The sequence below is a fragment of the Paragemmobacter kunshanensis genome (genome assembly GCF_011059185.1).
In the GTDB taxonomy this organism is placed as follows: domain Bacteria; phylum Pseudomonadota; class Alphaproteobacteria; order Rhodobacterales; family Rhodobacteraceae; genus Paragemmobacter; species Paragemmobacter kunshanensis.
Genome location: NZ_JAALFE010000013.1, coordinates 1 through 57,063, shown reverse-complemented (window position 1 = coordinate 57,063; position 57,063 = coordinate 1). Strand labels below are relative to the sequence as shown.

The 57,063-nt window shown below is 66.4% G+C and carries 49 protein-coding genes and 1 tRNA gene (1 of these 50 only partly in view); 31 read left to right on the top strand and 19 right to left on the bottom strand.

Going from position 1 to position 57,063, the window contains the following annotated elements; all coding sequences use genetic code 11:
- From G5V65_RS13690 to mazG, 3 genes are all read right to left on the bottom strand, one after another.
- Window positions 1–396 carry the beginning of a nucleoside hydrolase gene (locus G5V65_RS13690; protein WP_165051075.1) on the bottom strand. Its footprint begins 552 nt before the window's first position, so the window shows 396 of its 948 coding nt (coding positions 1–396); its start codon is at window positions 394–396; its stop codon lies off the left edge, out of view.
- A 119-nt stretch (window positions 397–515) separates the two neighbouring features.
- Window positions 516–1,517: a Fe(3+) ABC transporter substrate-binding protein gene (locus tag G5V65_RS13685; RefSeq protein WP_165051237.1), complete on the bottom strand. Its 1,002-nt coding sequence runs from the start codon at window positions 1,515–1,517 to the stop codon at window positions 516–518.
- A 205-nt stretch (window positions 1,518–1,722) separates the two neighbouring features.
- Complete coding sequence (gene mazG, locus G5V65_RS13680; RefSeq protein ID WP_165051235.1) at window positions 1,723–2,514, bottom strand: nucleoside triphosphate pyrophosphohydrolase; 792 nt, start codon at window positions 2,512–2,514, stop codon at window positions 1,723–1,725.
- A 101-nt stretch (window positions 2,515–2,615) separates the two neighbouring features.
- On the opposite strand from mazG, the gene G5V65_RS13675 reads away from it, so the two are divergent.
- From G5V65_RS13675 to G5V65_RS13645, 7 genes are all read left to right on the top strand, one after another.
- Entirely contained in the window at window positions 2,616–3,791 is a 1,176-nt protein-coding gene (locus tag G5V65_RS13675; RefSeq protein ID WP_165051073.1) for a M20 aminoacylase family protein, read from the top strand.
- Between the two features lie 231 nt (window positions 3,792–4,022).
- The gene (locus tag G5V65_RS13670; RefSeq protein WP_165051071.1) at window positions 4,023–5,429 is read left to right on the top strand and encodes an aminotransferase; all 1,407 of its coding nucleotides are present in this window, start codon (window positions 4,023–4,025) and stop codon (window positions 5,427–5,429) included.
- 274 nt (window positions 5,430–5,703) lie between these two features.
- The gene (speB, locus tag G5V65_RS13665) at window positions 5,704–6,669 is read left to right on the top strand and encodes an agmatinase (protein WP_165051068.1); all 966 of its coding nucleotides are present in this window, start codon (window positions 5,704–5,706) and stop codon (window positions 6,667–6,669) included.
- A gap of 23 nt (window positions 6,670–6,692) precedes the next feature.
- Window positions 6,693–7,127 carry a DUF1499 domain-containing protein gene (locus G5V65_RS13660; protein WP_165051066.1) on the top strand — a complete coding sequence of 145 codons (435 nt, stop codon included), beginning with the start codon at window positions 6,693–6,695 and terminating at the stop codon, window positions 7,125–7,127.
- 77 nt (window positions 7,128–7,204) lie between these two features.
- Window positions 7,205–8,260 (top strand): peptide chain release factor 1, encoded by a 1,056-nt coding sequence (prfA, locus tag G5V65_RS13655; protein WP_165051064.1) that lies wholly within the window; start codon window positions 7,205–7,207, stop codon window positions 8,258–8,260.
- Window positions 8,257–9,114, top strand: a complete 858-nt coding sequence (gene prmC, locus G5V65_RS13650) for a peptide chain release factor N(5)-glutamine methyltransferase (protein ID WP_165051062.1) — start codon at window positions 8,257–8,259, stop codon at window positions 9,112–9,114. Before prfA ends, prmC begins: the two co-directional genes overlap by 4 nt.
- Window positions 9,115–9,361: 247 nt before the next feature.
- A complete protein-coding gene (locus tag G5V65_RS13645; RefSeq protein ID WP_165051059.1) occupies window positions 9,362–10,228 on the top strand; it encodes a DUF4167 domain-containing protein in 867 nt (288 codons plus the stop codon).
- A 57-nt stretch (window positions 10,229–10,285) separates the two neighbouring features.
- On the opposite strand, the gene rsmA is transcribed toward G5V65_RS13645, so the two are convergent.
- The 6 genes from rsmA to lptF form a co-directional block, all read right to left on the bottom strand.
- Window positions 10,286–11,125 (bottom strand): 16S rRNA (adenine(1518)-N(6)/adenine(1519)-N(6))-dimethyltransferase RsmA, encoded by an 840-nt coding sequence (gene rsmA / locus G5V65_RS13640; RefSeq protein WP_165051057.1) that lies wholly within the window; start codon window positions 11,123–11,125, stop codon window positions 10,286–10,288.
- Window positions 11,126–11,187: 62 nt separating this feature from the next.
- Window positions 11,188–12,159, bottom strand: a complete 972-nt coding sequence (gene pdxA / locus G5V65_RS13635) for a 4-hydroxythreonine-4-phosphate dehydrogenase PdxA (protein ID WP_165051055.1) — start codon at window positions 12,157–12,159, stop codon at window positions 11,188–11,190.
- Window positions 12,160–12,176: 17 nt separating this feature from the next.
- Window positions 12,177–13,445 (bottom strand): peptidylprolyl isomerase, encoded by a 1,269-nt coding sequence (locus G5V65_RS13630; RefSeq protein WP_165051053.1) that lies wholly within the window; start codon window positions 13,443–13,445, stop codon window positions 12,177–12,179.
- A gap of 47 nt (window positions 13,446–13,492) precedes the next feature.
- The gene (locus G5V65_RS13625) at window positions 13,493–15,697 is read right to left on the bottom strand and encodes an LPS-assembly protein LptD (RefSeq protein WP_165051050.1); all 2,205 of its coding nucleotides are present in this window, start codon (window positions 15,695–15,697) and stop codon (window positions 13,493–13,495) included.
- A gap of 1 nt (window position 15,698) precedes the next feature.
- Window positions 15,699–16,796 (bottom strand): LPS export ABC transporter permease LptG, encoded by a 1,098-nt coding sequence (lptG, locus tag G5V65_RS13620; RefSeq protein WP_165051048.1) that lies wholly within the window; start codon window positions 16,794–16,796, stop codon window positions 15,699–15,701.
- Entirely contained in the window at window positions 16,793–17,920 is a 1,128-nt protein-coding gene (lptF, locus tag G5V65_RS13615) for an LPS export ABC transporter permease LptF (protein ID WP_165051046.1), read from the bottom strand. The genes lptG and lptF overlap by 4 nt, the downstream gene beginning before the upstream one ends.
- A gap of 156 nt (window positions 17,921–18,076) precedes the next feature.
- Between lptF and G5V65_RS13610 the strand changes: the two genes are divergently transcribed.
- Together G5V65_RS13610 and G5V65_RS13605 are read left to right on the top strand one after the other, a co-directional pair.
- Entirely contained in the window at window positions 18,077–19,549 is a 1,473-nt protein-coding gene (locus G5V65_RS13610; protein ID WP_165051044.1) for a leucyl aminopeptidase, read from the top strand.
- Window positions 19,550–19,556: 7 nt separating this feature from the next.
- The gene (locus tag G5V65_RS13605; RefSeq protein WP_165051041.1) at window positions 19,557–20,015 is read left to right on the top strand and encodes a DNA polymerase III subunit chi; all 459 of its coding nucleotides are present in this window, start codon (window positions 19,557–19,559) and stop codon (window positions 20,013–20,015) included.
- Window positions 20,016–20,020: 5 nt separating this feature from the next.
- Here the strand turns inward: G5V65_RS13605 and G5V65_RS13600 are convergent, their stop codons facing one another.
- The 3 genes from G5V65_RS13600 to G5V65_RS13590 form a co-directional block, all read right to left on the bottom strand.
- Window positions 20,021–20,596: a retropepsin-like aspartic protease family protein gene (locus tag G5V65_RS13600; protein ID WP_165051039.1), complete on the bottom strand. Its 576-nt coding sequence runs from the start codon at window positions 20,594–20,596 to the stop codon at window positions 20,021–20,023.
- Window positions 20,597–20,654: 58 nt separating this feature from the next.
- A complete protein-coding gene (locus G5V65_RS13595) occupies window positions 20,655–21,272 on the bottom strand; it encodes a MarC family protein (RefSeq protein WP_165051233.1) in 618 nt (205 codons plus the stop codon).
- Window positions 21,273–21,360: 88 nt separating this feature from the next.
- Complete coding sequence (locus G5V65_RS13590) at window positions 21,361–23,211, bottom strand: ABC-F family ATP-binding cassette domain-containing protein (protein ID WP_165051037.1); 1,851 nt, start codon at window positions 23,209–23,211, stop codon at window positions 21,361–21,363.
- Between the two features lie 255 nt (window positions 23,212–23,466).
- Between G5V65_RS13590 and ndk the strand changes: the two genes are divergently transcribed.
- Window positions 23,467–23,889: a nucleoside-diphosphate kinase gene (gene ndk, locus G5V65_RS13585; protein ID WP_165051035.1), complete on the top strand. Its 423-nt coding sequence runs from the start codon at window positions 23,467–23,469 to the stop codon at window positions 23,887–23,889.
- Between the two features lie 10 nt (window positions 23,890–23,899).
- Here ndk and G5V65_RS13580 read toward each other — a convergent pair whose 3' ends face one another.
- The 3 genes from G5V65_RS13580 to G5V65_RS13575 form a co-directional block, all read right to left on the bottom strand.
- The gene (locus G5V65_RS13580; RefSeq protein WP_165051033.1) at window positions 23,900–24,241 is read right to left on the bottom strand and encodes a TfoX/Sxy family protein; all 342 of its coding nucleotides are present in this window, start codon (window positions 24,239–24,241) and stop codon (window positions 23,900–23,902) included.
- 83 nt (window positions 24,242–24,324) lie between these two features.
- A complete protein-coding gene (locus G5V65_RS22710) occupies window positions 24,325–24,459 on the bottom strand; it encodes a hypothetical protein (protein ID WP_277602955.1) in 135 nt (44 codons plus the stop codon).
- Window positions 24,460–24,632: 173 nt separating this feature from the next.
- Window positions 24,633–24,833: a heavy-metal-associated domain-containing protein gene (locus tag G5V65_RS13575; protein WP_165051030.1), complete on the bottom strand. Its 201-nt coding sequence runs from the start codon at window positions 24,831–24,833 to the stop codon at window positions 24,633–24,635.
- Window positions 24,834–24,982: 149 nt separating this feature from the next.
- On the opposite strand from G5V65_RS13575, the gene G5V65_RS13570 reads away from it, so the two are divergent.
- From G5V65_RS13570 to G5V65_RS13560, 3 genes are read left to right on the top strand one after another with little or no spacing between them, the layout of a single operon-like run.
- Complete coding sequence (locus tag G5V65_RS13570) at window positions 24,983–27,463, top strand: heavy metal translocating P-type ATPase (RefSeq protein ID WP_165051028.1); 2,481 nt, start codon at window positions 24,983–24,985, stop codon at window positions 27,461–27,463.
- Window positions 27,460–27,852 (top strand): Cu(I)-responsive transcriptional regulator, encoded by a 393-nt coding sequence (cueR, locus tag G5V65_RS13565; RefSeq protein WP_165051026.1) that lies wholly within the window; start codon window positions 27,460–27,462, stop codon window positions 27,850–27,852. The genes G5V65_RS13570 and cueR overlap by 4 nt, the downstream gene beginning before the upstream one ends.
- 57 nt (window positions 27,853–27,909) lie before the next feature.
- Window positions 27,910–28,977 carry a dipeptidase gene (locus G5V65_RS13560; RefSeq protein ID WP_165051024.1) on the top strand — a complete coding sequence of 356 codons (1,068 nt, stop codon included), beginning with the start codon at window positions 27,910–27,912 and terminating at the stop codon, window positions 28,975–28,977.
- A gap of 153 nt (window positions 28,978–29,130) precedes the next feature.
- Here G5V65_RS13560 and G5V65_RS13555 read toward each other — a convergent pair whose 3' ends face one another.
- Window positions 29,131–29,565 carry an RrF2 family transcriptional regulator gene (locus tag G5V65_RS13555; protein ID WP_165051022.1) on the bottom strand — a complete coding sequence of 145 codons (435 nt, stop codon included), beginning with the start codon at window positions 29,563–29,565 and terminating at the stop codon, window positions 29,131–29,133.
- Between the two features lie 318 nt (window positions 29,566–29,883).
- Between G5V65_RS13555 and G5V65_RS13550 the strand changes: the two genes are divergently transcribed.
- The 6 genes from G5V65_RS13550 (at window position 29,884) to G5V65_RS13525 (ending at window position 41,145) form a co-directional block, all read left to right on the top strand.
- Window positions 29,884–32,331 carry a glycogen/starch/alpha-glucan phosphorylase gene (locus tag G5V65_RS13550; protein WP_165051231.1) on the top strand — a complete coding sequence of 816 codons (2,448 nt, stop codon included), beginning with the start codon at window positions 29,884–29,886 and terminating at the stop codon, window positions 32,329–32,331.
- A gap of 36 nt (window positions 32,332–32,367) precedes the next feature.
- Complete coding sequence (glgB, locus tag G5V65_RS13545; RefSeq protein ID WP_165051019.1) at window positions 32,368–34,545, top strand: 1,4-alpha-glucan branching protein GlgB; 2,178 nt, start codon at window positions 32,368–32,370, stop codon at window positions 34,543–34,545.
- A gap of 49 nt (window positions 34,546–34,594) precedes the next feature.
- Window positions 34,595–35,866, top strand: a complete 1,272-nt coding sequence (gene glgC, locus G5V65_RS13540; protein WP_165051229.1) for a glucose-1-phosphate adenylyltransferase — start codon at window positions 34,595–34,597, stop codon at window positions 35,864–35,866.
- Window positions 35,867–35,951: 85 nt separating this feature from the next.
- A complete protein-coding gene (gene glgA, locus G5V65_RS13535; RefSeq protein ID WP_165051017.1) occupies window positions 35,952–37,385 on the top strand; it encodes a glycogen synthase GlgA in 1,434 nt (477 codons plus the stop codon).
- 2 nt (window positions 37,386–37,387) lie between these two features.
- Window positions 37,388–39,520 (top strand): glycogen debranching protein GlgX, encoded by a 2,133-nt coding sequence (gene glgX, locus G5V65_RS13530; protein ID WP_394352245.1) that lies wholly within the window; start codon window positions 37,388–37,390, stop codon window positions 39,518–39,520.
- Window positions 39,517–41,145, top strand: a complete 1,629-nt coding sequence (locus tag G5V65_RS13525; RefSeq protein WP_165051015.1) for an alpha-D-glucose phosphate-specific phosphoglucomutase — start codon at window positions 39,517–39,519, stop codon at window positions 41,143–41,145. The genes glgX and G5V65_RS13525 overlap by 4 nt, the downstream gene beginning before the upstream one ends.
- 35 nt (window positions 41,146–41,180) lie before the next feature.
- Here the strand turns inward: G5V65_RS13525 and G5V65_RS13520 are convergent, their stop codons facing one another.
- Entirely contained in the window at window positions 41,181–41,639 is a 459-nt protein-coding gene (locus tag G5V65_RS13520; RefSeq protein WP_165051013.1) for a lytic transglycosylase domain-containing protein, read from the bottom strand.
- 201 nt (window positions 41,640–41,840) lie between these two features.
- Here G5V65_RS13520 and G5V65_RS13515 point away from each other — a divergent pair, with 201 nt between their 5' ends.
- The 12 genes from G5V65_RS13515 (at window position 41,841) to pgi (ending at window position 56,184) form a co-directional block, all read left to right on the top strand.
- Window positions 41,841–42,524: a response regulator gene (locus G5V65_RS13515; protein ID WP_165051011.1), complete on the top strand. Its 684-nt coding sequence runs from the start codon at window positions 41,841–41,843 to the stop codon at window positions 42,522–42,524.
- A 182-nt stretch (window positions 42,525–42,706) separates the two neighbouring features.
- The gene (locus G5V65_RS13510; protein WP_165051009.1) at window positions 42,707–43,897 is read left to right on the top strand and encodes an FIST N-terminal domain-containing protein; all 1,191 of its coding nucleotides are present in this window, start codon (window positions 42,707–42,709) and stop codon (window positions 43,895–43,897) included.
- Entirely contained in the window at window positions 43,894–46,098 is a 2,205-nt protein-coding gene (locus G5V65_RS13505) for a hybrid sensor histidine kinase/response regulator (protein ID WP_165051007.1), read from the top strand. Before G5V65_RS13510 ends, G5V65_RS13505 begins: the two co-directional genes overlap by 4 nt.
- Before the next feature lie 107 nt (window positions 46,099–46,205).
- Window positions 46,206–46,730 (top strand): CoxG family protein, encoded by a 525-nt coding sequence (locus G5V65_RS13500; protein WP_165051005.1) that lies wholly within the window; start codon window positions 46,206–46,208, stop codon window positions 46,728–46,730.
- A 45-nt stretch (window positions 46,731–46,775) separates the two neighbouring features.
- The gene (locus G5V65_RS13495; protein ID WP_165051003.1) at window positions 46,776–47,261 is read left to right on the top strand and encodes a (2Fe-2S)-binding protein; all 486 of its coding nucleotides are present in this window, start codon (window positions 46,776–46,778) and stop codon (window positions 47,259–47,261) included.
- A 24-nt stretch (window positions 47,262–47,285) separates the two neighbouring features.
- Window positions 47,286–49,664 carry a xanthine dehydrogenase family protein molybdopterin-binding subunit gene (locus tag G5V65_RS13490; protein ID WP_165051001.1) on the top strand — a complete coding sequence of 793 codons (2,379 nt, stop codon included), beginning with the start codon at window positions 47,286–47,288 and terminating at the stop codon, window positions 49,662–49,664.
- Between the two features lie 13 nt (window positions 49,665–49,677).
- The gene (locus G5V65_RS13485) at window positions 49,678–50,466 is read left to right on the top strand and encodes an FAD binding domain-containing protein (protein WP_165050999.1); all 789 of its coding nucleotides are present in this window, start codon (window positions 49,678–49,680) and stop codon (window positions 50,464–50,466) included.
- 349 nt (window positions 50,467–50,815) lie between these two features.
- Window positions 50,816–51,400 (top strand): HNH endonuclease, encoded by a 585-nt coding sequence (locus G5V65_RS13480; RefSeq protein WP_165050997.1) that lies wholly within the window; start codon window positions 50,816–50,818, stop codon window positions 51,398–51,400.
- 108 nt (window positions 51,401–51,508) lie between these two features.
- Window positions 51,509–52,222, top strand: coding sequence for an MgtC/SapB family protein (locus G5V65_RS13475; RefSeq protein WP_241250570.1), 714 nt, complete (start codon window positions 51,509–51,511; stop codon window positions 52,220–52,222).
- A 233-nt stretch (window positions 52,223–52,455) separates the two neighbouring features.
- A complete protein-coding gene (zwf, locus tag G5V65_RS13470) occupies window positions 52,456–53,910 on the top strand; it encodes a glucose-6-phosphate dehydrogenase (RefSeq protein WP_165050995.1) in 1,455 nt (484 codons plus the stop codon).
- The gene (pgl, locus tag G5V65_RS13465) at window positions 53,907–54,578 is read left to right on the top strand and encodes a 6-phosphogluconolactonase (protein ID WP_165050993.1); all 672 of its coding nucleotides are present in this window, start codon (window positions 53,907–53,909) and stop codon (window positions 54,576–54,578) included. The genes zwf and pgl overlap by 4 nt, the downstream gene beginning before the upstream one ends.
- A gap of 4 nt (window positions 54,579–54,582) precedes the next feature.
- Window positions 54,583–56,184 (top strand): glucose-6-phosphate isomerase, encoded by a 1,602-nt coding sequence (gene pgi, locus G5V65_RS13460; protein WP_165050991.1) that lies wholly within the window; start codon window positions 54,583–54,585, stop codon window positions 56,182–56,184.
- 143 nt (window positions 56,185–56,327) lie between these two features.
- Here the strand turns inward: pgi and G5V65_RS13455 are convergent, their stop codons facing one another.
- Both G5V65_RS13455 and G5V65_RS13450 read right to left on the bottom strand, forming a co-directional pair.
- Window positions 56,328–56,681, bottom strand: coding sequence for a RidA family protein (locus G5V65_RS13455; RefSeq protein WP_165050989.1), 354 nt, complete (start codon window positions 56,679–56,681; stop codon window positions 56,328–56,330).
- A gap of 62 nt (window positions 56,682–56,743) precedes the next feature.
- Window positions 56,744–56,817 (bottom strand) — tRNA-Gly (locus G5V65_RS13450).
- Between the last annotated feature and the right edge of the window lie 246 nt (window positions 56,818–57,063).

Genomic DNA, 57,063 nt, shown 5'->3' with positions numbered 1-57,063 from the left:
GGTCAGCGGCCCCAGCGGGCACAGCGTCACCGAATGCGCAGGCTCCCGCCGCAGCGTCTCGATGATGAAATCCACCGCATGCTGCGGCTGGAGCGGCATCACCGGATCGGCCAGTTGCGGCCCGTCCAGCCCGGTCTTGCCATGCACATGTTCCGCCGTGACCAGCCTGCGCCGCATCGGCGCCTCGCATCCGGCATGAACGGGGATGCCGGTCTTTCCGGCCAGTTCGCAGATGATGCGCGCATTCTTCTGGGTCAGGGGCAGGGGCACATTGCCCGCCACCGCCGTCAGGCCCAGAACCTCCAGATCCTCGGGGCTGGCCAGTGCCAGCAGGATCGCCACGGCATCGTCCTGCCCGGGATCGGTGTCGATGATGATCTTGCGCGGATGGGTCATGGATAATCTCGTTGTTCAAGCTCGCAGCAAGGAAGCGGAAAAGACATATTTTGTCCATATGATAAAAAAGGGGGGCGCTGGATGCGCCCCCCTCAGCCTGTCCTGCCTTGTGCTTTCGATCAACCGTCGAAATTGACTTCCTCGATCAGTTTCAGCGCGGCGGGCCGCAGCTTTGCAACTTCGGTCAGCGGTTTGGAATCCGGGGTGAATTCGCCCCAGCTTGCCACCAGCTCCGATTTCGCGACGCCCGGCTTGACCGGGAATTCATGGTTGGTTTCGGCATAGATGCGCTGGGCCTCGTCGCCCGACAGCCATTCCATGAATTTCAGCGCATTCTCGCGGTTCGGGGCGGCCTTGGTCATGGCCACGCCCGAGACGTTCAGATGGGTGCCGTCGCCCTCGAAGGTCGGGAAGACGATGCGCACGGCTTCGGCGGCCTCCTTCTGCTCGGGGTCGTTCAGCATCTGGCCGATGTAATAGGTGTTGCCTACCGCGATATCGCATTCCCCCGCAGCAATCGCCTTCACCTGATCGCGGTCGCCGCCATCGGGCTTGCGGGCCAGATTGGCCTTCACGCCTTCCAGCCAGGCCTTCGCGGCCTCTTCGCCATGATGGGCGATGACCGCCGCCGCCAGCGCGACGTTGTAATCATTGGTGCCCGACCGGATGCAGATGCGGCCCTTCCATTTCGGATCGGCGAGATCCTCATAGGTCGTCACCTCGCCGTCTGCCACGCGCTCCTTGCTGGCATAAACGATCCGCGCGCGGCTGGTCAGCCCGAACCACTGGTCATTCTCGTCGCGCAGCGCGGCGGGGATATTGGCCTCCAGCACGTCGGATTGCACCGCCTGCGTCACGCCGGCATCGACGATCTGCGTCAGCCGCGCGATATCCACCGTCAGCACCAGATCGGCGGGCGACCGGTCGCCCTCGGCCACCAGCCGCTCGGCCATGCCCTTGTCCACGAAGGCCACATTCACCGTGATCCCGGTCTCGGCGGTAAAGGCATCGACCAGCGGCTGGATCAGCTCGGGCTGGCGGTGGGAATAGACGTTGATCTCATCGGCCAGAGCGGGAGCCGCGGTGGAGGCCAGAGCGAGGGCCATCAGCGAAAGGCGCATCGTCATTGCTTGAGTCCTTTTGTCGGGAATGCGATGCCGCCATAAACCTGACTATTTCGCTAAGGTCAATAAGCGAGTGAAAAACTAAGGTATCTCGGGCGGAAAATTTTCACTGAAAATTTTCCGCACAGGGTTTTCCTTGGAAAACCCCAAAAAAATTCTCGGTTTTTTTTGCCTGCCCGGAAGAATTTTCGTGAAAATTCTTCTACTTCGCCGCCTTCTCTTCGGCCTTTGCGCGGTTCCACAGGGCATCCATTTCGGCAAGGTTGCTCTCGTCCGGGCCCTTGCCCGCCTCGGCCAGCCAATCCTCGATCCGTCCGAAGCGGCGGGTGAACTTGGCATTGGCCGCGCGCAGGGCCGCCTCGGGATCGACCTTCAGATGTCGCGCGAGATTTGCCATCACGAATAGCAGGTCGCCGAATTCCTCTTCGACCTCGGCCGCGGTCAAGCGGTCTCGGGCCTCCACCAGTTCGGCGGCCTCTTCCGCGATCTTGGCCACCACCTCGTCGGTGGAGGGCCAGTCGAATCCGACCCGCGCCGCGCGCTTCTGCAGCTTCACCGCCCGCGTCAGCGCGGGCAGCCCCAGCGCCACCCCGTCCAGCACCCGTGCCGGGCCCCGCTCGGCGGCCTTGATCCGCTCCCAGTCCGCCGTCTGCTGCGCGGCGGTCTTGTCGCGGCTTTCCTCGCCAAATACATGCGGATGGCGCGCAACCATCTTGTTGGAAATCGCCCGCACCACATCGTCAAGGCCGAACAGCCCCGCCTCCTCGGCCATCTGCGCATGATAGACCACCTGCAGCAGCAGATCGCCCAACTCGCCCGGCAATTCCGCCCAGGCCTGCCGCGCGATCACATCGGCGACCTCATGCGCCTCTTCGATCGTATAGGGCGCGATGGAGGCGAAATCCTGCGCGATATCCCAGGGGCAGCCGGTGACCGGATCGCGCAGCCGCCGCATGATCTCGCGCAGTCGCGCGATCTCGCCGCCGCCCTCCATGATCAACTTGTCGCTCGTCGCCACGTCACTGTCGGGCTGGGGCATTGCGGGCACCTTCGAATTCGGATTTGATCAAAGGCACCAATTGCAAGGAACACCTGATGCCCGTCCTCAACCGTATCGCCGCTTATGCCGAGGAAATGAAGACCTGGCGTCGCCATCTGCATGCCCATCCCGAACTGGCCTTCGATTGCCACGACACCGCGGCCTTCATCATCGACCGCCTGCGCGACTTCGGCGTGGATGAAATCCATCCCGGCATCGCGAAGACCGGGATCGTCGCCATCATCAAGGGGCAGGGGGCCGATGCGCCCGACGCCCCCACCATCGGCCTGCGCGCCGACATGGACGCCCTTCCGATCCACGAGATCACCGGCGCCGAATATGCCTCTACCATTCCGGGCAAGATGCATGCCTGCGGCCATGACGGCCATGTCACCATGCTGCTTGGTGCCGCGAAATACCTGGCCGAGACGCGCCGCTTCTCCGGTCGCGTGGCGCTTCTGTTCCAGCCCGCGGAAGAGGATGGCGGCGGCGGCGAGGTGATGGTGAAGGAAGGCGTGATGGATCGCTTCGGCATCGACGCCGTCTATGGCATCCACAATGCGCCGAACGTGGAATTCGGCCATTTCCACACCAATCCCGGCGCGCTGATGGCCTCGGTCGACACGGCCTTCGTCCATATCACCGGCAAGGGCGGCCATGGCGCCACCCCGCATGAATGCATCGACCCGGTGGTCGCGGTCGTGGGCATGGTCCAGGCCATCCAGACCATCATCCCCCGCAATGTCTATGCCCTGGACGAGGCGGTGATCTCCGTCACCCAGATCCATACCGGCACTGCCAGCAACATCATCCCCGAAGAGGCGATGTTCTGCGCCACCATCCGCTGTTTCAATCCCGATGTCCGCGCCCTTCTGAAGCGCCGCATCCACGAGATCATCGAAGGCCATGCGCTGGCCTATAACGTCACGGCGCGCATCGAATATGACTGGGGCTATCCCGCCACCATCAACGAGGCGGGGGCCGCCGCCTTTGCCGCCGATGTCGCGCGCGAGGTTTCGGGCGAGACGGCGGTGAACGATCAGGCCAACCGCGAGATGGGATCCGAGGATTTCTCCTACATGCTCGAGGCCCGGCCCGGCGCCTATCTCTTCCTCGGCACCGGTCCCGGCGCGGGACTGCATCACCCGGCCTTCGATTTCAACGACGAGGCCGCCCCCATCGGGGCAAGCTTCTTCGCCCGCCTCGTCGAACGCGCCCAACCGCTCGCCTGACGCCGCCCCTTCATCCTGACGCAAATGCCCTCGGGGGTGAATTGCCCCGCAAGGCGGGGCAAGAGGGGGCAGAAGGCCCCCTGAAACCGGCCTGCGGCGCGACACGCGCGGCAGGCGCAAGGAAAGGCTTGCGGCGGCACGCCGCGCCGCGGGATCGCCGCCATCGGGTCTGGCGCGGCCATCCGGGATTTGTTATACTAACGTGTAATAACAACTGCCCCGAAGGTTCCCATGACGCCGCAAGCCGCGCTCAATTCGCCCGCCCCGCAGGATCTGTGGGAGATGGATCACAGCCATCACCTGCATCCCTGGACGAATTTCGGCTCTTTCGAACGCGAAGGCGCGCTGGTCATCACAAGGGGCGAGGGGTGCTGGCTCTGGGATGCCGAGGGGAAGCGCTATTTCGACAGTGTCGGGGGCCTCTGGTGCACCAATATCGGGCTGGGCCGGCGCGAGATGGCGCAGGCCATCGCCGATCAGGCGGAACGGCTGGCCTTCTCCAACACCTTCGTGGACATGGCGAATGATCCTTCCGCCCGGCTGGCGGCAAAGATCGCCGCGCTGGCGCCGGGCGACCTGAACCGGGTCATGTTCACCACCGGCGGATCGACTGCCGTGGATACCGCCGTGCGCATGGTGGCCTATGTGCAATCCTGCCTTGGCCACCCCACCAAGACCGGGATCGTCGCGCGGGATCACAGCTATCACGGCTCCACCTACCTTTCGCAATCGGTGGGCAAGCGGCCGGGCGACCGCGTTCCCGAATTCCGCTACAAGGAAGACGGCATCTGGCACCTGACGCCGCCCAATCCCTATCGCCGCCCCGCCGGGATGACCGAGGCCGCGTTCTGCGATCTCCTCGTGCAGGAATATGAAGACCTGATCGCCCGCGTCGGGGCCGACCGCATCGGCGGCTTCATCGCCGAACCGATTCAGGCCTCGGGCGGGGTGATCGTGCCGCCCGAAGGCTACCTTAAACGCATGTGGCAGGTCTGCCAGCGCCACGGCATCCTTTTCATCGCCGATGAGGTCGTCACTGCCTTCGGCCGCCTTGGCCACTGGTTCGCCTCCGAGGCGGAATTCGGCGTGATCCCTGACATCATCACCACGGCCAAGGGCCTGACCTCGGGCTATGTGCCGCTGGGCGCGATGATCTTTTCCGACAGGTTGTGGAACATCATGGGGCAGGACCCCGACCGCTGGTTCACCGCCGGCTTCACCTATTCGGGCCATCCCGTCTCTTGCGCGGCGGGCCTGAAGAACATCGAGATCATGGAACGCGAGAACCTGCTTTCCAATGCCGCCCGGGTGGGGGCTGTCTTCCAGGATCGTCTCAAGCGGCTGGAGGATTTGCCGCTTGTCGGGCAGGTGCGGGGCAGGGGCCTGATGATCTGCACCGAGAATGTGATGGACAAGACGACCAAGGAACCGCTGCCCGATGGCGTGAACGAAAGCAAGCGCATCTCGAACGCGGCCGAGGCGATGGGCCTGATCGTCCGCCCCATGGCGCATCTCAACGTCATGTCGCCGCCCCTGACCATCACCGAGGGCGAAGTGGAATTCGTGGCCGAGGTGCTGGAAAAGGCGATCCGGCAGGTCACGGATGAACTGGTGCGCGAAGGCCATCGCATCGGCTGATCCGCGCCGATTCGCGGCCTATGGTTAACCGCCCCGCGGGGCGGAAACCGCTGCACGCCGTGCATACGCCCGTTTGCACCGACGGGCTGCACCGGGCGTTGCATCGGAAGTTTGCGAAAAATGCCATTGGAACAATGGTTTAAACCTGCGTGCGCCCGCCCATTGGGCGGGGCCGCTTGACATCCCCCGCGCCCCTTGGTCCCCTCAGGCCACCCGATCCGCCGCGTCTCGGCTTTCAAACGACGCAGCGCTTTCATCCGGGGGCAATCCCATCATGGCACTTGAAGACGCCAAGTCCGAAGTCGATACCGCTTTCACCCGCAAGGGCCTGCGGGGCTATTCCTTTGAAAACGCCTTCGGGGGGGCCACGTCCTTCCTGCGACGGACCTACAGCAAGGATCTGACCGGGGTCGATCTCGCGATCACCGGCGTGCCCTTTGACCAGGCCGTCACCCATCGCACCGGCACCCGCTTCGGCCCCCGCGCCATCCGCGAGGCCTCCAGCCTGCAACCCTATGACCCGCCCTATGGCTGGCCCACCAACCCCTTGGAAGACATGGCAATTGTCGATTACGGCGATGTCGCCTTCGACTATGCCAAGGTCTCGGATTTCCCCGATACGCTGACCGCGCATATCCGGGGGATCCTCGCCGCCGGGGCGGGGACCATCACGCTGGGGGGCGATCACTACATCACCTTCCCCATCCTGCGCGCCTATGCCGAAAAGTTCGGCCCCCTCGGCGTGATCCATTTCGACGCGCATTCCGACCTCTGGCCCGATGACGATCTGACCCGGATCGACCACGGTACCATGCTCTACAAGGCGGTGAAGACCGGGATCGTGGATCCCAAGCGATCCGTCCAGATCGGCATCCGCACCACGACCGAGGATTACCTTGGCGTCCATGTCATCGACGCGCGCGAAGTGCATGAAAAGGGCGTTGCCGCCGCTGTCGCCAAGGCAAAGGATATCGTCGGGGATTCAGCCACTTACGTGACCTTCGATATCGACTGCCTCGATCCCTCGGTTGCGCCCGGCACCGGCACGCCGGTCTGGGGCGGGCTGCAGTCCTGGCAGGCCGCGGCCATGCTGCGCGATCTGGCGGGCATCAACATGGTGGGCGGCGACATCGTCGAGGTCTCGCCCCCCTATGATACCACCGGGGCCACGGCGATTGCCGGGGCGCATGTGGCCTATGAGTTGATTTGCCTCTACCATTGGGCCAGAACCCAACGCTGACAGGAGAAGACGGAGTGCGCAGGATGGGCATGCTGCTTGGGCTTCTGGCCCTTCTGGTCGTCGGTTTCGGCCTCTATGTCCGCCTCGCGCCCTCTGATCCCGCGCGCTGGCATGTCGCCCCGCCGCCCGTCGACCAGCCCGATTGCGGCGTCGCGGCGGGCGAGGGCGATGCCCGCGCGGCCTGCCGCCTGGCGCTGCCGCCGGCAGAGGCTTTGGCGAAACTCGACGCCATCGCCACCGCCACCCCCCGCACCACCCGCCTTGCCGGATCGCCCGAAGAGGGGCGGATCACCTGGATCACCCGCTCGGCGCTTTGGGGTTTTCCCGATTACACCACCGCCGAGGCCGCCCCCGATGGCATCGGGACGCGCCTCACCCTCCATGCCCGCCTCCGCTTTGGCCAGAGCGACATGGGCGTGAACGCCGCCCGGTTGCAGGACTGGCTCTCAAGGCTCTGATGGCTTCATCTTGGCCCAAATACCCAAGACCCCTTCCCCCCCTTGACCGGCCCTGTTGAACGCGCCACAGAACCCGCATGGTTCCCTTGGACAAACTCGCCCAGATCACGCAACGCTTCGAATATCTCGAAGCGCGCCTGAACGCAGGCGCGGATCCCGCGGAAATCGCCAAAATCTCTCGCGAATACAGCGACCTGCGCCCTGTGGCCGACCAGATCGCCGCCTATCGCCGCGCCTTGGATGACCTGTCCGAGGCCGAAGCGATGCTGTCCGACCCGGAAATGAAGGCACTGGCCGAAGACGAACTCCCCCGCCTGCGCGCCCTGATCCCCGAGTATGAACAGGCGCTGCGCATCGCGCTTTTGCCCAAGGATGCCGCCGACGCCCGCCCCGCCATCCTCGAGATCCGCCCCGGCACCGGGGGCGAGGAAGCCTCGCTCTTCGCGGGTGACTTGCTGCGCATGTATCAACGCTATGCCGAACGTCAGGGCTGGCGGTTCGAGATCCTCGAACAGCAGCTTTCCGACCTTGGCGGGATCAAGGAACTGACCGCCCATATCCAGGGCGAAGGCGTCTTCGCCAAACTGAAATTCGAATCCGGCGTCCACCGCGTCCAGCGTGTGCCGGAAACCGAAGCCGGGGGCCGCATCCACACCTCTGCCGCCACCGTGGCCGTGCTGCCCGAGGCCGAAGAGGTGGATATCGACATCCCCGCAGCCGACATCCGCATCGACACGATGCGCAGCAGCGGGGCAGGGGGGCAGCACGTCAACACAACCGACTCGGCGGTGCGCATCACCCATATCCCCACCGGGATCGTCGTCACCTCGTCGGAGAAATCCCAGCACCAGAACCGCGCCATCGCCATGCAGGTCCTGCGCGCGCGGCTCTATGAGATGGAACGCGACCGCCAGGCCAATGAACGCGCGGCGGAACGCAAGTCGCAGGTCGGATCGGGGGACCGGTCAGAACGCATCCGCACCTACAACTTCCCCCAGGGCCGCCTGACCGACCACCGCATCAACCTGACGCTCTATTCCCTGCCGCAGATCATGGCGGGCGACCTCGACACCGTGGTGAATGCGCTCGTGGCCCATGATCAGGCAGAAAAACTGGCCGAGATGGAAGGATGACCACGGGGAACGAGGCCCTGCGCGCCGCCATCCCCCGGCTGGCCGCCGCAGGCATAACCGACGCCCCCCGCGACGCCCGCGCGCTCCTTGCCCATGCCGCAGGCATCGCGCCCGACCGCCTGACCCTGCACCTTTCCGACCTCCTCACGCCCGAGTCAGAGGCCGCCTTCGCGCAGGCCATCACCCGCCGCATGAACCGCGAACCCGTCAGCCACATCACCGGCACCCGCCTCTTCTGGGGCCGGTCCTTCCGCGTCACCCCCGACACGCTCGACCCCCGCCCCGAAACCGAAATCCTTGTGGAAACAGCGCTTTCCGAACCTTTCCTGAAATGCCTCGACCTCGGCACCGGGACGGGCTGCATCCTGCTCTCCTGCCTCGCCGGAATGCCCATGGCGCAGGGCACAGGCACCGACATCCACCCCGCCACCCTGACCGTGGCCGAGGAGAACGCCCGCGCCCTGAACCTCTCCACCCGCGCGCGCTTCGTCCTGTCGGACTGGTTCACCGCCATCCCCGGCCGCTTTGACCTGATCCTCTCCAACCCCCCCTACATCGCCGAAGAGGAAATGGCCGACCTCTCGCCCGAAGTCCTTCGCGAACCCCGCCGCGCCCTGACGCCGGGGGGCGACGGGCTGGATGCCTACCGCGCCATCGCCAAGGGCGCCCCGGCCCGCCTGATGCCGGGGGGGCGCCTGATGGTGGAAATCGGCCCGACCCAAGGCGCGCAGGTCGCCGCGCTTTTCGCCGCGCAGGGCCTGAGCGATATCCGCATCCTGCCCGATCTTGACGGTCGCGACCGCGTGGTCGCCGCCCGCAAACCGCAGGATGATACCGGCTGCGGCACGGCCTGATCTGCGGGAAATCGGCCACATTCCCGCGCCCAGCATGGGCAAAACCCGCCCGAACCACCGCAGGGCACCAGAATCAGCTTGTCATGCGCGCCCAAGAATGTTTAGTCGGGCACAGGTGACGGGGCCGGGCGCAGGCTCCCCTGCGCCTTAACTGCCAGACAGCTTGAACGCCTTCCGGTCCCGCAAGGGATCATCCGACCCGAAGGCGCTTCGCAGGAAAGCCAGGTCATCTGGACCAAAGGACAAGATGAGATCTTCCAAGTCCCGCTCGCGCAACAAGGCGAACCGCCCGCGCACCCTCGGCAACATCATCAACCGCGTCTTCGACAGCTCCGGCCCCGAGGGCAAGGTGCGCGGCACGCCGCAGCAGATCATCGAGAAATACCAGCTTCTCGCCCGGGATGCGCAACTGTCGAATGACCGCGTGGCGGCCGAGAACTTTCTTCAGCACGCCGAACATTACACCCGCATGCTGGGCGAGGCGCAGCGCGAGATGGCCGCCGAACAGGAAGAACGGCAGCGCCAGCAGCTAAGCCAGCAGGGCGGCGGCCAGAATGGCGGCTACCAGAACGGCAACCGCGATCGCGATGGCGGCAACCGCGACCAGTGGCGCGACCGGCAGGATCGTGGCGAGACGCGCGATTACCGGGGTGATGGCGACAGCACGCCGGGCGGCGCATCGGTGATCGAAATGGGCGAAGGCGGCGAGACGAACCTTGTCGAAACGCCCGAAGCGCGCCCCTTCCAGCAGCGCCGCGATGACCGGGGTGACCGGCAAGAGCGTGGTGACCGGCAAGAGCGTGGTGACCGGCAGGAGCGCGGTGAGCGCCAGGAGCGTGCTGACCGGCAGGAGCGGGGCGAACGGCAGGAGCGGGGTGAGCGCCGCGAATTCCGCCGGGATCGCGACCGCGACAACCGCCGCGACCAGCCCGCCAGCGCCGTGGCCGAGCCTGCGGAAAAAGCGGTAACGCCCGCAGCTGCGGCGCCGGCCCCGGCACCTGCAGCCCCGGCCCCCGAAACCGCGGCCGAGCCGCCTAAAAAGGCCCGCGCACCGCGCAAGCCCAAGGCGGAAAAGGAAAAGACCGGGTCCGATCCGGCCGAAGCGGCGGAATGATGCGCTGACGGCGCGATCAGGATTTGCAGAAAAGGCCGGGGGATTCCCCGGCCTTTTTCATGCCGAAAAGCCGCGCGCCAGCGCGCAGAACTTCTCCAGCGAAATCTCCTCGGCCCGTTGCGTGGGCGCGATTCCAGCCGCTTCAAGCCGCGCCTCGATATCCGGCGCCAGCGCCTTGAGCGAGGATCGCAGCATCTTGCGCCGCTGATTGAAGGCCATGGCGGTGATCCGGCTGAGGACCGCCCCGTCGGCGGGAAAGCGCGGTTCGGCCAGCCGCGTGATATGCACGACCGAGGAATGCACCTTGGGCGCGGGGGTAAAGGCTTCGGGGGGCAGATGCAGGACGATCTTCGCCTCGGCCCGCCACTGCACCAGCAGGGCCAGACGCCCGTAATGATCGGTTCGGGGCCGCGCCACGATGCGTTCGGCCACTTCCTTCTGGAACATCAGCGTCAGGCTTTCCCAGAAAGGCGGCCAGACCTCGGGCGTCAGCCAGCGGATCAGCAGTTCCGTCCCCACATTATAGGGCAGGTTCGCCACCACCCGCACGGGCGGCGTCAGATGCGACAGCACATCCACCTCCAGCGCATCCCCGTTGATGACCTCCAGCCGCCCCGGATAGGCGGCGGCCACCTCCTCCAGCGCAGGCAGGCAGCGCGCATCCTTCTCCACCGCCAGCACCCGCCGCGCGCCTTCCGCCAGCAGCCCCCGCGTCAGCCCGCCGGGGCCGGGCCCCACCTCCAGCACGTCGCAGGCCGACAGGTCGCCTGCCTGCCGCGCGATCTTGGCCGTCAGGTTCAGATCCAGCAGGAAGTTCTGCCCCAACTGCTTCTTCGCCACCAGATCATGCGCCCGGATCACCTCGCGCAAGGGCGGCAGCCCGTCGATCGTCGCCATCCCTGACCCGCCCTTTCATCTTGGACCAAATACCCCGGGGGGCAGGCCCCCGGTCCGGCGCGTCAAACCCCGCGCGCCGCCGCCATCTGTTGCGCCATCCGGAGCGCCGCCACAAGGCTGCCCGCATTGGCGATCCCGCGTCCAGCGATGTCATAGGCCGTGCCATGATCGGGCGAGGTGCGGATGAAGGGCAGCCCCAGCGTCACATTCACGCCCCCGTCGAAATCCACCGTCTTGATCGGGATCAGCGCCTGATCGTGGTACATGCAGACCGCCACGTCATAGCCCGCCCGCGCACGGGGATGGAACATCGTATCGGGCGGCATCGGCCCCCGCAGATCGAATCCTTCGGCCCGCAGCCGCGCGATCAAGGGGGCGATCCACTCCATCTCTTCCCGCCCCATCGCGCCGCCTTCCCCTGCATGCGGGTTCAGCCCCGCCACGGCGATCCGCGGGGCCGCGATCCCGCAATCCCGCCGCAATCCCGCATCGGTGATGCGGATCGTCGCTTCCAGCAGGTCCGGTGTCAGCGCCCCCGGCACTTCGGCCAGCGCGATATGAATGGTCGTGGGCACCACCCGCAATTCCGGGCAGGCCAGCATCATCACCACCCGTTCCACCCCGCCCAGATGCGCGAGGAATTCGGTATGCCCCGGAAAGGCGAAATCCGCCCCGTCCTTCAGCACCTTCTTGTTGATGGGCAGGGTGCAAAGCGCCCCCGCCTGACCGGCCTGCACAAGGCCGACCGCCCGCGCGATCACCTCGATCACCGCGGCCGCGTTGCGCGGGTCGGGCTGGCCGGGATGGGCGGGATGGGGAAAGGCATGGGGCAGCACCGGCAAGAGCGCGGGCGCCACCTCTGCCGCCTCGTCCGGGTGCGCGATCAGGTGAAAGCGGGCCTCGGGCGGCAGATGCGACGGATCGCCGATCCAGAAAAACGCCAGATCGCGGCCCAGTTCCGCCCGCGCCTTCAGCGCGATCTCGGCCCCGATCCCGGCGGGGTCGCCACAGGTCAGGGCGGTGGGCCGGGTCATGGAAGGGACGGGGGCGATCACCGTTCCTCGATGATCGCTTCCGAGCGCAACTCTTCCATGAAGGCTTCGGCCAGCGCCGTCAGCTGCTGGTTGCCCAACTGGTTGCGCAACGCCTCGCGGTCGACGGCGGGCTTGTCTTCGGCTGCCTCGGACTCTTCGGTGGTGACGGGGATCTCGGCCGCGGCGGGATCGGCTTCGGGGATCCCGGTGCGCAGGCAGAGCATGAGGAGTTCGTTATACCCCCCCCGGTTGCGCAGCACGCTTTCGCCCGGATCGAGCTTGGCCAGTTCCAGCCCGATATCCTGCGGCACCGCGCCCATCATCTGCTTGGTCACGCGCAACTGTTCCGCCGGCAATCCCCGCGCCAGCGGGTAGAGATCGCCGCAATCGTCGGCCTGCTGGCGGATCGTGGCGGGATCGAGGTTCGGGGGCAGGGCGAACTGGGCATATTCCACCTCGACTTGCGCGGGCATGGTGCTTTCCAGATCGCTGATCCCGTTCAACTGGAACAGCACCACGGCCTGGGGCACCACGATCGGATCGGAAACCTCGCCCGGCGACAGGGTCAGCACCTTCTGCACGATGGCGGGGGGCAGGTTGGTGATCGGGATCCAGTCCAGCCGCCCGCCGCGCCCGGCCGAAGGGGCCGCCGAATATTGCCGCGCGGCCGAGGCGAAGCTGGCCTCGCTGCCGGTTTCGGCCTTGATCGCCCGCGCCTGATCCAGCACCGGCGAGACTGCATCGCCCTGAACCGGGATGATCAGTTCCGAAAGCAGCACCTGCACCTGCGGGGTCTTGGCATTCTCGGCCAACGCCCTGTCGATCTGCGCCTCGGATATGCGGATCTGCTGGCCGAACTTGGACCGGACCACTTCGCGCCACAAAAGCCCGTTGGAGACGAAATCGCGGAAGGTTTCCGGCGCGATGCCTTCCTGGGCCAGCGCCTGGGTGAACTGTTCGGCATTCAGGTTCGCACGGGCGGCGAATTCCTCCATCCCCTCCTTCACCTGTTCGGCGGTGACAGAGATGCCCAGATCCTTGGCCGCCTGCGCGCCAAGCCTGTCGCGCATCAGCGCCTTGAGCGCCTCCTTCTCGGGGTCGCCCGGGGCGCGCAGGGCGCGCAGGAACAGCATGCGCTGTTCCATTTCGAAATTCGTCACGGTCTGGCCGTTGATCACCATGCGGGGTGCGAAGGGGCTGCCCTCCTGCGCCGTGGCCATGACGGCCCCCATGGCCGCAAGCGACACACCCAAAAGCGCCGCCCCGAGGGTTCGCGCTGCCTTCATCCGCGGACGATCCGTCATTCCCGTATCCCGTTTCCTGCCTTGCACCTTCATCGCCTGCACATGCGCGCCGGCCCCGCCTCGGTTCCGCCGCCAAAGCCAAGCAATTCGACCGATAGATCGACCGTCGTGCCTGGCCGCACAGTAGTGGATGACGTGAACCGACGCGAGAGAGAAAGATCGACGAGCAGACACTCGTTCTTGAAGCTGAGGCCGAAATCCGCGCTGCGATAGCTGTCGGCCTCGAAATCATAGCGGCCTGAGGCCGAAGCCTGCCAGCCCGGGCTGATCTGATAGCCGCCGCCGATGACCAGATCGGACACGGCATTGGCCCGGGATTCCGCCAGATCGGCGACGGACCAGATATAGCCGGTGTTCAGCCACAGGTCGGGGGTGGCATATTCGGCCAGCACCTCGCCCCGGGTCACCGTCAGATCGTCATCGGCGATGATCCGCCCGGCCAGATCAAGCCCGCCGGGCGTTTCCGCCGTCAGCGCGAACATCCAGTCCGAGGTGCTGCCGCTGAGGCCCGACGCGGTGGAGAAGGCGGCAACCGGATCCTCGCGGAAGACGCGGCCAAGGGTTGCCCCCATGGTCCAGCCTGAAGGATCAAGCCGCGTCCAGCTGACGCCCAGATTGGCGCGCAGGCCGGTTTCCACGACATCATTGCCGGGGAAGCGGTTCAGGGAAAAGAGGTTGGCCTCGTCGAATTCCACAAGGCGGCTGTCCTCGTTCGGCACGGTCGCGCCGTCATCATCGGACCAGACGATCTGCGCCACCGGTTCGATCACCTGCGAGGCCCCGCCCGATCCGGCCCGCAGCCAGGGCCAGCGGAACTCGACCGCTGCCGCGCCGGAAAGGCGGGTGTTGCTGCCGCCATAGGTGGCGTCGTCGCTGATGCGGAAGCTGTCCATCCGCACCTCGCCCAGGGCCGCGACCAGCAGGCCGCCCTGCGTGAGCCAGTCCTTGCGCCAGTCCGCGCCGATGGACAGGCGCTGCATGTCGGCACCTTCGGCGATGTCATCGGCATCCAGCCCATCCAGCGGGTTCGACGATTGCCGCGTATGGGTATGGGTGCCAAAGCGCAGCGTGCCTTCGCCCCCCAGACTGCCAAGCTGGAAGCGCCGGATATAGGTGGCGTCGGTCACCAGATAGGGCGTGGCCGAGGGGAAATCGCCCGCCCGCAGCGTATCGAAATTGATGATCCGGGCGGCGATGTATTCATCGCGGCGGACCCGGTCGATCTGGATCGAATTCGTCAGCCGGTCGGTATCGCTGATGCCGTAATCGGCCAGATAGGCATCGTCGCTGACCGCTTCGCCATGGAAGGCCAGCCGGAAATCGCGGGGCAGGCGGAACAGGCCGTCAGCCACCACATGGCCGCGGGTGTCATCCGGCTGGATCTCGTCGCGCGAGATGGCGCCGGACAGCACGATGCTGCCCGTCTCGAAGGCCTGCCGATAGCGCATCTCCAGCGTCTTGCCCCCCGCGGTGGTCAGCGTGGGCGAGAAGGTCAGGTCGCGCGACGGGCCGAGTGTCACGAAATAGGGGAGCGTCAGCCCGGTGCCCAGATCGGTGCGGTTGGTGAATTTGGGCATGAGAAAGCCCGTGCTGCGATCCAGCGTCGGATCGGGCACGCGCAGGCGCGGGATGTAAAGCACCGGCACACCCGCCATGCGCAACTGGGCATGGTCGAAATAGATCTGCTTTTCCTGCTGGTCATGCAGGATGCGCCGTGCCCGGATTTCCCACAGCGGCGTCGGGCTGCCTTCGCAGATCCGGCAGCTTGAGGCGATGGCATTGTCCAGTTGCAGATAGCGCCCCTCGCTGCGCACCATCTGCGAGGCGGCCATCTGCAACTGCTGGTTCAGCACGACCCGCGCGCTTTGCAGGATGCCTTCGGTCAGGTCGGCGGCCAGTTCGGCCTGGGCGCTGACGATGACAGTGGTGCCTTCGGCATCGGTCAGGCGGATCGGCCCTTCGATCGTCAGGCGGTCCGCCGTCTGGTCAAAGACGATGCGCTGCGCGGTCAGGCGGCGGCCCTGATAGAAGACCTCGACGGATCCTTCGGCGATCAGCCGCGTATCCGCCGCGATTTCCAGCCGGTCGGCGATCAGCGTCGCCGCGTCCTGCGCCATCAGCCCGCCCGGCGCGGCCGAGCCGAGCAGCGCCGCCACCGACAGGGCCAGCATCAGGGGGCGTATCGCCGCGAAACGGCGGGGCTTGCGACGGCGGAAATCCAGATGGCGGGCCATGTCAGCCATCCTCCAGATGCAAGAGCAGGCCCAGCGCCATCATCGTGGCGGCCACCGGGGGCGCCCATGCCGCCAGTGCGACGGGGATCTGCCCGTTCTCGCCCAGAACCTGCGCAAAATTGCGCAGGAAGAAGATGGCAAAGCCGCTCAGCACGGCCAGCAGCACCAATATACCCGTCCGGCCAAAGCGCGCATGGCGCATGGTGAAGCCCGCCGCGACAAGGACCATGGCCGCCAGCAACAGGGGCTGGGCCAGTTCCATCTGGAACCAGACCTGATGGTTGCGCGCCGAAAAGCCTGCCCGTTCAAGCCCGGCGATGTATTCCGGCAGCGACCAGAACGGGATCGCCGAGGGCGAGCCGAAACTGTCGCGGATGCCTTCCCGCGTCAGATCCGAAGGAATGGTCGTGCCATCGGCCAGGCGTTCCGCCGTCTGTTCCGGATTGGTCGAGGTCAGATCCCAGCGCTTTGCCCCGGTCAGTTGCCAGGCCCCCGGGGCAAGGATGGCCTGACGCGCCTCGATCCGGGCGGCGGGCAGGCCGGTTTCATCCATCAGAAGGAAGGTCACGCCAAGCAGTTCCGTGCCGTCGGCGTTGGACCGTTCGGCCTGGATCACCGTCTGGCCGCCGGCATCCCCCTGGCGCAGCCAGAGGCCGTTGGCCGTGACCGAAAGCACGCTGGCCCCGGCATTGGCGATGCGGGCCTGCGCGCTGTCATGCAGCTTGATCGTGGCCGCGACCAGCGGGTTCAGCACCGCCACCGCCACCAGCCCGCAGGCCAGCGCCGTCAGCACAGGCGCGATCAGGAAGCGCAGCCCGGACCGGCCCGCAGCGCGGACCACGACAAGTTCGCTCGATCGCGCCAGCGCCATGAACAGCGCGATGGCGGCCAGAATGATGATCAGCGGAAGGATGCGATACAGGCTTTCCGGCACGTTCAGCGCGGCCAGTTGCAGGGCCGACAGAAGGCCCGCATCGCTCTGGTTCAGGCCGCGCAGCTGGTCGATCGTGTCGATCAGCAGCATGATGCCGAAGAACACTCCCAGCACCACCGCGAAAGAGGCAAGGAACCGCCGCGCGATGTAAAGGCTCAGCGTCATGCCGCCGCCCCCCCGCGCAGGCGCCGCCGCGGGCTTTGCGCCAGATGCAGCAGCAGCGCGGCAATGCCCAAGCCCGCCAGCGGGGCGGCATAGACGGCGGGCCAGAGCCGCGCATCGCGCAGCGCGGTTGCCGCGCCCGACGTGTTCAGCAATTGCAGGAAGATCAGGATCATCACCGCGCCCAGGATCTGCCGCCACAGGCCAAAGCGGCTGAAGGCGCCGATCAGCAGGGTGGCAAAGCCCACCATCGCCGCGGCCGTGCTGAGGAAGGGCTGCGCCAGGCGGCTATGCACTTCCTGCAGGGCGGCGGCCCTGTCGGCCCCGCTGCGGGCCAGCAGGGTTTCGGGATCGGTCGTCAGGATGGCGAGGGTGGTCAGGTTGTCGATGGGGATCAGCCCGGCCTGCCCGCGATCCAGCATGCCGCCCAGATCATAGGTCACATCCGAAAACCGCGTGATCGACAGGCTTTGCCTGTCATCCCGGGTGATCGTCTGGGCGATGCCGTCGAACATCAAGAGCTTCGGCCCCGTCTCGCCCCGCGCCAGAAGCGCCTTGCGCGCGGTATAGGTCGTGCGCTCCACCTCGCTGCGGTCATCGGCAAGGAAAAGATCGCGCAACTCGCCTTCGGGGGTGATTTCCCGGATATAGATCGTCACGCCCGCCGCCGGGTGCATGAACTGCCCTTCGTTCAGGTAGCGGGCGGTCACGTTCTCGGACAGGGCGGCCTCGCGCTCGGCCAGCATGGCACCGCTCCAGGGCACGAGAAGGTTCATCAGCACCAGATGCAGCGCCGTGACGATGGCCCCGAAATAGAGGACAGGCCGCGCCAGCCGGAAGGCCGAGAAGCCGGTCGCCTGCATCACCACAAGCTCGCTTTCCTGGGTCAGGCGGTTGGTCACGAAGACCGCCGCGGCAAAGGCCGCAATGGGCAGGACCAGACGGATGACATTGGGCAGCATCAAGAGCGAGAGTTCCAGAAAGACCAGTGCCGAATGGCCATCGCCCAGCAGCCGGTCGAACAGGCCGACAGCCCGGTTCACCCAATAGACAGACACAAGCACTAGGGCAAAAAACCCGAAGAGCGCAACAAGTTGCGACAGCAGATATCTGTCGAATCTCGACACGCCGGTCAGGCCCCCACATTCCTTCTTGCCGGGAAACTATCGGAATTCCCCGGCGGGGAAAACTCATATCTGGTCAATCCCGGGCAGGAGGGATAGCGTTTTGGCATCTTTGCGCCTTCGGTCCGAAATCGGCGCAGCTTCCCGGAGATTTCCGCAATGACGCATCCTGTTCCCATCCATTTCCGCCCCGTCGATCTGGACGCCCTGCCGCGGATCACGGGCCGTATCGTGGCCTTTGCCGATGGCCCCACCGGCCTGACCCCGGCCCTGCGCCGGCTTGACCGGCTGACGCGCGGCGCCGTGGGGCGCATGCTGAACAGCGAGGCTTTCGACAAGCTGAAACCCGGCGAGGCGGTCGATCTGGCCTGGCCTTCGGGGCTCTTGGCCGATGCGCTGCAGATCGTGCGCCTGCCGCGGCGCGCCGATATCGGCAAGGCGCGCAAGGCGGGGGGGACCATTGGCCGCGCGCTGACGCCTGCGGGAACCACGGTTCTTGCCGAAGGCCATGCGATGGCGGCCGAGGTCGCCTTCGGGATCGCGATGCGGGCCTATGATTTTTCTGCCCACAAGACCGGCGAGCGCAAGGATCCGGGCCATGTCGCCTTCATGGTGGCCAATCCCGAAGCCGTGGCCGCGGCGGCGGCACCGGGGGCGGCGGTTGCGGAAGGGGTGTTCTTCACGCGCGATCTGGTGAACGAACCGGCCAATATCCTGACCACCCATGATTTCGCGGCCCGTCTGGCGGCGATGCAGGAACTGGGGCTGGATGTCGAGATCCTGGAAGAGGACCAGCTGATGAAGCTGGGCATGGGCGCGCTTCTGGGGGTGGGGCAGGGATCGGAATGCCCGTCGAAGGTTGTCGTCATGCAATGGCATGGCGGCGCGCGGGGCGAGGCGCCCTTTGCCCTGGTGGGGAAGGGTGTCGTCTTCGACACGGGCGGCATCTCGATCAAGCCCGCCGCCGGGATGGAAGAGATGACGATGGACATGGGCGGCGCGGGCGTGGTGGCGGGCGTGATGCGCACGCTGGCCCTGCGCAAGGCGCGGGCCAATGTCGTGGGTCTTGTCGGGCTGGTGGAAAACATGCCCGACGGGCGCGCGCAGCGCCCGGGCGATGTGGTGCGGTCCATGAAGGGTGACACGATCGAGGTGATCAACACCGATGCCGAAGGCCGCCTCGTGCTGGCCGATGTGCTGTGGTATGCGCAGGAACGGTTCAAACCCACCGGCATGATCGACCTGGCCACCCTGACGGGGGCGATCATCATCGCGCTGGGGCATGAAAACACGGGCGTCTTTTCCAACAACGACGATCTCTGCAATGCCTTCCTCAAGGCCGCCAAGGCCGAGGGCGAGGGGGCATGGCGCATGCCCATGGGCGATGCCTATGACGCCAAGCTGAAATCCCGCATCGCCGACATGATGAATGTGGGCGGGCGCGACGGCGGGGCGATCACGGCGGCGCAGTTCCTGCAGCGCTTCGTGAAACCCGAAACGCCCTGGTGCCATCTGGACATCGCGGGCACGGCGCTTTTGAAATCCGACAGCACGCTTGCCCCCAAGGGGGCGACGGGCTGGGGGGTGATGGCGCTGGATCGGCTGATCCGGGACCGGTTCGAGGCGAAGTGAGGCCGCCATGGGCGTGGTGATGTTCTATCACCTGACGCGATCCTCGGCGGATGAGACGCTGATGATGCTGCTACCGCGCGCGCTGCGGCAGGGCTGGCGGGTGATGGTGCGCAGCAGGGATGCCGACGCCCTTGCCCGGCTGGATGCGCAACTCTGGCTGACCGAGGCGGATCCCTTCCTGCCGCATGGCCTGCAGGGCGGGCCGCATGACGCGGATCAGCCTGTGCTGATCGGCCCCGGCCCCATCGCCAATGGGGCAAGCGGCCTGTTCCTGCTGGACGGGGCCGAGACCACCCCCGAAGAGGCCCGCCCGCTGGAGCGGGTCTGGCTGCTGTTCGACGGGGGCGATGGCGCGCAACTGGCCGCGGCGCGGCAGAAATGGAAGGCGCTGACCGAGGCGGGATTGCCCGCGCAATACTGGTCCGAGGAAAGCGGCCGATGGGAGAAGAAGGCCGAAAAGGGCTGATCCGCCTATCGCCGCAGGATCATCCGGTCGCCCGCGATCTCGACCCGGTAAAGCGAGAGGTAATCCATGCCCAGGAGCGAGTCGGACATTTCGCCCTGATTGACCCAGGCCGGGAAATCCTGATCGAGATGGGGGCCAAGCGCGACCTCGGGCAGGCGGATGCGGGCGGTGCGGACGATGCCATTGGCCGTCTGGGCCGTGCCGATATAGACAAGATCCTGCGTGTCGATGCCCAACCGCCGCGCATCGCGATCCGACAGCACCATGTTCGTGGCGCCGGTATCGGCCATGAAGCGGATGGGCGTTCCGTTGATGTCCAGCGTCAGGTAGTAATGCCCGTCCTCGGCGCGCGGCACCTCGATCTGGCCTGCCTGCGTCAGGATCTGCTGCGGGGCGATATCGGTGCGCAGGTCGTTCCACAGGCCGTAACCCGCCATCACGCCGATGAAGATCAACCCCCAGGCCAGGGCGGTGCGCAGCGCCTCGCCCATGCGCTTGCGGTATTCCACGATCACCCAGCCGCCCACCGCCACAAGCAGCAGCGTCAGATAGAACAGGCGGCCTGTCGTTTCGGCATCCATTCCGGGGGCGACTCCTTTCCGCCTATCCAATATGGGGGGCGTGGCGCGGGATGGAAGATCAGCCGATCAATCCGGTGCCCTTGACCCCGTCGATGACGAATTGCACCGAAAGCGCGGCCAGCAGCATGCCGAGAAGGCGGGTGATCACGATGGTTCCCGTCCGGCCCAGCAGCCGCTCCAGCGGTGGCGAGGCGAGGAGGAAGACGAAGGTCGTGAGCAAGACCAGCGCCAGCAGCGCCAGGACGGAAACCGTGCCCGGCCAGCCGGGCGCCTGACCCACCAGCAGGATCACGGTGGCGATGGCCCCCGGCCCGGCGATCAGGGGCGTGGCCAGCGGAAAGACCGACGGATCGTGATCCGGATCGGTCTTCTGGCCCTCGCGGCGCTGGGTGCGGCGTTCGAACAGCATGTCGAGCGCGGTGAGGAACAGCAGGATCCCGCCCGCGATGCGGAAGGCGGGCATGGAGATGCCGATGAAGCCAAGGATGGCCTCGCCCGCCAGCCCGAACAGCAACAGAAGCCCCCCCGCGATCAGGCAGGCGCGCAGGGCAAGGCGGCGGCGGTGATCGGCATCCATTCCCTGCGTCAGGGCGATGAACAGCGGCACCAGACCCGGCGGGTCGATCACCACGAAAAGCGTGGCGAAGGCGGTGATGAGGAAGGCGGTTTCGGGCAAGGTCATCCTCTGGTCCGGGCTCCGGTCCGGGCCAGCCTAGGGGCTTTGCCGGATTCTGGCCAGCGGCTTGGCATGGGACGGTGGGGGATCAGCCGGTGGCCTGGTCCAGCTTTTCCTGCGCCGTCAGCCAGAGGGATTCGGCGCGATCCAGCCCCTCCATCACTTCGGCATATTTGCGGTTCCAGGTTTCCAGCTCGCCGATGCGGGCGGCCTCGTAGAGGGCGGGATCGGCCAGCTTGCTGGCCAGCTTGTCGCGCATCTCGTTCAGCTTGGCGAGGCGGTCTTCGCACTTGCGCAGGTCGGCGCGCAGGACGAGGATGTCGTCACGGCTGGCTTTCTTTTGTTTTTCAACGGGTTTCGCGGCGATCTTCGTGTCTTCGTCGCCCGAAAGCAGCATCTTACGATAGGCTTCCAGATCTTCGGTATAGGGCGTCACCGCGCCGCCCTTCACCAGCCAGAGCCGATCCGCCACCAGCGACAGAAGATGCATGTCATGGCTGACGAGGATCACCGCGCCGGGATATTCGGTCAACGCCTCGACCAGGGCTTCGCGGCTTTCCATGTCGAGGTGGTTGGTCGGTTCGTCCAGGATCAGAAGATGCGGCGCGTCGATGGTGGCCAGAAGCAGCGAGAGCCGCGCCTTCTGCCCGCCCGAGAGGCGGCCCACCACGGTTTCGGCCTGATCCGCCATCAGCCCAAACCCGGCAAGGCGGGCGCGCAGGCGGGGCTGGCCTTCGTCGGGGCGGAGGCGCTGAATATGTTGCAGGGGTGTTTCGTCGATGTGCAGTTCATCGACCTGGTGCTGGGCGAAGTAACCGATCCTTAACTTCGATGACCGCGTGAAACGCCCTTCCATCGCTGGAAGTTTGCCTGCCAACAGCTTGGAAAGAGTGGATTTTCCCTCACCATTCCGGCCCAGCAGGGCGATGCGGTCGTCCTGATCAATCCTTAACGAAAGCTTCTTCAGGATGGGCGGGCCGCCATAGCCGACGGCGGCCCCTTCCATGTTGATGATCGGCGGCGACAGTTCCTCGGGCGCCGGGAAGGTAAAGACCACGCGCTTGGCATCTTCGGGCGCGGTGATGGGCGTCATCTTTTCCAGCATCTTCACCCGGCTTTGCGCCTGAACGGCCTTGGATGCTTTTGCCTTGAAACGGTCAACGAAGGATTGCAGATGCGCGCGACGCGCCTCCTGCTTTTTCGCCTCGGCCTGCAGGACGGCGCGGCGTTCGGCCATCTGCCTTGCGAACTGGTCGTAAGGGCCTGTCCAATAAGTAAGTTTCCGCTGATCCAGATGCAGGATCCCCTGCACGGCGCGGTTCAGAAGGCCCCGGTCATGGCTGATGATGAGGACGGTATGGGGGTATTTCTGAAGGTAGGCCTCAAGCCAGAGCGCGCCTTCGAGATCGAGATAGTTGGTCGGTTCGTCCAGAAGCAGAAGATCGGGCTGCGAAAACAGCACGCCCGCCAGCGCGACGCGCATCCGCCAGCCGCCCGAAAAGGCCGAGCAAGGCATCAACTGCTGTTCGGAATCGAAGCCTAACCCCTTGAGAATGCTGGAGGCGCGGCCCTCGGCCGACCAGGCGTCGATATCTGTCAGGCGGGCCTGGATTTCGGCGATGCGGTGGGGGTCGGTCGCGGTTTCGGATTCGGCCAGAAGGGCGCTGCGTTCGGTATCGGCCTGCAGGACAGTATCGAGAAGCGAGGTTTCCGACGAGGGCACCTCTTGCGCCACACCGCCGATGCGGGCGCGCGAGGGCAGGCTGACCGACCCGCCCTCGAGTGCAAGTTCGCCGCGTATCAGCCTGAAAAGAGTGGTTTTTCCCGCGCCATTGCGGCCCACGAGGCCGACCTTGTGGCCGGTGGGAATGGTGGCGGAGGCGGCCTCGAACAGGGGGCGGCCTTCGACGGAATAGGTGATGGCGTCGATGCGTAACATGGCGCAGGGCTTGCCCTATGGGCGGCGCGGCGTCAACGGCGGGCTTGGGGGGAGGTGTGGTTGCAGGTGTTCAGCAGCGCAGTGCAGCAGCGCAGTGCAGACGGGCGTATGCACGCAGCGCGCGGGCATTTAGCGCTTTGTTGAGGGGCGGCTTTTCATTGTTACAGGCCCATGCTAGGTGCGCCGCACATGAATTCCGGCGCGGGGATCCCCCACGCGGCCCAGAAAACAGAACCCAGAAACGGAGTGGCCACAATGGCAATCGAACGTACCCTGTCGATCATCAAGCCCGATGCGACCAAGCGCAACCTGACCGGCAAGATCAACGCCAAATTCGAAGAGGCGGGTCTGCGCATCGTCGCGCAAAAGCGCATCCATCTGAGCATGGCGCAGGCCGGCCAGTTCTATGCCGAACACAAGGAGCGCGGCTTCTACGGCGAGCTGTGCGAATTCATGGCCTCCGAGCCGGTGGTGGTGCAGGTTCTGGAAGGCGAAGGCGCGATCCTGAAGAACCGCGAAGTGATGGGCGCGACCAACCCGGCCAATGCCGCCGATGGCACGATCCGCAAGGAATTTGCCCTGTCGGTGGGCGAGAATTCGGTGCATGGCTCCGACAGCCCGGAATCGGCCGCGCGCGAGATTTCCTTCTTCTTCTCGGGTCTGGAAATCGTCGGCTGATCCACGGGGATCAGCGGCGGCGTTCCACGACGCCCAAGGCATCAAGGGCCGCTTCGATTTCGGAGCGGCCCTTTCCTTTCGCCCCGGCCTTGATCGCATCGAAGCGCAGGCGGAGGGCCTTCTTTTCCTCGCCCTGGCAATCGTTCCAGGGGCGGCCCTGCAATCCCATGACCAGCACGTAATAGCCGATGAAATGCGGCGCGGTGCCGCTTTCGAGCAGGCGGCGATAGGATTCGTCAGGGCCGAGTTCGCGCAGCGTCTCGGCGCTGTGGATCCCGGCGCGGGCGAAGGCGGCCTCGGTCGCGGGGCCGAGATTGGGGATCGAGGAGACGGGGGTGGAGGTGGTGGGCATGGCGGGTGAACCCTGAAACGCAACAGGGCCAGCCTAGCGGCTGGCCCTGTGTGTTGGAAGGGGCTGGGGTCGATCCGTTCGGATCAGATCGAAGCCCAGTCGCGGAAGATCGGGGTGGACCCTTGCTGTTGCTGGGTGGACCCCTGGGATTGGTCCTGCTGCTGTGCGGGGGTGTTGGAGCCGCCCTGCTGCGGTGTCGTCGTCGGTTTCCTGGCCATCTTTCCTGCTCGCTCTGGCACTGTCAGCATTCGCCTTCCCTTTATCTGAGCGCGGAAAGGGACCGCGGCAAGACAGGGGCAGGGCGAATTTGCGACGCGCTACAGCGGCTGTGCGACATTTGCAACAGGCGATCGCGCAGGCGTGCCGCGCCGTGACGCGATGTGACGTTGCGTCAGCCGATGGCGGTGGCGGGAAAGCCCACTTCGTCCAGCGCGCGGATCAGCCGGTCGGGGCTGGCCGGGCCGGTGGCGGTGGCGGTGCGGCTGGCCAGATCGACGCTGATCTGCCCAGCATCGCCCAGCGCGCCAAGGGTGGATTCGACCGTGGCCTTGCAATGGCCGCAGGTCATGTCGGGGATGGAAAGGGTGGTCATCTGGTCTGGTCCCTGAACTGTCTTGCCGTGATCTGAGGCTTCCAGCGGGGGGAAGGTCAAGCGCGGAGTTGCCGCAGGGCGCATGCGGTTGCAGGGGTTGACCTTCCCGTGACTGGAAGGATTATCTGGGATCGTGGAAGGAGAGTTCCATGACCGGATCCACCACAACCGCCCCGAACCTGACCGAGGCCGACAGCCCGCCCGCGGGCAGCCCGGCCCCCGCCCGCGATGCGCCGCCCGCGCGGCAGGTGCGCTTTCGGCTGGAGGGGATGAGCTGCGCCTCTTGCGTGCTGCGGGTGGAGCGGGTGCTGACGGCGCTGCCGGGGGTGGAGCGCGCGGTGGTCAACCTGTCGACCGAGACGGCGGATGTGGCGTTCCACGCCCCTGCCGCGCCTGCGGCGATGGCGGCGGCGCTGGCCAGGGCGGGTTACCCCGCGCGCGAGGCGGCGGTGGTTCTGGGGGTGGAGGGGATGACCTGCGCCGCCTGCACGGGCCGGGTGGAGCGGGTGCTGCGTGCCCAGCCGGGCGTGAAGGAGGCGGTGGCCAATCTGGCGCTGCGGCGGGCGACGGTGACGCTGTGGGAGGGCGGGGCCGCGCCAGAGGCGCTGGCCGCGGCGGTGACACGGGCGGGCTATGCGGCAGCACCCCTGGCCGAGGCGAAGCGTCACGATCCGGCTGAGGAGGTGCGCGGTCTGGCGCGCGAGACGGCCTTGGCGGGGGCGCTGACCTTGCCGGTCTTCGTGGTGGAGATGGGGGGGCATCTGGTGCCTGCCTTTCACCATTGGCTGATGGGGGTGGTGCCCATGGCCCAGCTCTGGCTTGCGCAGTTCGTGCTGGTGACGCTGGTGCTGCTGGGGCCGGGGCGGCGGTTTCTTTCCAAGGGGATCCCGGCGCTGCTGCAGGGCAGCCCGGACATGAATTCGCTGGTGGCGGTGGGGACGGGGGCGGCCTGGGCCTATTCCTCGGTCGTGACCTTTGTGCCTGCGCTGGTGCCCGCGGCATCGCGCGCGGTCTATTTCGAGGCGGCTGCGGTGATCGTGGTGCTGATCCTGCTGGGCCGCACGCTGGAGGCGCGGGCGCGGGGGCGGGCGGGGGCGGCCATCGCGCGGCTGGTGGGGATGCAGCCCCGGGTGGCGCGGCTGGAGGACGGGCGCGAGGTGCCGGTCGCCGCGCTGGTGCCGGGGATGCGCGTTCTGGTGCGGCCCGGGGAGCGGGTGGCGGTGGATGGCGCGGTCGTCTCGGGCGCGTCGGCGGTGGACGAGTCGATGCTGACCGGCGAGCCGGTGCCGGTGACGAAGCACGCGGGGGATGCGGTCACGGGCGGCACGGTGAACGGGACAGGCGCGCTGGTTGTGGAGGTGCGGGCGGTGGGGGCGGCCACGGTGCTGGCGCGGATCGTGGCGATGGTGGAAGAGGCGCAGGGGAGCAAGCTGCCGGTGCAGGCGCTGGTGGACCGGGTGACGCTGTGGTTCGTGCCGGTGGTGATGGGGATTGCCGCGCTGGCCTTTGCGGGCTGGATGGTCGCGGGGCAGGGCGTGGCGGCGGCGCTGGTGGCGGGGGTGTCGGTGCTGATCATCGCCTGCCCCTGCGCGATGGGGCTGGCGACGCCGGTGTCGATACTGGTGGGCACGGGGCGGGCGGCGGAACTGGGCGTGCTGTTCCGGCGGGGCGAGGCGCTGCAGCGGCTGGCAGAGGTGCGGGTGGTGGCCTTTGACAAGACCGGCACGCTGACGGCGGGCAAGCCCGTGGTGACGGATATGGTCGGCGCGGATATGCTGGCCGAGGCGGCGGCGGTGGAGGCGGGATCGGAGCATCCGCTTGCCGCGGCGGTGCTGGACGAGGCGGCGGCGCGGGGGGTGGTGCTGCCGGAGGCGGAGGGGTTCGCGGCGGTGCCGGGCTATGGGGCGCGGGCCGTCGTGGGCGGCGCGGTGGTTGCGGTCGGGTCGCAGCGGATGTTTGCCGAGGTGCCTGCGGACCTGTCGGCGGCGGCAGAGCGGTTGGCGGGCGAGGGGAAGGGGCTTCTTTTCGTGGGCGATGCGCGGGTGGCGCGCGGGTTGATCGCGGTGGCCGATCCGGTGAAGCCGCAGGCGCGGGCGGCGCTGGGGGCCTTGCGCGGGTTGGGGCTGCAGGTGGCGATGGTGACGGGGGACAATGCCGTGACGGCGGGCGCGGTTGCCGCGCGGCTGGGGCTGATGCCAGAGGAGGTGCAGGCGGGCGTGCTGCCCGAGGGCAAGGGGGCCGCGCTGCGCGCGATGGGCGCGGGCGTGGCCTTTGTGGGCGACGGGATCAACGATGCGCCGGCGCTCGCGGCGGCGGATGTGGGGCTGGCGATGGGGACGGGGACGGATGTGGCGATCGAGGCGGGGGATGTGGTGCTGATGTCGGGCGATCCGCTGGCGGTGGTGGATGCCCTCCGCGTCAGCCGCGCCACGATGCGCAACATCCGCCAGAACCTGACCTGGGCCTTCGGCTATAACGCCGCGCTGATCCCGGTGGCGGCGGGGCTGCTGGTGCCCTTCGGCGGGCCGCAGCTTTCGCCGATGCTGGCCGCCGGGGCGATGGCGCTGTCTTCGATCTTCGTGCTGGGGAACGCGCTGCGCCTGCGCGGGGTGAAGGGGGCACGGGCATGAACATCAAGGATGTGGCCGAACGGTCGGGCCTGCCTGCAAAGACCATCCGCTATTACGAGGAGATCGGGCTGATCCGCCCGCTGCGGGGTGCGAACGGCTATCGCGCCTTCCGCGAAAGCGACCTGCACAAGCTGGCCTTCATCGGCCGGGCGCGGGGCTTGGGCTTTACCATCGAGGAATGCCGCAGGCTGCTGGCCCTTTATGAGGATCGCGCGCGCGCCAGCGCCGATGTGAAGGCCCTGGCCGAGGCGCATCTGGAGGAGATGGAGCGCAAGATTGCCGAATTGCGCGCCATGCAGGCGACGCTGCGCGATCTGGTGCGGGGCTGTGCGGGGGATGACCGGCCCGATTGCCCGATCCTGACCGGGCTTGCCGGGGGCTGCTGCTGAGGGCTTTCGTCCCGCGCCGACCCATGCAAGGGTGGCGGCCCCAAGCCGGAGGCCCCCATGCAGGAAACGATCCCCGTCTTTGACGGCCATAACGACATCCTCTACCGCATCCTGATGGAGCCCGAAGCGCGCGAGGCGATCTGGCTGACGGGGCAGGGCAAGGGGCATCTTGACCTGCCGCGCATGAAGGCGGGGGGCTTTGCGGGGGGGATGTTCGCCATCTATGTGCCCTCGCCCGCGACCGAGGAGGATGACGGGATCGAGGCGCTGATGGATGCGCCGCCCTATGCGCTGGACCTGCCCGCGCCGCTGCCCTTGCGCGAAAGCCAGGCCGTGGCTTTGGGGCTGGCGGGGCAGCTTTTGTGGATGGAGCGCGCATCCGGCGGGGCGTTCCGGCTGTGCCGGACGGCGGCAGGGATCGAGGCCGCGCGGGCCGAGGGCGTGATCGCGGGCGTGATGCATATGGAGGGGGCCGAGGCCATCGACGAGGGCTGCGACGCGCTGCATGCCTTTCATGCGATGGGGCTGCGCTCGCTCGGCCCGGTGTGGAGCAGGCCCACGGTCTTCGGGCATGGGGTGCCCTTCGCCTTCCCGTCCTCGCCCGATACCGGGCCGGGGCTGACGGAGGCGGGCAGGCGGCTGGTTCGGGAATGCAACGCGCTGCGGGTGATGATCGACCTGAGCCATCTGAACGAGAAGGGGTTCGACGACGTGGCGCGGCTGTCGGATGCGCCGCTGGTGGCGACCCATTCCAATGCCCATGCGGTGGCGCCGTCCAGCCGCAACCTGACGGACCGGCAGCTGGACATGATCCGCGAGAGCGGGGGCATGGTGGGGCTGAACTTCGCCACGGTCTTCCTGCGGCCTGACGGGCGGCGCGATCCGGAGATGGGATGGGAGGCGGTGCTGCGCCATCTGGACCATCTGATCGGGCGGCTGGGCGAGGATCATGTGGGCTTCGGGTCGGATTTCGACGGGGCGACGGTGCCGGAAGGGATCACCGATGTGGCGGGCCTGCCGCGCCTGATCGCGGCGCTGCGCGGGCATGGGTTTGGCGAGGCCCTGCTGGGCAAGCTGGCCTGGGGGAACTGGCTCTCCGTGCTGCGCCGGACCTGGGGCGGATAGGCCGGGCGGGGGCGATTTTTCTGCGAAAAATCGGGGTTCCTGCGGAACCCCCGGGCCAGGAGCGTGGCCTTGGGCGAGGCCGGGCCGCCGCCGGATGGGGGCGATTTTTCTGCGAAAAATCGGGGGTTTCGGGGAAACCCCTGCGGTTGCGGATCAGGCGACCCTGAGCAGGTCTTCCAGTTCGGTATTGCCGGTCACCAGATCGGCGACGGAGACGCGGTCGAGCTGTTCGTAGAAGGCCGAGAGCGCATCGGCCAGCACGCATTTCAACCGGCAGGCCCCGACCAGCGGGCAGGCATTGCCGCCACCGGCGAAGCATTCGGTGAAGGGCAGCACGGATTCGAATTCGCGGAACACCTCGCCCACCTTGATGCTTTCGGCGGGGCGGCCGAGCGTCAGCCCGCCGGCGCGCCCGCGCAGGGTGCGGAGGAACTTCTTCTGTGCCAGGAGATGGATCACCTGGGCGAGATGGTTTTCCGAGGCATTGCAGATCTCGGCCACCTCGGCCTTGCGCACGGTGCGGCCGGGATTGGCGGCGCAGAACATCAGCGTGCGCATGGCGAGATTGGTGCGTGTCGTGAGTCTCATCGGCGATCTCCGGGCTTGACCGAAACGGGCTATGGCCCAAACATCTATGCAGCCTGCACCTTGTGCGACATGATCCAGATCAGATGGCACAAAATGACAGCAAAGGCCGTGACGGCCCCCTATGGCACACGATTCGCGCGGCGGGCGGGTGCGGGGCGTCGGTATTCAAAGCGTTTTGAATGCGCTTTCGGTGAATTTTCACGTTTTATCATTGCGGAATGAAATCGCGGATTGCGTGTGATTGCGATAACATTTAAAGCGGTTTGAAAGGCCAGTTCCCTGCGCCCTGCCGTTTTCCCTTGCCCGTTCGGCTTGACCATGGTCGGGCCGGGGGTAGGGTGGGTAAAGGTGCCCCGATGCGGATATGAGATTGTGAACGATCTGAGTCTGACCCCCAACCTGCTGCAAGCCGATGTCGCCCGGCATCTGACCTATACGCTGGGCAAGGACGCGCCCAATGCCTCTGTCTATGATTGGCGCATGGCGCTGTCCTTCGCGATCCGTGACCGGATCGTGGAGCCGTGGTTCGCCTCGACCCGCCGCACATGGGCGGAAGACAGGAAGCGGGTCTATTACCTGTCGATGGAATTCCTGATCGGGCGGCTTCTGGAGGATGCGACGATCAACCTGGGCCTGCGCGACATTGCCGAAGAGGCGATGGCGGGCTTTGGCCAGGATTTCCGCGCGATCGTGGAGAATGAGCCCGATGCCGCGCTGGGCAATGGCGGGCTGGGCCGTCTGGCCGCCTGTTTCATGGAAAGCATGGCGACGCTGGGTTGCCCCGCCTATGGCTATGGCATCCGCTATGAGCATGGCCTGTTCCGCCAGCGATTCGAGGGGGGCCAGCAGGTGGAGACGCCCGAGGATTGGCTGACCCAGGCCCATCCATGGGAATTCGCGCGGCCCGAAAGCGCCTATACCGTGCCCTTCAAGGGCCAGGTGGAGATGCAGGGCGGGCGCGAGGTCTGGGTGCCCGGCGAAACCGTGCTGGCCGAGGCGCATGACACGCCGGTGATCGGCTGGCAGGGGAAATGGGCCAATACGCTGCGGCTTTGGGCGGCCAAGCCCACGACGCTGTTCGATCTGGCGCGGTTCAACCGGGGGGACTATGCCGCAGCGGCGGAGCCCGAGGCGCTGGCGCGCACGCTGAGCCGGGTGCTTTACCCCGATGACACGACCTATCAGGGCAAGGAACTGCGCCTGAAGCAGGAATTCTTCCTGACCTCGGCCGCGCTGCAGGATATCCTGCGCCGCTTCATGGCGCGCCATAGCGACCTGCGCGATCTGCCGAAGCATGTGGCGATCCAGATGAACGACACCCACCCCGCCATCGCGGGGCCCGAACTGATCCGCCTGCTGACGGATGAGCATGGCATGGGCTTTGACGATGCGCTGGAAACGGCGCGGGGCTGCCTTGGCTATACCAACCATACCCTGCTGCCCGAGGCGCTGGAGCGTTGGGCGACTTTCACCTTCGGCAATGTCCTGCCGCGCCACATGCAGATCGTGGAGCGGATCGATTCATGGCATCGCCGCAGCTATCCCTCGCGGCCCCATTATGTGGGGATCGTGAAGCACCATGAGGTGCGGATGGGCGAGCTGGCCTTTGTCATGGCGCATAAGGTGAATGGGGTTTCGGCGCTGCATTCCGATCTGGTGAAGAAGAACCTCTTCCCCGAGTTGGACCGCCTGCATCCGGGGCGGATCATCAACCAGACCAATGGCGTGACCCCGCGCCGCTGGCTGAAGATGGCGAACCGGCCGCTGGCGAAGCTGATCACCGATACGGTGGGCGCGGGCTGGGAGGATGATCTGGATCGCCTGAAGGGCCTGGAGCCGCATGTGAAGGGCCGCGCCTTCCGCGAGGCCTTTGGCGCGGCGAAGCGGGCGAACAAGGTGGCGCTGGCGGGTTGGATCGCGGCCGAATGCGGGGTGAAGGTCAGCCCCGATGCGCTGTTCGACGTGCAGATCAAGCGCATCCACGAATACAAGCGCCAGCTTCTGAACATCCTGGAAACCATCGCGCATTGGCACAAGATCCGGTCGAACCCCAAGGGAGACTGGGTGCCGCGGGTGAAGATCTTCGGCGGCAAGTCGGCGCCCGGCTATGCGGTGGCGAAAGAGATCATCCACCTGATCAATGACGTGGCCTGGGTGGTGAACAATGACCCCGTGACGGGCGACCTGCTGAAGATCGTCTATCCCGCCAACTACAATGTCAGCATGGCCGAGCGGCTGGTGCCGGCGGCGGATCTGTCAGAGCAGATTTCCACGGCAGGGAAAGAGGCCAGCGGCACCGGCAACATGAAGTTCATGATGAACGGCGCGCCCACCATCGGCACGCTGGACGGCGCCAATGTGGAGATCCTGCAAGAGGTCGGGGCGGAGAACTTCTTCCTGTTCGGGCTGACGGCGGAAGAGGTGACGAAGCGGCGCGAGGATCCCGAACATGCGCGCAAGGCGATCGAGGCGAGCCAGGCCCTGCAGGATGTGCTGCAGATGATCGCCGAAGGGCGGTTCAGCCCGGATCAGCCGGACCGCTATCACGGTCTGGTGCATCGGGTCTGGCACCATGACTATTTCCTCGTGGCCTCGGATTTCGATGCCTATCACGCCGCGCAGGCGCAGGTGGACCGCGCCTATGCCGACCGCGACCGCTGGCTTGCCATGGCGGCGATGAACACGGCGCGCAGCGGGTTCTTTTCTTCGGATCGCACGATCCGCAGCTACATGGACGAGATTTGGGGGGTCACTTCGGCCCTGTGACGGGCCGGGGTGGCGCCTTCGGGGAGGGGGGCAGCCATGAGCGGAAACCTGATCGACCACGGGGCGGCAAAGGCCATCGTCGAGGGGCGGCATGGCGACCCGTTTTCCGTGCTGGGCCTGCACAAGCGGGAGGGGGCATGGGTGCTTACGGCCTTTGTGCCGGGGGCAGATCGGCTTTGGGCGCTGACGGGCAAGGCGGGCAAGCCGGTTGACCTTGCCCCCGTGCCGGGTTGCGAGGGGCTGTTCTGCGCGACCCTGCCGCGCAAGGCCGAGTATCGGCTGCGCGCCGAGGGGCATGGGGCGACATGGGAATTCGACGATCCCTTCCGCTTTGGCCCGGTTCTGGGCGAGATGGATGAATATCTGCTTGGCGAGGGGACGCACAAGCGCCTGTGGCAGGTGCTGGGCGCGCATCTGATCACGCATGAGGGCGTGGAGGGCGTGCATTTCGCCGTCTGGGCCCCGAATGCCGAGCGTGTCTCGGTGGTGGGGGATTTCAACATCTGGGACGGGCGCCGCCATCCGATGCGGCGGCGGGGGGCGACGGGGGTGTGGGAGACCTTCATCCCCGGCCTGGCCGAGGGCGCGACCTACAAATACGAGATTCTGGGCCAGAATGGCTATGTCGGGCCGTTGAAGGCCGATCCGGTGGGATTCGGGTCGGAACATCCGCCCGCCAATGCCTCGGTCGTCCGGCGGATCGCGGGGGATTTCCGCGATGGGGACTGGATGGCGACGCGGGCCGCGCGGCATTCCATCGACGCGCCCATTTCGGTTTACGAGGTGCATCTGGGATCATGGCGCCGCGCGCCGGGGGACCGGATGCTGTCCTATCCGGAACTGGCCGAGCAACTGGTCGATTACGTGGCCGATATGGGGTTCACCCATATCGAGTTGATGCCTGTCAGCGAATTCCCCTTTGACGGAAGCTGGGGTTACCAACCCGTCGGCATGTTCGCCCCCACGATCCGGCACGGCACGCCGGGGGAATTCCGCGCGCTGGTGGATGCGGCGCACAGGAAGGGGCTGGGCGTGCTGCTCGATTGGGTGCCGGGGCATTTCCCGACCGATCCGCATGGGCTTGGCCGCTTTGACGGCACGGCGCTTTACGAACATGCCGACCCGCGCGAGGGGTTCCATCAGGACTGGAACACGCTGATCTACAATTACGGGCGGGTGGAGGTGGCGAATTACCTCGTCTCCAACGCGCTTTACTGGCTTGAGGAATACCATGTCGACGGGCTGCGCGTGGATGCGGTGGCGTCGATGCTTTACCGTGACTACAGCCGGAAAGAGGGCGAGTGGATACCGAACAAGGACGGGGGCCGCGAGAATTACGAGGCGGCGGCGCTGCTCCGGCGGATGAATGTCACCGTCTATGGCGAGGTGCCGGGCGTGATGACCGTGGCCGAGGAAAGCACGGCCTTTCCGGGCGTGTCGCGGCCCGTGGATCACGGCGGCCTCGGCTTCGGGTTCAAGTGGAACATGGGCTGGATGAACGACACGCTCTCCTACATGCACAAGGACCCGATCTATCGGCAGTATCACCACCACCAGATGACCTTTGGCCTGCATTACGCCTGGTCGGAAAACTACATCCTGCCGATCAGCCATGACGAGGTGGTGCATGGCAAGGGCAGCATGCTGGAAAAGATGCCGGGTTCGGGCGAGGAGAAATTCGCCAACCTGCGCGCCTATTACGGCTTCATGTGGGGGCATCCGGGGAAGAAACTGCTCTTCATGGGCTGTGAATTCGCGCAAGGGCGGGAATGGAACCACAACCAGAGCCTTGACTGGCATCAGCTGGATATTCCCGAACACCGGGGCGTGCAGGCGCTGGTGCGCGATCTGAACCGCGCCTATCGCGACAACCCCGCGCTGCATGTGAACGACACGCGGCCCGAAGGGTTCCAGTGGATCGAAAGCAACGATGCGGGTGCCTCGGTCTATGCCTGGGCGCGCAAGGGGGGGCCAAGTGATCCCATGGTGGTCTGCGCGGTGAACATGACGCCGGTGGAGCGGTCCTATCGGCTGGGCCTGCCTGCGGCGGGGCATTGGGACGAGATCCTGAATACCGATGCGGGCGTATATGGCGGGGGGAACCGGGGCAACCTTGGAGGCGTCACGGCCGAGGCCGTGGCATGGCACGGGCAGGCGCAATCGGCGCTTGTCACCTTGCCGCCGCTGTCGGCCGTCTGGTTCCGCCAGGCGTGAGGAAGAACGAGACAAGCGGCAAAGCCGCATCAGGGAGGGGAAGGCCATGATGACACCGAGACCGAATGCGCGCCTGTCTTCGCAGGCGATGGCCTTCGTCCTTGCCGGGGGGCGCGGCAGCCGCCTGAAGGAATTGACCGACCGCCGCGCGAAACCGGCCGTCTATTTCGGCGGCAAGACGCGGATCATCGACTTTGCGCTGTCGAACGCGCTGAATTCCGGCATCCGGAAGATGGCGATCGCCACGCAATACAAGGCGCATAGCCTGATCCGGCATTGCCAGCGGGGATGGAACTTCTTCCGCGCGGAACGGAACGAATATCTGGATATCCTGCCCGCAAGCCAGCGGGTGGATGAGACGAAGTGGTATCTGGGCACGGCGGATGCGGTGGCGCAGAACATCGACATCGTGGACAGCTACGGGATCAAATACGTCGTCGTGCTGGCGGGCGACCATATCTACAAGATGGATTACGAGATCATGCTGCAACAGCATGTCTCCACCGGCGCCGATGTGACCATCGGCTGCCTGACGGTGCCGCGGATGGAGGCCACGGCCTTTGGCGTGATGGCGGTGGACAAGGAGATGCGGATCACCTCCTTCCTTGAGAAACCCAAGGACCCGCCGGGGATCCCGGGCGACCCGGACCATGCGCTGGCCTCGATGGGCATCTATGTCTTTGACTGGGCCTTCCTGCGCGACCTTCTGATCCGCGACATGGCGGATCCGAATTCGTCGCATGATTTCGGCAATGACCTGATCCCCGACATCGTGAAGAACGGCAAGGCGATGGCGCACAAGTTTGCGGACTCTTGCGTGAAGTCGGGGCTGGAGGATGAACCCTATTGGCGCGATGTGGGAACGATTGACGCCTTCTGGCAGGCCAATATCGACCTGACGGATTTCGTGCCGAAACTGGATATCTATGACAACTCCTGGCCGATCTGGACCTATTCCGAGATCGTGCCGCCCGCCAAGTTCATCCATGACGAGGATGGGCGGCGGGGGATGGCGATTTCCTCGCTGATTTCGGGGGATTGCATCGTGTCGGGGTCCGAGGTCAGGAATTCGCTGCTGTTCACCGGGGTGCGGACGCATAGCTATTCCAATCTGGAATATGTCGTGGCCCTGCCGCGGGTGGTGGTGAACCGCAAGGCGGAGCTGACGAATTGCGTGATCGACAGCGGCGTGGTGATCCCCGAGGGGCTTGTCGTGGGGCAGGACCCGGAGGAGGATGCGAAATGGTTCCGCCGCAGTGAAGGCGGGATCGTCCTGATCACGCAGGAGATGCTTGACGCGCGGGCGCGGAAGCTGTCCTGAGGGCGGCGCGGGGTGGTGGCCCCGGGGGGACGCATCGTCCCCCCGGACCCCCCCCGGGGACAGATGGCAACGGGAAGGGCGGATCATGCAGGTCAAGGGGCGGGTGCTTTCGGTGGCATCGGAATGCGTTCCCCTGATCAAGACCGGGGGCCTTGCCGATGTGGTGGGTGCGCTGCCTGCCGCGCTGCGCCCCCTTGGCTGGGAAATGCGCGTGCTGCTGCCCGCCTATCGGCGCCTGCGCGGCCATCTGGGCGCGATGCGCGAGGTCTGGCGCGAGCCGGGGCTGTGGGGCGGCGAGGGCGTTGTCTTCGCGGGCGAGGTGGAGGGGGTGGACCTGCTGCTGCTGGACGCGCCGCATCTTTATGATCGCGAGGGTGGCCCCTATAACAGCGCGGGCGGCGACTGGCCCGACAACCCCCAGCGCTTTGCCGCGCTGTCCTGGGTCGCGGCGAGGCTGGCGCGCGAAGGGGTGGGGGGCTGGAAGCCCGATATCCTGCATGCGCATGACTGGCAGGCGGGTTTCGCCCCCGCCTATCTGGCCTATGGCGGGCCTTCGGGCGTGGGATCGGTGATCACGGTTCACAACATCGCCTTTCAGGGCTGGGCCGTTGCCGGGATGCTGGGCGCGCTGCGCCTGCCGCGCGAGGCGTTCCATCCGGGGCAGTTGGAATATTACGGGGGCCTGTCCAGCCTGAAGGCCGGGTTGGTGACGGCGGACCGGATCACCACCGTCTCGCCCACCTATGCGGCCGAGTTGATGCGGCCGGAATTCGGGATGGGCCTGCAGGGGGTGATCACGGCGCGGGCGGGGGTCGTGTCGGGCATCCTGAACGGGGTGGATACCGGGATCTGGTCGCCTGAGGCCGAACCCTTGCCCTATTCGGCCCGCGCCATGAAGGGCAAGGCCGCGAACCGCGCGGCGCTTTGCGCCGAATTCGGGCTGGCGGAGCCCGCGGGGCCGCTGGCCATCGTCGTGTCCCGCCTGACGGATCAGAAGGGGATCGACCTGCTGCCGCAGGTCGTGCCGGAATTCGTGGCCGCGGGTGGGGCGCTGGTCGTGCTGGGATCGGGCGATCCCGCGCTGGAGGCGGCGATGCGCGGGCTGGAACAGCGCTTTCCGGGGCGGGTCGCGGTCAGGATCGGCTATGACGAGGCGCTGTCGCATCGGCTGTTTGCGGGGGCGGATGCGGTGCTGGTGCCGTCGCGCTTTGAACCCTGCGGGCTGACGCAGATGTATGGGCTGCGCTATGGCACCATTCCGGTGGTGGCCGCCGTGGGCGGCCTTGCCGATACGGTGATCCATGCCTCACCGGCCGCTTTGGCCGCGGGGGTGGCGACGGGGCTGCAGTTCCATCCGACCGATGCCGTGGCCTTCGGGCAGGCCCTGCGCCAGTTGGTGGCGTTGCATGCCGATCCGAAGCTGTGGGCGCAGGTGCAAAGGAACGCCATGGCCCATCCGGTGGGCTGGGAAACCAGTGCCGCCGCCTATGCCGCGCTTTATGACGGGTTGGCGCGGTGACAGTGTCGCGGGAGTCCGGCGCTGCGCGTTCGGCGGGCCATGCCGTTTCGGCCGGGCGGCCCTGGCCCATGGGGGCCTGCTTTGACGGCGAGGGGGTGAATTTCGCCGTCTTTTCCGCCCATGCGGAGAAGGTGGAGCTGTGCCTTTTCTCGCCCGACGGGCGCAAGGAGATGGCGCGGATCGCCCTGCCGGAACGGGACGGCGACATCTGGCATGGCCATGTCGGCGGGCTGATGCCCGGCACGCTGTATGGCTTTCGCGTGCATGGCCCCTATGCGCCGGAGCAGGGCCATCGCTTCAACCCCCACAAGCTGTTGATCGACCCCTATGCCCGCGCGCTGGAGGGGCGGTTGAAATGGTCGGATGCGCTGATGGGCTACAAGGTGGGCAGCCCGCGCGGCGACATGTCCTATGACACCCGCGACAGCGCCTTTGCCGTGCCGAAATCGGTGGTGGTGGATACGTCTTTCGCCTGGGGCGACGATGCTGCGCCCCGCGTGCCGCCCGAGGCTGCGGTGATCTATGAGGCGCATGTGCGCGGCATGACCATGCTGCATCCCGGCGTGGAAAAGGGGCTGCGGGGAAGCTTCCTCGGCCTGGCCTCGGATGCCGTGATCGACCATCTGCAGCGGCTGGGGATCACCAGCATCGAACTTCTGCCCGTGCAGGCCTTTGCCGATGAACGCTTCCTGATCGCCAAGGGCTTGCGCAACTATTGGGGCTATCAGACCATCGGCTTTTTCGCGCCAGAGCCGCGCTATCTGGCCAAGGGGCAGGTCTGGGAATTCCAGTCCATGGTGCGCAGGTTCCATGCGGCGGGGATCGAGGTGATCCTCGACGTGGTCTACAACCATTCCGGAGAGGGGGATGAGTTCGGCCCCACGCTGTCCTTTCGGGGCTTTGACAATGCCAGCTATTACCGCCTGCTGCATGGCGGGCGGCATTACGTGAATGATACCGGCACGGGCAATACGCTGAACCTGACGCATCCGATGGTGCTGCGGATGGTGATGGACAGCCTGCGCTATTGGGTGGAGGTCTGCCATGTGGACGGCTTCCGCTTTGACCTGGCCACCGTGCTGGGGCGCGAGGCGCATGGGTTCGACCCCAATGGCGGCTTCTTCGATGCGATCCGTCAGGATCCGGTGCTGAGCCGGGTCAAGCTGATCGCCGAGCCTTGGGATATCGGGCCGGGCGGCTATCAGCTGGGGGCCTATCCGCATCCTTTCCTGGAATGGAACGACCGTTTTCGCGATGGGGCGCGGCGCTGGTGGAAGGGCGATCCGGGCATGGCGCCCGATCTGGCCAAGCGGCTGCTGGGCAGCGCCGAGCGGTTCGATCATCACGGGCGGGGGGCGACATCCTCGGTCAATTTCGTGACCGCGCATGACGGCTTCACGCTGGAGGATGTGGTGTCCTTCACGCTGAAGCGGAACTGGGCCAATGGCGAGGAAAACCGCGACGGCCACCACGAGAACCATTCCGACAATCTGGGGGTGGAGGGGCCGACCGACGACCCCGCGATCCGCGCCGCGCGGGGCTTGCGCAAGCGCAACCTCCTGGCCACGCTGATGCTGGCGCAGGGGGTGCCGATGCTGCTGGCGGGGGATGAGGTCGGGCATAGCCAGGGCGGCAACAACAACGCCTATGCCCAGGACAACGAGACGACATGGATCGACTGGGCGGCGGGGGATGCGGGGCTTGCGGATTTCGTGGCGCGGCTGATCGCGCTGCGCCGGGCGCATCCGGTGCTGCGGCAGCGGCGGTTCCTGCATGCGCGCCCGCGCCCCTCGGACGGGTTGCCCGATGTGGCATGGCGGCGCGCCGACGGGCAGAGCCCTTCGGCACAGGATTGGCACGATCCGGGCTTTCGCTGCCTGGGGGTGGAATTGCGCATGGCCGCCGAAGGGGGCGATCCGGGCCATTGCGCAATTTACGCGGTGTTCAACACGGGCGCGGAATGCGTGCTGCGGTTGCCGGATACGGCCCCGGGCTGGGAGTTGATCCTTGATACCACGCGTCCGGAGATGCTGGCCGAACCGGGCGGGCCGGGCACCCGCGCGCCGGCGCAATCCGTTCTTGTCTTCCGGTCCGTCGATCCGCGGGCCGGCGCTTTCCCGGGAGGAAAACCATGACCATCCGCACCGTCGCCACCCAACCCATCGCGGGGCAGAAGCCCGGAACCTCGGGCCTGCGCAAGAAGACCCCGGTCTTCATGGGGCATCACTATCTGGAGAACTTCGTCCAGAGCATCTTTGACGTGGTGGGCGCGCAGGGAAAGACCTTCGTCCTTGGCGGGGATGGGCGCTATTTCAACGACCGCGCGGCGCAGGTGATCCTGCGGATGGCGGCGGCGAATGGGGCGGCGCGCGTCATCGTGGGGCAGGGGGCGATCCTGTCGACGCCTGCAGCCAGCCACCTGATCCGGCTGAACAGGACGGATGGCGGGATCATCATGTCGGCCAGCCACAACCCCGGCGGCCCGGATGAGGATTTCGGCGTCAAATTCAACATGCCCAATGGCGGCCCCGCGCCGGAAGCGGTGACGGAGGCGATGTTCAAGCGCACGACCGAGATCACGGAATACAAGGTGGTCGAGGCGCAGGATGTCGACTTGAGCCGCGTCGGGCGCACGTCGCTGGCGGGGATGGTGGTGGATGTGGTCGATCCCGTGGCCGATTACGCGGCGCTGATGGAGGGGCTGTTCGACTTTGGCGCGATCCGCGCGATGTTCGCGGGCGGCTTTCGCATGCGGATGGACAGCATGTGCGCGGTGACCGGGCCTTATGCGGTGGAGATACTGGAAAACCGTCTGGGCGCGGCCAGGGGGACCTGCGTCAACGCCGTGCCGCTGCCGGATTTCGGGGGGATGCACCCGGACCCGAACCCGACTTGGGCCAAGGCCCTGATGGATGAGATGTTCGGGGCCGATGCGCCCGATTTCGGCGCGGCGAGCGACGGGGATGGGGATCGGAACATGGTGGTGGGGCGGGGCATTTATGTTTCTCCCTCCGACAGCCTTGCCGTGCTGGCGGCGAACGCCCATCTGGCGCCGGGCTATGCGCGGGGATTGAAGGGGGTGGCGCGGTCGATGCCCACAAGTGCGGCGGCGGATCGGGTGGCCGAGGCGCTGGGGATCGCAAGTTACGAGACGCCGACGGGGTGGAAGTTCTTCGGCAACCTGCTGGATGCCGGACGCGCCACGATCTGCGGTGAGGAATCCTTCGGCACCGGGTCGGACCATGTGCGGGAAAAGGACGGGCTCTGGGCCGTTCTGCTGTGGCTGAACATCCTTGCGGTGCGGAAGCAGACGGTGGCAGAGATCCTGGCCGAGCATTGGGCGAAGTTCGGGCGCAACTATTACAGCCGCCATGATTTCGAGGCGATCGCCACCGACAAGGCCGATGCGATGATGGGCGCGCTGCGCGCCGCGCTGCCGGGGCTGAAGGGGCAGGTGGTGGAAGGCATGGCCATCGCGGGGGCGGATGACTTTGCCTATACCGATCCGGTGGATGGATCGGTCAGCACGAAACAGGGGGTGCGGGTGATGTTCGCGGACGGATCGCGCTTTGTGCTGCGCCTGTCGGGGACGGGGACCGAGGGCGCGACGCTGCGGATGTATCTGGAACGCTATGCGGCGGGGCCGGGGGGATTGGACCTCGATCCGCAACAGGCGCTGGCCCCGGTGATCCGGGCGGCGATGGGCATCGCGCGGGTGGCGGAATTCACCGGGCGGACCGCCCCCGATGTGGTGACCTGAGGGGAAAGCGGTCTGGGGGCAGGGGCTTGGGGGGATCAGCCGCGCAGGCCGGTTTCCTCCAGCAGGCCCATCCGCTTTGCCTCGTAATAGTAGCCGCGGCGATACCACATATGCGCGGCGTCATAATTGCCGCGCGACACGAGCCAGGCCCCGCGCAGGTATTTCCCCGCATAGATCAGGTTCGTCTCGGCATCCAGCAGGCCGGACGGATCGCCGCGATAGCCCATGGTCTGCGCGGTTTGCGGATGGATCTGCATCAGCCCGTAATAGGGCCCGTTGCGGGCGGCGGGGTTGTAGCCGCTTTCGCGGCGGACGGTTTCATGGATCAGCCGTTCGGGGATGTCATAGACCCGGGCATAGCGCGCGATCAGGCGGTTGATCTCTTCCGGGCCGCCGCCATGGCTGCGCGTGGCCTCGGGCTCGGGCGGGGCGCCGCAGGCCGCGGCAAGCGCGGGCAGGGTCAGGGCGATCAGGGCGCGGCGGGACAGATGCATGGGAAACCCCCGGAACTGCGTGAAGGACCGGGGGGTGATAGCCTGCCCCGGCCGGGCTGGAAAGGCGGCACGCGCCGCAGGGCGCGGAATTCCGCGCGGCAAGGGCGGCCCCCGGGTCCGACCTTTGGCGTGGTTGGCGGGGCGGGGCGGGGCTGCTAGCCTGCCGGGCAGGATGGCGATGGGGCCGGGCTGGGGGCTGGGATGGATGGATCGGAACGCAGGCTGGCCTCGGCGCTGATCGTGGATGATCATCCGCTGTTCTGCGACGCCCTGTCGATGACGCTGCGCGCCGTGGCCGGGATCGAGGTGATCGAGACGGCGGACCGGCTGGAAACGGCGATTGCGCGGCTGGATATCTCGCCCTTGCCGGATGTGGTGGTGCTGGATCTGAACCTGCCCGATGTGAACGGGCTGGACGGGCTGATCCGCCTGCGTGCCACGGCGGGCGAGGTGCCGGTGGTGGTGGTGTCCTCGCTGGCCGACAACCGGGTGATCGGGGCGGCGCTGCGGGCAGGGGCGGTGGGCTTCGTGCCGAAACATTCGCGGCGCGAGGTGTTCAAGGCGGCCTTCGATGCCGTCCGCGCGGGCGAGGGCTTCGTGCCCGAAGGCTTTGTGCCGCAGGCCGATCCGAACGCGCCCGCCAGCCAGCGGGAAGAGGCGATTGCGCGGCTGTCGCTTCTGACGCGGCAACAGGCCAAGATCCTGCAACTGATCTGCGAGGGGATGCTGAACAAGCAGATCGCCTATGAGTTGACGATTGCCGAGACGACGGTGAAGGCACATGTCACCGCGATCATGCGCAAGCTGGGCGTTCAAAGCCGCACCCAGGCCGTGCTGATCGCGCAGGAGGCGAACTTTGACCGGCTGATGCCGGAGAATGGCTGAAGCCGTGGCGAACCCCGCCCCGGGCCTGACCCGGGGCCTCCGGGGCGATGTGCGGGGCGGGCTGAGGGGGGAGGTCCCGGGTCAGGCCCGGGACGGGTGGTCCCGGCGGGCAATCGCCGCCCTTGCCGCAGCGGGTGCCGGGGGCTAGCCTTGCCGCGATCCGACGCGTTTGGGAGGGCGCGATGAACCAGCCGAGGGAAGGGTTTCCGTTGCCCGATGGGGCGGGGCTGGCGCTGGTGGCCCGCGCCTCTGTGCCCGTGGACGCCCCCCATCCCCTGCGCCGCCTCGAAGAGGCGCTGGGAGACGGCCCCTTCGCGCTGGTGATCCTTTTCGTCTCGCCCGATGCCGATCTCGATGCGCTGGCGCTGCGCCTGCCGGGCCGCTTTGGCGGGGCGCCCGTCATCGGCTGTTCCACCGCGGGCGAGATTTCCGCCGCGGGCTATACGGAAGGCGAGATCGTGGCCGTGGCCCTGCCCGCGGCGCATTTCGCCGCCGATGTGCTGCTGGTGCCGGATCTTTCCGTGCTGGAACGCGAGGCTCTGATCGGGCAGTTGATCCGGTCGCGGCAGGGATTGGCGCGGGCGCGGCCGGATTGGGAGGGCGAATTCGCCTTCCTGATGGTCGACGGGCTTTCGGTGCGTGAGGATGAACTGGCCGCGGCGCTGGCCTCGGGGCTTGGGCCGGTGCCGCTGTTCGGCGGATCGGCGGGCGACGGGACGCGCTTTCGCGCGACCTATGTGCTGCATGAGGGGCTGGCCCTGCAGAATGCCGCCGTGCTGGCGCTGATCCGCACCGATTGCCGGGTGAAGGTGTTCAGCCTCGATCACCTGATGCCGACAGAGGCGCGCATGGTGGTGACCGAGGCCGACCCCGCCCGCCGCATCGTGCGCCAGATCAATGCCGAACCCGCCGCGCGGGAATATGCGCGCATCCTGGGCAAGGATCCCGGGCAGCTGACGGCCTTTACCTTTGCCGCCCATCCGGTGGCGGTGCGGATCGGGGGCAAGCATCATGTCCGCGCGATCCGGCAGGTGGGCGAGGGGGGGGATCTGGTCTTCTTCTCGGCCATAGACGAGGGGGTGGTGCTGACGCTGGCCGATCCGCAGGACATGGTGGCCCATCTGGAAGGCGAGATGGCGGCGCTGTCGGCCGGGGGGCAGCCCGAGGCGATCCTTGCCTGCGATTGCATCCTGCGCCGGATGGAGGCGCAGGAAAAGCAGAAGAGCGGTGCCATCTCGGCCATTCTCTGCGCCAATCGGGTGGTGGGCTTTTCCACCTATGGCGAACAGTTGAACGCCATGCATGTGAACCAGACGATGACGGGCGTGGCGATCTATGCGCCCCGCGCCCCGCGGGCCGGGGGGGCGGGATGATCGACACGCTGATCAACCCCGCCGATCCGCCCGAACGGCAGACGCAGAAACTGCTGACCATCGCGCAGGTCCTGATGCGGCGGGTGGAGCAGATCACCGATGACAGCGGTGCCGCCTATGCCCAGTTCCAGCGCGCGGCGATGCTGGAGGATCAGGTGCGCGAGCGCACGCGCGATCTGGAACGCGCGCTTGATCTGCTGAACGACAGCAATGCCCGCCTGGCCGAGGCCAATCGCGCAACCGAGGCCGCGCGCCAGAACCTTGCCAATGCGATCGAGACGATCCAGGAGGGATTTGCGCTGTTCGATGCGGATGACGTGCTGGTGATGTGCAATTCCCGCTTCGGGATGCACATGCTGGACCTGCGCGATCACCTGAAGCCGGGGCTGACCTTCGGCGATTACGTGGACCGGGTCAGCCGGTCGCGCTTTCTGGAACTGCCCGCCGGCGAAAGCCCCGAGGAGTGGGCCGTGGCGCGGCGGCGGCGGCACCAGGACCGGCATGTGATCTTCAACGTCCGCATGGTCTGGGATCGCTGGGTGCAGGTCAGCGAACACCGCACCGCCGATGGCGGCACGGTGATCCTGCAGACGGATGTGACGGAAATCATCCGGCTGGAGCGATCCGAACGCGGCAAGATGCTGGACGATCAGGCCCGCGTCATCCGCGCCACGCTGGACCACATCTCCCAGGGCGTCTGCATCTTCGATGCCGAGGCGCGGCTGGTGGGCTGGAACCAGCGGCTGGGCCAGTTGCTGACCATTCCCATGGCGCGGTTCAGGATGGGGGTCAGCTTCGATGCCATCCTGGACCGATACCGCCCCGATCTGGCCTTTGGCGAAGGGATGACAGAGGCGCGGCTGGGCGACTGGGTGGAAGGCGGGGGCGCGCGGGGGGCGCTGCGCTTTGAATTGCGGCGCGGCCCCGACATGATCATGGATGTCTTTGCCCAGGCCATGCCCGATGGGGGCTTCGTGATGTCCTTCACCGATGTCACCGCCGAACGCGCCGCGATCGAGGCGCTTTCCCGCGCCAATGAAACGCTGGAGGCGCGCGTGATGGAGCGCACGCTGGAACTGGAAGATGCGCTGGGCCATGCCGAACGCGCCAATGCCAGCCGGTCGCGCTTTGTCGCGGCGGCGAGCCATGACCTTCTGCAACCGCTCAGCGCGGCCAAGCTGTTCATTTCCTCCATCGGGGATGAGGAACTGGCCCCTGGCGCGCGGACGGCGCTGGACAAGGCGCAGAATGCGCTCTTGTCCGTCGAGGGCATCCTTGGTGCGCTGCTGGACATTTCCAAGCTGGAAAGCGGGCGCGCGGCGGTCTCGGTGGGGCCGGTGCGGCTGGATCTGCTGCTTGCGCGGCTGAATGATGAATTCGGCCCCATCGCCGCGGCAAGGGGTCTGCGGCTGCGGGTGGTTCCATCGCGGCTTTCGGTGATGTCGGACCCGGCCTATCTGCGCCGCATCCTGCAGAACCTGATCGGCAATGCGATCCGCTATACCGATGCCGGGCGCGTGCTGGTGGGCGTGCGGCGGCGCGGCGGGATGGTGCGGATCGAGGTGCGCGATACCGGACCGGGCATCCCGGAAGAGGAACAGGACAACATCTTCAAGGAATTCCACCGCCTGAACGCCCGCGCCTCGGCCAGCGAGGGGATGGGGCTGGGGCTGGCCATCGTGGAGCGGGCCTGCGCGCTTTTGGGGCATCCCCTGGGGCTGACATCGCAGATCGGGCATGGCACCTGCTTCATGGTGCAGGTCCCGATGACCGAGACCACCGCCCCGCCCGACGGACCGCGCCCTTCGCCCAGCCCGCGCCGCCCCATGCAGAACCGCATCGTCTTTCTGGTGGAAAATGACGGCGACCTGCGCCGCGCCATGGGCCTTTTGCTGGAGAAATGGGGGGTCAGCGTGCTGGATGCCGCCTCGGGGGAAGAGGCGCTCGACCTGATCGAGGAACTGGGCATCCTGCCCGACTGCTTTATCGTGGATCACAATCTGGGCGAGGGGATGGATGGCCTGCGCTTTCTGGCCGAGATGGCCGCGCGGCATGGCGCGGTGCCTGCGCGCATCGTCACCGCCGACCGCCGCCCCGAACTGCGCGCCGCCTGCGCCGAAGCGGGGGTGGATCTGATGATCAAGCCGCTTGATGCGCGCGCGCTCGAATCCTTCATCGCGGGGCTGCCGGTTTCGGCGTGATCCCGTCTCTACGCCCCCCGTCTCTACGCCCCCCGTCTCTACGACCAATGTTCCATATCGGGGGCGGGCCGCTTGCGCCTAATCTCTTGTCAGGCGAGGGGTAAGACATGCAGCTGAGCGATTTTCGAGAGATCAAGGCCGACCCGGCCACCGTCTGGGCGGCCATCCTGAACCCCGAGGTTCTGAAGGAATGCGTGCCGGGCTGCGAAAGCATGTCGGGCAGCGTGGCCGAGGGGTTCGAGGCCGTGGTGACCCAGAAGGTCGGCCCGGTGAAGGCCACCTTCAAGGGGGCCGTGACCTTTTCCGACATCGTCGAGGGCCAGAGCCTGAAGATCTCGGGCGAGGGGAAGGGCGGCCCTGCGGGCTTTGCCAAGGGCGGCGCGGCAGTGGTGCTGGAACCGATCGAGGGCGGCACGAAGCTGACCTACGAGGTGGATGCCAGCGTGGGCGGCAAGATCGCCCAGCTTGGCAGCCGCATCATCGACGGTTTCGCCAAGAAGATGGCGGATGAATTCTTTACCCGCTTCCAGGCGGCCGTCGAAGGCCCGCAGGAGGAAGAGGCCGAGGCCGACCCCGAGGCGGCGGGAGAGGGCGAAAAGAAGAAGGGCTGGTTCAAGAAGCTGATCGGCTGAACCGCGCCACGAGAATTACCCAGGGATATCCAAGGGAGGATAAGCATGACAAAGGTCACGATGACCGTGAACGGCAAGGCCGTCTCGGCCGAGGTGGAGGGGCGGACGCTGCTGTCCGCCTTCCTGCGCGAAGGGCTGGGGCTGACCGGCACCCATGTCGGCTGCGACACCAGCCAATGCGGCGCCTGCGTGGTGCATGTGGATGGCAAGGCCGTGAAATCCTGCACCATGTTCGCCGCCGATGCGGATGGCGCGCAAGTCAAGACGATCGAGGGGATGAACAATCCCGACGGATCGCTGTCGGTGGTCCAGCAGGCGTTCCAGGATCATCACGGGCTGCAATGCGGCTTCTGCACGCCGGGGATGGTGATGTCTTCGGCCGCGCTGCTGGCCGAAAACCCGAAGCCCACCGAGGCCGAGATCCGGCATTATCTGGAAGGCAATATCTGCCGCTGCACGGGCTACCACAACATCGTCAAGGCCGTGCTGGCCGCATCCGGGCAGGATGCAGCGGCGCTGGCTGCCGAATAAGCGCGATTTCAGGGAGGGATAAGGATGCCGAAGGATCACGGGATCGGCGCCAGCAGCAAGCGGCGCGAGGATGTGCGCTTCCTGTCGGGGCGCGGGGTCTATACCGATGACATGGCGCTGCACGGCCAGACCTATGCGGTCTTCGTGCGGTCGAACGTGGCGCATGGGCGGATCAAGTCCATCGACACCAGCGCCGCATCGAAGATGCCGGGGGTGCTGGCCATCTTCACCGGCGAGGATTTCAAGGATGTGGGCGGCAACCCGGCCGGCTGGCTGATCAACAGCCGCGACGGCACGCCGATGCGCGAACCCAAGCGCCCCGTGCTGGCGCATGGCAAGGTGCGCCATGTGGGCGACGCCTATGCCGCGGTGGTGGCCGAAACCTACAATCAGGCCAAGGATGCGGCCCAGCAGCTTGCCGATGACAGCGACATCGAGGAACTGCCCGCAATCGTCGACATGAAGAAGGCGGTCGCGGATTCCTCCAACCGCGTGCATGACGAAATCCCCGACAACCTCTGCTTCGACTGGGGCTGGATCGAGGACAACCGCGCCGCCGTGGACGCGGCCTTCAAATCCGCGCCGCATGTCACCACGCTGGAACTGGTGAACAACCGTCTGGTGCCGAACGCGATGGAACCGCGTTCCTCGATAGGCGAATACAATCCCGGCACGGGCGATTACAAACTGACGACGACCAGCCAGAACCCGCACCTGACGCGGCTTCTGGTGGCGGCCTTCGTCCTTGGCATCCCGGAAAACAAGTTGACGGTCGTGGCCCCCGATGTGGGCGGCGGCTTTGGGTCGAAGATCTATCACTATGGCGAAGAGGCGCTGGTTCTGGCGGCATCCCGCAAGCTGGGCCGCCCGGTGCGCTGGACGGCGGAACGGACGGAAAGCTTCCTGACGGATGCCCATGGCCGCGACCATGTGACGAAGATCGAGATGGCCTCGACCAAGGATGGCGAAATCCTTGCGATCCGCACGGAAACGCTGGCGAATGTTGGCGCCTATCTGTCCAACTTCTCGACCGCGACGCCGACCTTCCTGCATGGCACGCTGATGGCCGGTCCCTACAAGGTGCCGCATGTCTATGTGAACGTGAAGACGGTCTTCACCAACACCGCCCCCGTCGACGCCTATCGCGGCGCGGGTCGGCCCGAGGCGACCTTCTCCATCGAACGCATCGTCGACAAGATGTGCCGCGAGCTGAACCTCGACCCGTTCGAGGTGCGCCGCAAGAACCTGATCCAGCCGGACCAGTTCCCCTATACCACGCCGGTCGGCCTTGTGTATGACACCGGCAACTATCAGGCGACGCTGGACAAGCTGATCGAGCTTGCCGACGTGAAGAACTTCGACAAGCGCGCCGCGGCCTCCAAGGCCAAGGGCAAGCTGCGCGGGATGGGGCTTTCGACCTGGATCGAGGCCTGCGGGATCGCACCGTCGAACCTTGTGGGCGTCCTCGGCTCCCGCGTCGGGCTTTACGACGCGGCGACGGTGCGGGTGAACGCCACCGGCAATATCAGCGTGATGACCGGGGCGCATAGCCACGGGCAGGGGCATGAGACGGTCTTCGCCCAGATCGTGGCGGAAAAGCTGGGCATCCCGGAAAGCTCGGTCGAGATCGTGCATGGCGACACGTCGAAGATCCCCTTCGGCATGGGCAGCTATGGCTCGCGCAGCCTCGCTGTCTGCGGTGCGGCGATGACCAAGGCGGTGGACAAGATCATTGCCAAGGGCAAGAAGATCGCGGCCCATATGCTGGAAGCGGCGGAAGGCGATATCACCTTCGAGGACGGCAAGTTCTCTGTCGCAGGCACCGACAAGGCCAAGACCTTCGGCGAGATTGCCTTCAGCGCCTATGTCCCGCACAACTACCCGCTGGAGACGCTGGAACCGGGGCTGGAGGAGACGGCCTTCTACGACCCCGCCAACTTCACCTATCCCGCCGGGGCCTATCTCTGCGAGGTCGAGGTGGACCCGGAAACCGGCAAGGTCGACATCGCCTCCTTCACCTGCGCCGATGATTTCGGCCATGTGATGAACCCGATGATCGTGGAAGGGCAGGTCCATGGCGGCGTGGGGCAGGGGATCGGGCAGGCGCTCTTGGAAAACACGTCCTATGACGAGAACGGCCAGCTTCTGACGGCGTCCTACATGGATTACGCCATGCCGCGCGCGGATGACGTGCCGTTCTACACGGTGGATCATTCCTGCGTCACGCCCTGCACCCACAACCCCTTGGGGGTGAAGGGCTGCGGCGAGGCAGGCGCCATCGGATCGCCGCCTGCGGTGGTCAATGCGGTGATCGACGCGCTTCATCGCGGCGGTCATACGCATGTGAAGCATATCGACATGCCCGTGTCTCCGGCACGGGTGTGGTCGGCGATCAACGGCTGAGGGGGGCAGAGCCATGCATAATTTCGATTTCGTGAAACCCGCCACCATCGCCGATGCGGTCAAGGCCCTGTCGGCCGAGGGGGCGCAGGCCCTGTCGGGCGGGCAGACCCTGACGCCCACGATGAAGCAGCGCCTTGCCGCGCCTTCGCTTCTCGTCTCCCTGACCGGGATTGCCGAGATGAAGGGCGTCTGCATGGGCGACGACGGCCTTTCCGTCGGGGCCGCGACGACGCATGCGACGGTGGCGAAAGAGGCCGCCGCCCATTACCCCGCGCTGGCCGCGCTGGCGGGGGGGATCGGCGACCCGGCGGTGCGCAACCGTGGCACCATCGGCGGCTCCATTGCCAACAACGACCCGGCCGCCTGCTATCCGGCGGGGGTGCTGGGGTCCGGCGCGACGGTGGTGACGAACCGCCGCAGGATCGCGGCGGATGACTATTTCCAGGGCATGTTCAGCACCGCGCTGGAAGAAGGCGAGATCGTCACGGGCGTCACCTTCCCGGTCCCGGAAAAGGCCGCCTATGTGAAGTTCAACCAGCCCGCCAGCCGCTTTGCCCTGACCGGGGTCTTCGTGGCGAAGTTCAAGGATGGTGTGCGGGTGGCGGTGACGGGGGCCAGCAACAATGGCGTCTTCCGCTGGGCAGAGGCCGAAAAGGCCCTGTCGTCGAACTTCGCCGCTTCGGCGGTGGAGGGGCTGACCGTATCCGCCGACGACATGATCGGCGACCTGCACGGCACGCCCGCCTATCGCGCGAACCTTGTGAAGGTGCTGACCAAGCGCGCGGTCGCCGCCGCGCAGTGATCGGGGGCGGACCTGAACATCACGGGGGGGCGGTCCTGCAAGGGACCGCCCCTTTTTCACGGGAATACCCGCCCCGGGCATGACCCGGGGCCTCCCGGCGGCCCCGGCCCGATCAGAGGTCCCGGGGCAGGCCCGGGACGGGGTCGCGCCGCATCTGCCCATCAAACAGGCAGCACCGTCACGCCGCCGTCACCTTCCCCCTGTATCCCGCATATCGGGCGTATGTGACCTGACACCACAGCCTCTTGGGCTTGTCAGGGACGAAACGCCAGATATAGTGCGGATGTCGGGGCGGGGCTCCCCGCCCTGGGCCGGTTGGCCGCAGGATGAAGGCGGAGTCTCGCAAAGAATGGACGGCGATTTCAGGACACAGTTCGTAAGGGATCCGGCGGCGCTGAAGCATTATCCCGCTTTGGTGCTGAATGCCGATTACCGGCCCCTCAGTTACTACCCCCTCAGCCTCTGGCCCTGGCAAGAGGCGATCAAGGCGGCCTTCCTCGACCGGGTGCAGATCGTGGCGGAATACGATCACACCGTCCGCAGCCAGAGGCAGGAATTCCGCATCCCTTCCGTCGTCGTGCTGAAGGAATTCGTCAAACCCCAGAAGCGCGTGGCCTTCACGCGCTTCAATCTTTTCCTGCGGGACGAATTCTCGTGCCAGTATTGCGGGGCCAAGGGCGACCTGACCTTCGATCACGTCCTGCCCCGGTCGCGCGGCGGGGTCACCTCATGGGAAAACGTCGTCGCCGCCTGTTCGCCCTGCAACCTGCGCAAGGGATCAAAGACGCTGCGCCAGTCGGGCCTGCATCTGCGCCGGGTGCCGCGCCCGCCCTCGCCCGAGGAAATGCAGGCCCATGGCCGCAAGTTTCCGCCCAACCACCTGCATGAAAGCTGGATGGATTACTTGTATTGGGATGCGGAACTGGATGCCTGACGCAGGGTCGGGCCGGGGGTGACGGGTTTTCCTGTCATAATGTCGTTACAAAACATTTACATTTCCCCCCGGCGGGGATGATCTGGGCCATTCCCTTCGGAGGCCCCGATGCTGACCACCCTTTTCCCCCATGATCTGCAGATGGCCGCGGTGAACCTTGGCGTGGCCATGACCTGCGGCGCGGTGATCGGATCCGAACGCCAGGTGCGCCAACGCATGGCGGGGTTGCGGACCAATGCGCTGGTGGCGCTGGGGGCGGCGGCCTTTGTCGTGTTCTCGGGCCTGTTCCCGGATGAGGTAAGCCCCACCCGCGTGGCGGCGCAGATCGTGTCGGGGATCGGTTTTCTGGGCGCGGGCATCATCTTCCGCGACGGATTCAACGTCCATGGCCTGAACACGGCGGCGACGCTGTGGTGTTCGGCGGCGGTGGGCATGATGGCGGGGGCGGGCGCATGGCCCTATGCGCTGCTGCTGACGGGGATGGTGGTCTTCGTCAATCTGGGCCTGCGCCCGCTGGTCAAATGGCTAAAGCGCAAGACAAAGGCGGGGGTGCCCATCTCGCGCTCGTTCCGGGTGCAGGTGACCTGCCGACCCGACCAGGAGGCCGATCTGCGCGCCATGATCCTGCGCACGCTGACGATTGGCGGGCTGCATCTGTCGGAAGTGGCCGGTCGCGTGGCCGAAGGCGGCGAGGGGGTGGATCTTTCCGCCACCGTCTCGGGCGAGGGGGTCACGGATGAGATGCTGGAACTGGCCGTGCAGCGCCTTGCGGCAGAGCCGGGGCTCATGCGCGTCCGCTGGGAGGCGCTGGAGGAAGGCTGACCGGGGAACCCCGCGCGCGCGCGCGCGCCCCGAATCCCGGCCTGCCCTTGGCGGCGGCTGAGGCCCGGGACGGGGTTTCGCAGCCCTCACCCGCCCAATTTCCGCGCAAGACCCCAGCCTGCATTTGCCCCACCGCGCCTCGGTGCTAGACTCGCGCGGCCTGCGGCGCTACAAGCGGGCGCGTTAGCGCTAACAGGCGCCCCGCGCGCCGCACAGAAAAACGAGGGACAGTCATGGTTTCGCGCGTCATCCCGGTCGATCCCTTTGATCTGGTGATTTTCGGGGGAACGGGCGATCTTGCCCGCCGCAAGATCCTTCCCGGCCTTTACCGCCGTTTCGTTGCCGGCCAGATGCCCGCCGACAGCCGCATCATCGGCGCCGCGCGGGGCGAGCTTGACGATGCGGGCTTCCAGAAGATGGTGGCCGAGGCCATTGCCGAATTCGTTCCCGCCGAACGACAGGACAAGGCTGCGATCAAGGCCTTCCTCGAACGGGTGGGCTATGTCTCGATCGACGCCAAGGGAACCGGCGGCTGGGATGCGCTGAAATCCCGCATGCGCGAAAATGTGGTGCGCGCCTTCTACTTTTCCGTTGCGCCCGCGCTGTTCGGTGATCTGGCCGAACGCCTGCACGCCCATGGCATCGCCGATGCCTGGAGCCGGATCGTGGTGGAAAAGCCCTTTGGCCGCGATCTGGCCAGCGCGAAGGCGTTGAACGCCGTGCTGGCGGAACATTTCGACGAACATCAGATCTACCGGATCGATCATTATCTGGGCAAGGAAACCGTCCAGAACCTGATGGCCGTCCGCTTTGCCAATATCCTGTTCGAACCGCTCTGGAAGGCCGAATATATCGACCATGTCCAGATCACGGTGGCCGAAACCGTGGGGGTAGAGGGGCGCGGCGCCTATTACGACAAGTCGGGCGCGATGCGGGACATGGTGCAGAACCACCTGATGCAACTCCTCTGCCTCATCGCGATGGAGCCGCCCTATCACTTTGATCCCGATGCCGTGCGGGATGAAAAGCTGAAGGTCATCCGCGCGCTGGACCCGGTGAAACCCGAAGATATCGTGCGCGGGCAGTATCTGCCGGGGGGCGGGCAGGGCGGCTATGTCGAACATTCCGAAGACCCGGCCTCGCGCACGGAAAGCTATATCGCGCTGAAATGCCATATCTCGAACTGGCGCTGGAAGAACACGCCCTTCTATCTGCGCACGGGCAAGCGGCTGCGGGCGCGGGCCTCCGAGATTGCCATCACCTTCAAGGAACCGCCGCATTCCATCTTTGACGATGCGCAGGGCTGGCGCGAGAACGTCCTTGTCATCCGGTTGCAGCCGAATGAGGGGATGAACCTGATGATGATGATCAAGGAACCGGGGCCGGGCGGCATGCGCCTGATGCAGGTGCCGCTGGACATGTCATTCGCCGATGCGCTGGGGGCCGAGGCCGAGGATATCCCCGATGCCTATGAGCGCCTGATCATGGATGTGATCCGGGGCAACCAGACGCTCTTCATGCGCGGGGACGAGGTGGAGGCCGCCTGGGCCTGGGCCGACCCGATCATCGCGGGGTGGGAGGCGCGGGGGGATCGCCCGCAGGGCTACGATCCCGGCTCCTCTGGCCCGGAAGATGCGCTGATGCTGATGCACCGCGATGGCCGCCGCTGGCGGGAGATCAAGGGATGAAGTTCGAACCCTATCCCGACCGCGAATTCCTGATGCTGGGTCTGGCCAATGTCATCGCCGGACAACTGGCCGATTTCCTGCGGCGGGAGGGGCGCGCCTCGCTCTCTGTCCCCGGCGGCACCACGCCGGGGCCGATCTTCGACACGCTGTCGGGCGTGGATATCGACTGGTCCAAGGTCGCCGTCTTCCTGAATGACGAACGCTGGGTGGGCGAAGACAGCCCCCGCTCGAACACCCGCCTGCTGCGTGAACGGCTGCTGCGCGGCAAGGCGGCGGCGGCGCAGCTGATCCCGCTTTACGCTGAGGCCGCCAACCCAGAGGAGCGGCTGGAGGATCTGGCCGAAGGCCTGCGCCCGCATCTGCCGATCTCGGTCCTGCTGCTGGGCATGGGGGCCGACATGCACACCGCCAGCCTCTTTCCCGGCGCGGACCGTCTGACGGATGCGCTGGCCGCCGATGCGCCGATCCTGCTGCCCATGCGGGCCGAGGCGGCGGGGGAGCCCCGCATCACGCTGACCGCGCCGGTCCTGAAGGGCGCGATGAACATCCATATCCTGATCACCGGGCAGGAAAAGCGCGACGCGCTGGAACGCGCGCTGACCCTTTCCCCCGAAGAGGCGCCCGTGCGCGCCGTCCTCGACAACGCAACCGTGCATTGGGCGGAGTGAAGTGATGAAAGCCAAGTGGGACGCGCTGTCCGCGCATCATCAGGCGGTCAAGGACCGCCACATCCTTGATCTTTTCGCCGATGCCGGCCGCGCGGCGGCCTTCACGGCCGAGGCGGATGGCATGCGGCTCGACTGGTCCAAGACCAATATCGACGCGACGGGCCGCCGCCTGCTGGTGGACCTTGCCGAAGCCGCAGGCGTGGCGGGCAAGCGCCGCGCCATGTTCACGGGCGAGAAGATCAACGATACCGAAGGCCGCGCCGTCCTGCATACCGCGCTGCGCAATCTGGATGGCACGGTGATCGTCGATGGCAAGAACGTCATCCCCGGCATCGTCGATACGCTGGAACGGATGGAGCGCTTCGCCCGCGACGTCCGCGAAGGCCGCTTCACGGGTCAGGGGGGCCGGATCACCGATGTGGTGAATATCGGGATCGGCGGGTCTGACCTTGGCCCTGCCATGGCGACGCTGGCGCTGGCCCCTTTCCATGACGGGCCGCGCTGCCATTACGTCTCCAACGTCGATGGCGCGCATATCGCCGATACGCTGCGGGGGCTGAACCCCGAAACCACGCTGGTGATCGTGGCCTCCAAGACCTTCACCACGATCGAGACGATGACCAATGCCGAAACGGCGCGGGTCTGGATGGCGGGCAAGGTGGCAAACCCCGCCGCGCAATTCGCCGCCGTCTCGACGGCAGCCGACAAGACCGCCGCCTTCGGCATCGACCCCTCCCGCGTCTTCGGGTTCGAGGATTGGGTGGGGGGGCGTTATTCCATGTGGGGGCCGATTGGCCTTGCCCTGATGCTGGCCGTGGGCCCCGAGGATTTTCGCGCCTTCCTTGCGGGCGGCCGCGCCATGGACGACCATTTCCAGACCGCGCCCTTCGACGCGAACCTTCCCGTCCTGCTGGCGCTGGTGGGCGTCTGGCACAATCAGGTCTGCGGCCATGCCACCCGCGCCGTGCTGCCCTATGACCAGCGCCTGAGCCGCCTGCCCGCCTATCTTCAGCAGCTGGAGATGGAAAGCAACGGCAAGCGCGTGGCGATGGACGGGGCGGACCTGCCCACCCATTCCGGCCCCGTCGTCTGGGGTGAACCGGGCACCAATGGCCAGCACGCCTTTTACCAGCTGATTCATCAGGGCACGCGGGTGATCCCTTGCGAATTCCTCGTCGCGCGGCGGGGGCATGAGGCGGACCTTGCGCATCAGCATGTCCTTCTGGTGTCGAACTGCCTTGCCCAATCCGAGGCGCTCTTGCGCGGCCGCTCGCTGGACGAGGCGCGCGCCATTATGGCGCGGAAGGGCCTGACGGGGGCGGAACTGGAACGTCAGGCGCGGCATCGGGTGTTCCCGGGCAACCGCCCTTCCGTCACGCTGGCCTATGAAAGGCTGACGCCCTTTGCCCTGGGCCAGATCATCGCGCTTTATGAACACCGGGTCTTTGTGGAAGGGGTGATCCTCGGGATCAATTCCTATGACCAGTGGGGGGTCGAGCTGGGCAAGGAACTGGCCTTGGCGCTGCAGCCCGTGCTGGAAGGGCGGCAGGGGACGGATGGCAAGGATGGATCGACGGCGGCGCTTGCGGCCTGGTTCCGGGGTTAGCGATTTCTGACACAGAAATCGCGGCGTTTTCTGGCGCAGAAAACGCTGGGCAGCCGGCGGGAAAAAAGGGGCAGGGCGCGATGCGCCTTGCCCCTTTCGATTTCTGCGTCAGAAATCGGTGCGTTTTCTGCGTCAGAAAACGCTTACTTCAGCGCCGCCGTGACGATCACCTCGACCAGATAGTCGGGCGTCGCCAGCTTCGCTTCGCCCGTGGCGCGGGCGGGGGTGTGGCCCTGCGGGACCCAGGCATCCCAGACCGCGTTCATCTCGGCGAAGGTGCCGATATCGGCCAGCCAGATCTGCGCCGACAGGATGCGCGTCTTGTCGGTGCCGGCTTCCGCCAGGATCCGGTCCACCTCGGCCAGGCAGGTGCGCGTCTGATCGGCCACGCTGTCGCCCGGATTGCCGACCTGGCCCGCCAGCCAGACGATGCCGTTATAGCAGACGGCCTCGGACATGCGGGCGCCGGTGCCGATGCGGGTGATGGTGCTGCTCATGCTGAAATCCCTTCATTGCTGCTGGCCGCTTGCTAGCAAGCCCGGCGGAAGAAGGGAAGGGATGGAGCGGGTGAAGGGAATCGAACCCTCGTATTCAGCTTGGGAAGCTGCTGCTCTGCCATTGAGCTACACCCGCCTTGGGGTTCAGGTAAGCGATGGCAGATGCCGCGTCAAGCGGCAACCGTGCCGGGGATCAGGGCGTGTTGGTGACTTCGGTCCTTTCGCCCGGGCGCACGGAGAAAGGGGTTTCGCTTGATGCCTCGCCCCGGCGGACGATGGCGACATAGTCGCCCGCGGGCAGGGTGGTCGTCTAATCGCAGCACATTTTGCAAGCCCTTTCTTTCGGGGTGGCGCAGAAAGCCGTTGATGTTCAGCGCAGATG

Excerpts from the sequence above, each read along its gene's own strand:
- G5V65_RS13685 (WP_165051237.1), bottom strand. The coding sequence starts at position 1,517 with ATGCGCCTTTCGCTGATGGCCCTCGCTCTGGCCTCCACCGCGGCTCCC.
- mazG (WP_165051235.1), bottom strand. The coding sequence starts at position 2,514 with ATGGAGGGCGGCGGCGAGATCGCGCGACTGCGCGAGATCATGCGGCGG.
- G5V65_RS13675 (WP_165051073.1), top strand. The coding sequence starts at position 2,616 with ATGCCCGTCCTCAACCGTATCGCCGCTTATGCCGAGGAAATGAAGACC.
- G5V65_RS13670 (WP_165051071.1), top strand. The coding sequence starts at position 4,023 with ATGACGCCGCAAGCCGCGCTCAATTCGCCCGCCCCGCAGGATCTGTGG.
- speB (WP_165051068.1), top strand. The coding sequence starts at position 5,704 with ATGGCACTTGAAGACGCCAAGTCCGAAGTCGATACCGCTTTCACCCGC.
- G5V65_RS13660 (WP_165051066.1), top strand. The coding sequence starts at position 6,693 with ATGGGCATGCTGCTTGGGCTTCTGGCCCTTCTGGTCGTCGGTTTCGGC.
- prfA (WP_165051064.1), top strand. The coding sequence starts at position 7,205 with ATGGTTCCCTTGGACAAACTCGCCCAGATCACGCAACGCTTCGAATAT.
- prmC (WP_165051062.1), top strand. The coding sequence starts at position 8,257 with ATGACCACGGGGAACGAGGCCCTGCGCGCCGCCATCCCCCGGCTGGCC.
- G5V65_RS13645 (WP_165051059.1), top strand. The coding sequence starts at position 9,362 with ATGAGATCTTCCAAGTCCCGCTCGCGCAACAAGGCGAACCGCCCGCGC.
- rsmA (WP_165051057.1), bottom strand. The coding sequence starts at position 11,125 with ATGGCGACGATCGACGGGCTGCCGCCCTTGCGCGAGGTGATCCGGGCG.
- pdxA (WP_165051055.1), bottom strand. The coding sequence starts at position 12,159 with ATGACCCGGCCCACCGCCCTGACCTGTGGCGACCCCGCCGGGATCGGG.
- G5V65_RS13630 (WP_165051053.1), bottom strand. The coding sequence starts at position 13,445 with ATGAAGGCAGCGCGAACCCTCGGGGCGGCGCTTTTGGGTGTGTCGCTT.
- G5V65_RS13625 (WP_165051050.1), bottom strand. The coding sequence starts at position 15,697 with ATGGCCCGCCATCTGGATTTCCGCCGTCGCAAGCCCCGCCGTTTCGCG.
- lptG (WP_165051048.1), bottom strand. The coding sequence starts at position 16,796 with ATGACGCTGAGCCTTTACATCGCGCGGCGGTTCCTTGCCTCTTTCGCG.
- G5V65_RS13610 (WP_165051044.1), top strand. The coding sequence starts at position 18,077 with ATGACGCATCCTGTTCCCATCCATTTCCGCCCCGTCGATCTGGACGCC.
- G5V65_RS13605 (WP_165051041.1), top strand. The coding sequence starts at position 19,557 with ATGGGCGTGGTGATGTTCTATCACCTGACGCGATCCTCGGCGGATGAG.
- G5V65_RS13600 (WP_165051039.1), bottom strand. The coding sequence starts at position 20,596 with ATGGATGCCGAAACGACAGGCCGCCTGTTCTATCTGACGCTGCTGCTT.
- G5V65_RS13590 (WP_165051037.1), bottom strand. The coding sequence starts at position 23,211 with ATGTTACGCATCGACGCCATCACCTATTCCGTCGAAGGCCGCCCCCTG.
- ndk (WP_165051035.1), top strand. The coding sequence starts at position 23,467 with ATGGCAATCGAACGTACCCTGTCGATCATCAAGCCCGATGCGACCAAG.
- G5V65_RS13580 (WP_165051033.1), bottom strand. The coding sequence starts at position 24,241 with ATGCCCACCACCTCCACCCCCGTCTCCTCGATCCCCAATCTCGGCCCC.
- G5V65_RS22710 (WP_277602955.1), bottom strand. The coding sequence starts at position 24,459 with ATGGCCAGGAAACCGACGACGACACCGCAGCAGGGCGGCTCCAACACC.
- G5V65_RS13575 (WP_165051030.1), bottom strand. The coding sequence starts at position 24,833 with ATGACCACCCTTTCCATCCCCGACATGACCTGCGGCCATTGCAAGGCC.
- G5V65_RS13570 (WP_165051028.1), top strand. The coding sequence starts at position 24,983 with ATGACCGGATCCACCACAACCGCCCCGAACCTGACCGAGGCCGACAGC.
- cueR (WP_165051026.1), top strand. The coding sequence starts at position 27,460 with ATGAACATCAAGGATGTGGCCGAACGGTCGGGCCTGCCTGCAAAGACC.
- G5V65_RS13560 (WP_165051024.1), top strand. The coding sequence starts at position 27,910 with ATGCAGGAAACGATCCCCGTCTTTGACGGCCATAACGACATCCTCTAC.
- G5V65_RS13555 (WP_165051022.1), bottom strand. The coding sequence starts at position 29,565 with ATGAGACTCACGACACGCACCAATCTCGCCATGCGCACGCTGATGTTC.
- G5V65_RS13550 (WP_165051231.1), top strand. The coding sequence starts at position 29,884 with ATGGTCGGGCCGGGGGTAGGGTGGGTAAAGGTGCCCCGATGCGGATAT.
- glgB (WP_165051019.1), top strand. The coding sequence starts at position 32,368 with ATGAGCGGAAACCTGATCGACCACGGGGCGGCAAAGGCCATCGTCGAG.
- glgC (WP_165051229.1), top strand. The coding sequence starts at position 34,595 with ATGACACCGAGACCGAATGCGCGCCTGTCTTCGCAGGCGATGGCCTTC.
- glgA (WP_165051017.1), top strand. The coding sequence starts at position 35,952 with ATGCAGGTCAAGGGGCGGGTGCTTTCGGTGGCATCGGAATGCGTTCCC.
- G5V65_RS13525 (WP_165051015.1), top strand. The coding sequence starts at position 39,517 with ATGACCATCCGCACCGTCGCCACCCAACCCATCGCGGGGCAGAAGCCC.
- G5V65_RS13520 (WP_165051013.1), bottom strand. The coding sequence starts at position 41,639 with ATGCATCTGTCCCGCCGCGCCCTGATCGCCCTGACCCTGCCCGCGCTT.
- G5V65_RS13515 (WP_165051011.1), top strand. The coding sequence starts at position 41,841 with ATGGATGGATCGGAACGCAGGCTGGCCTCGGCGCTGATCGTGGATGAT.
- G5V65_RS13510 (WP_165051009.1), top strand. The coding sequence starts at position 42,707 with ATGAACCAGCCGAGGGAAGGGTTTCCGTTGCCCGATGGGGCGGGGCTG.
- G5V65_RS13505 (WP_165051007.1), top strand. The coding sequence starts at position 43,894 with ATGATCGACACGCTGATCAACCCCGCCGATCCGCCCGAACGGCAGACG.
- G5V65_RS13500 (WP_165051005.1), top strand. The coding sequence starts at position 46,206 with ATGCAGCTGAGCGATTTTCGAGAGATCAAGGCCGACCCGGCCACCGTC.
- G5V65_RS13495 (WP_165051003.1), top strand. The coding sequence starts at position 46,776 with ATGACAAAGGTCACGATGACCGTGAACGGCAAGGCCGTCTCGGCCGAG.
- G5V65_RS13490 (WP_165051001.1), top strand. The coding sequence starts at position 47,286 with ATGCCGAAGGATCACGGGATCGGCGCCAGCAGCAAGCGGCGCGAGGAT.
- G5V65_RS13485 (WP_165050999.1), top strand. The coding sequence starts at position 49,678 with ATGCATAATTTCGATTTCGTGAAACCCGCCACCATCGCCGATGCGGTC.
- G5V65_RS13480 (WP_165050997.1), top strand. The coding sequence starts at position 50,816 with ATGGACGGCGATTTCAGGACACAGTTCGTAAGGGATCCGGCGGCGCTG.
- G5V65_RS13475 (WP_241250570.1), top strand. The coding sequence starts at position 51,509 with ATGCTGACCACCCTTTTCCCCCATGATCTGCAGATGGCCGCGGTGAAC.
- zwf (WP_165050995.1), top strand. The coding sequence starts at position 52,456 with ATGGTTTCGCGCGTCATCCCGGTCGATCCCTTTGATCTGGTGATTTTC.
- pgl (WP_165050993.1), top strand. The coding sequence starts at position 53,907 with ATGAAGTTCGAACCCTATCCCGACCGCGAATTCCTGATGCTGGGTCTG.
- pgi (WP_165050991.1), top strand. The coding sequence starts at position 54,583 with ATGAAAGCCAAGTGGGACGCGCTGTCCGCGCATCATCAGGCGGTCAAG.
- G5V65_RS13455 (WP_165050989.1), bottom strand. The coding sequence starts at position 56,681 with ATGAGCAGCACCATCACCCGCATCGGCACCGGCGCCCGCATGTCCGAG.